Source organism: Variovorax flavidus (assembly GCF_030317145.1).
GTDB classification, from domain to species: Bacteria; Pseudomonadota; Gammaproteobacteria; order Burkholderiales; family Burkholderiaceae_C; genus Variovorax; species Variovorax flavidus.
This window is the reverse complement of the sequence record NZ_JASZYE010000001.1, coordinates 1,118,782-1,172,907: the sequence shown is the minus strand read 5'-3', so window position 1 is coordinate 1,172,907 and position 54,126 is coordinate 1,118,782. Positions and strand designations below refer to the sequence as shown.

Genomic DNA, 54,126 nt, shown 5'->3' with positions numbered 1-54,126 from the left:
GGGTCTACGCCGGCGTTTTCGAGAAGCACAAGGCGCTCGATTGGGTGGCCGGCGTCTCGATTGGGGCCATCAACGCCGCGCTGATCGCGGGCAATGCCCCTGAAATGCGGGTGCAACGGCTTCGCGAATTCTGGGATCTCGTTTCGTCAGGCCCGGCCCAGCGCGTGCCGTCATGGTGGAACGACCGTGCCATGTTCAATCAGTGGAGCGCCACGTCCGCCGCGGTGTTCGGCGTGCCCGGCTTCTTCGAGCCGCGTCGCAGTCCCGCGCTGCTGCTCGGCGGCGCGGCGCCGGTGCTGAGCTACTACGACACCGCGCCCTTGAAGTCGACACTGGAACGGCTGGTGGATTTCGACCGCCTCAATCACCCCGAGATCCGATTCAGCGTGGGTGCGGTGAACGTGCGAACCGGCAATTCCATCTACTTCGACAACACCGTGCAGCGCATCGGTCCCGAGCACATCATGGCGAGCGGTGCGCTGCCGCCGGGCTTTGCGCCGGTGCACATCGACGGCGAGGACTATTGGGATGGCGGCATCGTCTCCAACACCCCGCTGCAGTACGTGCTCGACATGCATCCGCGCAGCGAACCGCTGCTGGTGCTGCAGGTCGACCTGTTCAGCGCGCGCGGCGCGATGCCGCGCACGATCTCCGAGACGATGGAGCGGCAGAAGGACATCACCTATTCGAGCCGCACCCGCATGAACACCGATGCGCTCGCCTCGAACATGAACCTCCAGCAGGCGATCGCGGACCTGATCAAGAAGCTGCCCGCACCGTTGCGCAAGGATGCCAGCGTGCAGGCCGTGTGCGACCAGCTCTCGCACAAGCCGATCGAGATCGTGCATCTCATCTACCGCGACAAGCCCTACGAGCTCGAATCGAAGGACTACGAGTTCTCGCGCGCGTCGGTCGACGAGCATTGGGAGGCGGGCTGGCGCGACATCTGCAACACGCTGGACCATCCCGAATGGCTGGAGAGCGCGTCGCAGATCAACGGCGTCACCACCTTCGACCTGACCGAGCCGAACGCCCACCGCGTACGCCGTCCGATGAAGCTGCCGCACATTCCGGCCGGCAGTTAGCCGGGCAGATCAGGTTCGTTTAAGTCTCTGGCGTCAATCTGCTGCCATGGGCACGCAGATTGCACGCATCCTCCAACCTCCGTCACGCAAAGGAAATTCCATGCAACTCAAGGACAAGGTCGCCTTCATCACCGGCTCGGCCAGCGGCATCGGCAAGGAAATTGCGATCGTCTTCGCCAAGGAAGGCGCCAAGATCGTGATCGCCGATCTCAACAAGGAAGCCGCCGACGCCACCGCCGCCGAACTCAAGGCAGCGGGCGCGCAGGCCATCGGCGTCGGCGTCGACGTGACCAGCGAAGAGCAGGTCAACGCATCCGTCGAGGAAGCGGCCAAGGCATTCGGCGGCATCGACATCCTGATCAGCAACGCCGGCATCCAGATCGTGCATCCGGTCGAGGAGTTCAGCTTCGCCGACTGGAAGAAGATGCTGGCGATCCACCTCGACGGCGCCTTCCTGACCACCAAGGCCTGCCTGAAGCACATGTATGCGCAGGGACGAGGCGGCAGCGTGATCTACATGGGTTCGGTGCACTCCAAGGAGGCATCGCTGCTCAAGGCGCCGTACGTCACCGCCAAGCACGGCCTGATCGGGTTGGCCAAGACCGTGGCGAAGGAGGGCGCCAAGTACGGCGTGCGCGCCAACGTGATCTGCCCCGGATTCGTGCGCACGCCACTGGTCGAGAAGCAGATTCCGGAGCAGGCGAAGACGCTCGGCATCACCGAGGAACAGGTCATCAAGAACGTGATGCTCAAGGAGACGGTGGATGGCGAGTTCACGACCACCGATGACGTGGCGCGCGTCGCATTGATGTTCGCTGCATTCCCGACGAACGCGCTGACGGGTCAATCGCTGGTCGTGAGCCACGGCTGGTTCATGCAGTGACTGGGGCAGGGTAGTAACCCTGCATTTCATGCCGGCTGAATGACAGCTTGACGGCCTAGGATTCCGACAACGGGCGCGATGGCGCGCCTGCCAGAACTCGGAGACCCTCATGGCCATGGCGACATCCCTTCATTTCATCGGCCGGCGTGCAGCCATTGCCTCGACGGCGTTGCTGCTGGCCGCTTGCAGCGGTCTCGGCACCGGGTCCGCGACGACCGACGTCCATGTGATGACCTCGGGCGGCTTCACGGCTGCCTACAACGACTTGCGGCCAGGATTCGAAAAGTCGAGCGGCCGTGCAGTGAAGACTGCCTACGGCGCCTCGATGGGCAACGCTGACGACTCGATCCCGAGCCGGCTGGCGCGCGGCGAGCCGGCCGACGTCGTGATCCTGGCGCGGCCGGCGCTCGACGCGCTGGTGGAGCAGGGGAAAGTCGTTCCCGGCAGCCAGGTCGACCTGGTGCGCTCCAGCATCGGCTTCGCGGTCAGGAAGGGCGCGCCCAAGCCCGACATCAGCACGGTCGATGCGCTCAAGCGCACCCTGATCGCCGCGCCGTCCATCGCCTATTCGGCGAGCGCCAGCGGGACCTACTACGAGACCGAACTGCTGAAGAAGCTGGGCATCGAGGCGCAGGTCAAGCCGAAGAGCAAGCGCATCCTGAGCGAGCGCGTGGGCACCGTGGTCGCGCGCGGCGAGGCCGCGCTCGGCCTGCAGCAGGTGAGCGAGTTGCTGCCGATCGAGGGCATCGACTATGTCGGCCCCTTGCCGGCCGAAGTGCAGCGCGTCACCGTGTTCTCGGCCGGTGTCGCGAGTGCTTCGAAGCAGCCCGACGCCGCCCGCGCGCTGATCCGCTACCTGAATTCACCGGAAGCCGCGCCGACCATCGCCAAGACGGGGCTTGAACCGCTGGCCGCTCGCTGAAGCCGTCACCCAGCCAGCAGACGCGCTGGCCGCGCCTTCACGAACGCTGAAGACCCCTTGCCCCGGGCGCACTGGCGCTCCGGGTGCCGGCTGCCTAAAGTTGCTCCTCTCACGAGGAGACAACGCATGACGACGCCCGGCACTTTGGCCATTCCTTCCATGAAGAGCCAGTGCTCGCCCGCCGAATGGCAAGCCCGTGTCGATCTGGCTGCCTGCTATCGGCTGATCGAGTTCTACGGCATGGCCGACATGATCGCCAACCACATTTCGGCGCGGGTGCCGGGGGAGGACGGCGCCTTCCTCATCAATGCCTACGGGATGATGTACGAGGAGATCACGGCGTCGAGCCTGGTCAAGGTCGACCACGAAGGCAACATCCTGTCCAAGCCGGATTTCGGCGATCTGGGCTACGGCGTCAACAAGGCCGGCTATGTGATCCACAGCGCGGTGCATGCCGCGCGGCCCGAAGTGGCGTGCGTGATCCACACCCATAGCTGGGCATCGATGGCCGTGTCCTCGCTGGATTGCGGGCTGCTGCCGCTCACGCAGACGGCCATGCGCTTCCTGAAGATCGGGTACCACGAGTACGAGGGCGTCGTGCTCGACACCGCCGAGCAGGCCTCGCTGGTCGCCGATCTCGGCCAGTCGGAGGCGCTGATCCTGCGCAACCATGGTGCGCTCGTCGTCGGGAACACCGTGGGCGAAGCCTTCAACTGGATGCATCGGCTGGAGCTGGCTTGCCGCTCGCAACTCGCGGCCATGGCCTGCAACAGCCCCTTCCGCCCGGTTCCGCCGGCGGTGCTGGAAGCCACCTGGAAGAACTACCAGCCCGGCACGCGCCGCCCTTACGGGGTCATGGAGTGGCCTGCCTTGCTGCGCAAGCTGGACCGTATGGACCCGAGCTTCCGCGACTGAGTCATCGAACACAAAAAAGGAGACAACCCCATGAGCCCGATCCCTTCCGACGCCGTCTCCGATCCAACGACCCAAGCGCCGTGGCAGCCGCGGCGGCGCGCCGCGGCCCTGGCAATGGTCGCGTTGACCGCGTCGATCTTCGCCCCCCCGACGTTTGCCCAAGCCTACCCGGCCAAGCCGGTGCGTATCGTCATCGCGTTCTCGGCGGGCGGCACCACCGACATCCTGGCCCGCTCGGTGGCGCAGAAGCTGGGCGACCAGCTCAAGCAGCCTTTCGTCATCGACAACAAGCCCGGTGGTGGCGGCAACATCGGCACCGAGGCGGTGGTGCGCTCGGCGCCCGATGGCTACACGCTGATCGTCAACTCCGTGGGCCCGATCGCGGTCAACCAGACGCTCTACAAGAACCTGCCCTACGACCCGCTGAAGGACTTGGTGCCGATCGTGCAGATCGCCGACGTGCCGAACGTGCTGGTGGTCCATCCCTCGGTTCCGGCCAGCACCTTCGAGGAATTCGTCGCCTACGCCAAGGCCAATCCCGGCAAGCTCAACTATGGCTCCACGGGCACCGGCACCTCGTCGCACCTGTCGAGCTTCATGCTGAGCCAACGCATCGGCACCGAGACCACCCACGTGCCCTACAAGGGGGCGAACGCGCTGAACGACCTTCTCTCCGGGCGCCTGCAGTTCATGTTCGCGACCATTCCCTCGGTGATCCAGCACATCCGTGCCGGCAAGCTGCGGGCGCTGGCCGTCTCCAGCAACAAGCCCTCGCGGTCGCTGCCCGGCGTTCCCACGGTGGCGGAAAAAGGCTTCCCAGGTTTCGCCGCAGGGTCGTGGTTCGGATTCTTCGCACCCAAGGGCACGCCGGAGTCGGTCATCGTGCTGCTCAACAAGTCGGTCAACGACGTCCTGCCGTCGCTGGAGGAGCAGATGATCCGCGAGGGCGCTGATCCGGTAGGCGGCACGGCGGCGCAGTTCGGGCAGTTCACCCAGCGCGAATACGAGAAATGGAAAGTGATCGTGCGCGAGTCCGGCGCGACGCCGGAATGAGCGGCAATTCCGCCATGGCTCCGCTGCGCATCCTGCTGTCGGATGCCGCCCGGGAGCGGGTCGGGGCGGCGATTGCATCTGCGATGGGGCCGCGCGCGCATTCCTTCGTCGCACCGCAAGCGGGTGTCGACGCCGATCTCGCCTTCGTGACGCGCGATGTCACCGGCTTGTCCACCAAGCATTCCGTGCTGCCCGCGACACAGGCGTTCTACGACGCGATGCTGGGTGCACCGAGCCTGCGCTGGGTGCATGTGCATTCGGCGGGCGCCGACCGGCCTGTCTACGTGGAGCTGCGAGCCCGCGGCGTGGCGATCAGCACTTCATCGGGTGCCAATGCGGCCGTGGTGGCACAGACGGCGCTGGCTGGCCTGCTGGCGCTGGCGCGTCGTTTTCCCCAGCTCATGCGTGCACAGCGCGAGCGTGCGTGGGCACCGCTGATCGGCACCGGTTTGCCGCGCGACCTGGCCGGGCAGACGGCGGTGATCGTTGGCTGGGGGCCCATCGGCCAGCACATCGCTGCGTCGCTCAGGCTGCTGGGGCTGCGTGTCGTCGTGGTTCGCAGCAGCGCCGAGCCGGCGGCTGCGGATATCGAAACGCTGCCTTTCGAGGAAATCGGTCGCGTGCTCCCGCGCGCCGACTGGCTGTTGCTGGCCTGCCCGCTGACGTCGCGGACGCGAGGTTTGATCGACGCGCGCGCGATCGCGTTGTTGCCGGAGGGGGCGCATCTGGTCAATGTGGCGCGCGGCGAGCTGGTCGACGAGCCGGCGCTGATCGAGGCGCTCTCCAGCGGAAAGCTGGGCGGCGCGTTCCTCGATGTCTTCGCGCACGAGCCGCTGCCGCCGGAGTCCCCGCTGTGGGGCTTGGACAATGTGATCGCGACGCCCCATAGCGCGGGCTTTTCGGACGGCAATGCGGCGCGGGTGACCGAGCTGTTCATCGACAACCTCCGGCGCTGGCTCGCCGGCGGGAAGCTGCAGAACGAGGTTGCCTGACATCGCCGGGCCACATCAAGCTGCCGGCGGGGCGCACTTCAACTCCCAGGTTTCGCCGACCAGTTGCTGCCCGAAGCCTTCGTACGGCTCCGACTTGACCAGCCTGAAGCCGCGCGCCGCATAGATGCCACGCGCGGCAGTGAGGCAACTGTTGGTCCAGAGGACCATCTTCCGGTAGCCCTTGCCGCGGGCGAAGGCGATGCATTCGTCCGTGAGCCGCGCCCCGAGGCCCAGCCCGCGGGCCTTGGGGCTCAGGATCAGCATGCGCAATTGGGCCGTCGTGGGCGACTTGCGCACCACGAACACGGCGCCGACCCGCTCGCCGTCGAGTTCGGCGATCCAGCAGCGCTCCCATTCCGGCTGGAACTTGCGCAGGAACTGGCCGGCGATGTCGGCCACCAGGGCTTCGAAGTCGCTGTTCCAGCCGTATTCGCGTGCATAGATTTCGCCGTGCTGTTGCACGACCCATCCCATGTCGCCCGGCGCCGGCTCGCGCAGCACGGCGGCCCGCGTTTTTGCCGGTGCGGCCGCGGCCGGGTCCAGCAAGGCTTGCACGGTCTGCATGGCATCGATCAACTGCAGCCTTTGCGGCGCGGCGAGCGGGGCGAGGAGGGCGGTGGCCTCGTCGCGCGATCTTTGCTGCAGCGGTGCAAAGGCCTGATGCCCGGCCTCGGTCAGGCGCAGCAGGCTCTGACGTGCATCGCGAGGATGGGGCTCGCGGCTGAGCCAGCCACTGGCCTCGAAGCGTCGAAGGATGCGGCTGAGATAGCCGCCGTCCAGGTGCAGGTCCTTGCCGATCTCGCTGGCCACGGGTGCCTCGCGGTGCGCCAGTTCGTACAGCACGCGGACGTCGGTCAGCGACATATCGCTGTCCAGATAGGGGTCGAGCACGCCGATCCGGCGGGTGTAGAAACGGTTGAACTGGCGGATCGCCTTGACGGCGGCGACCTCGGGCGAGGGGAGTGAAATCGTCGACATACTTGCCATTGTCAATCAAATGATTGACGGAAGCAATCAATAAGGCGAGTGCACGGATTGAGTGCTTTGCCATTTAGGGCGACAGAACCACTGGAAAACCCTAAAATCGTGGGTTGCCCACCACGGGCCCACCCGGCCCGCAGGCCTGCGCGGCACCTTTGCCGTCCTATCCCCGATGAACGCCCCCGTCGACGTCTCCTTTTTCGCGCGTGCCGCCAAGCCGCTGACCAGCTACCGAAAGTACTGGGCGGCCCGGTTCGGCACGGCCAAGTTCCTGCCGACGTCAAGGGCCGAGATGGATGTGCTGGGCTGGGACAGCTGCGACATCATCGTCGTCACCGGCGACGCCTATGTCGACCACCCGAGCTTCGGCATGGCCGTGATCGGCCGCATGCTGGAGGCGCAGGGATTTCGCGTGGGCATCATCGCGCAGCCCGACTGGCACAGCGCCGACCCCTTCAAGGTGCTCGGCAAGCCGAACCTGTTCTTCGGCGTGACCGCCGGCAACATGGATTCGATGATCAACCGCTACACGGCGGACCGGAAGATCCGCAGCGACGACGCCTATACGCCCGGCGATGTCGGCGGCCGGCGGCCGGACCGCGCGGCCATCGTCTACTCGCAGCGCTGCAAGGAAGCCTGGAGCGACGTGCCGATCGTGCTGGGCGGCATCGAAGGCTCGCTGCGCCGCATTGCGCATTACGACTACTGGCAGGACAAGGTCCGCCGCTCGATCGTGGTGGACGCCAAGTGTGACCTGCTGCTCTACGGCAACGCCGAGCGGGCCATCGTCGAGATCGCGCACCGGCTGGCGGCGCGCGAACCGGTTCAGCAGATCACCGACGTGCGCGGCACCGCCTTCGTGCGGCGCGAGACGCCCGAGGGCTGGTTCGAGATCAACTCGACCAGCGTCGACGAGCCCGGCCGGGTCGAGGCGCACGTCAATCCCTACCTGATGGTGTCGGACCAGGCCAAGGCCAACGGCGCGACCTGCGCCAAGGAAGACGAGGCGGAGGCCGTCGCACAGGCGGCAGAGGCTGCCGGGTCGGTCAACCTCGCCATCAAGCCGCTGAATTTCGTTCCCAATCCGGCGCTGCAAAGCCGCGCCCGGATCAAGGTGCCGCCGCGCGACCGTTCGGTGATCCGCCTGCCTTCGTACGAGCAGGTGCGTGCCGACCCGGTGCTCTACGCCCACGCCAATCGCGTGCTGCACCTCGAAACCAACCCCGGCAACGCGCGCGCCCTGGTGCAGGCGCACGGCGAGGGCACGACCGCCCGCGACGTCTGGATCAACCCGCCGCCGATCCCGCTGACCACTGCCGAGATGGACCACGTTTTCGACCTGCCGTATGCGCGCAGCCCGCATCCGCGCTACGTCGACGAGCACGGCAGCCACGACGGCGCGACCAAGATCCCGGCCTGGGAAATGATCCGCTTCAGCGTGAACATCATGCGCGGCTGCTTCGGCGGCTGCACCTTCTGCTCGATCACCGAGCACGAGGGGCGCATCATCCAGAGCCGCTCCGAAGAATCGATCATCAAGGAAGTCGAGGCGATCCGCGACAGCGTGAAGGGCTTCACCGGCACGATCTCCGACCTCGGCGGCCCGACGGCCAACATGTACCGCATCGGCTGCAAGTCGCCCGAAATCGAATCGGCCTGCCGCAAGCCGAGTTGCGTGTACCCGGGCATCTGCCCGAACCTCAACACCAACCACGACCCGCTGATCAAGATCTACCGCCGGGCGCGTGCGCTCAGGGGCATCAAGAAGATCCTGATCGGCTCCGGCCTTCGCTACGACCTGGCCGTGCAGTCGCCCGAGTACGTGAAGGAACTGGTGCAGCATCACGTCGGCGGCTATCTCAAGATCGCGCCCGAGCACACCGAGCAGGGGCCGCTCACCAAGATGATGAAGCCCGGCATCGGCAGCTATGACAAGTTCAAGCAGATGTTCGAGAAGTTCAGCGCCGAGGCTGGCAAGAAGCAGTACCTGATCCCGTACTTCATCGCCGCGCACCCGGGCACCAGCGACGAGGACATGATGAACCTCGCGATCTGGCTCAAGAAGAACGGCTTCCGCGCCGACCAGGTGCAGACTTTCTATCCCTCGCCGATGGCCACGGCCACGACGATGTACCACACCAACAAGAACCCGCTGCGCAAGATCACGCGCGAGAGCGAAACGGTGGATATCGTGCGCGGCGACAAGCGCCGCCGGCTGCACAAGGCCTTCCTGCGCTACCACGATGCCAACAACTGGCCGCTGCTGCGCGAGGCGCTCAAATCGATGGGCCGCGCCGACCTGATCGGCAATGGCAAGCACCACCTGATCCCGACCTGGCAACCGCTGACCGACGGCAGCTACCAGAGCGCACGCCGGAAGAATTCGACGACCGTCGCGCTCACGCCCGTGAAGCCCGCCAAGGGCCGCATCCTCACGCAACACACGGGCCTGCCGCCGCGCGAGACCGGCGCAGCGCGCACCCGGCCTTCTGCCGGCAAGCCGATCCGCAAGGGCCGCTGAGCCGGCAGCAACGCCGCGACGGGCCTGGTGCCTTGCGGTGTATGGTGTCGGGCATGAACAAGCTGCTGGTCGCGTTTCTGCGGTGGTGCCGCATCGGTCTTTGGCTGTCGCTCGCTGCGATGGCCTTGGGCTCGCAGGCCGGGACACTGGAAGCCGGATCGGCGCCGGCCATGCGGGAGCTGCATCGCAAGCTCAGTGACAGGCTTGCCGACAGCCCGTTGAAGCGACCCGTCGTCCTCGACTCCATGGAGACCGACGGCGGGCTGCAGGGCGACGTCTATGCAGTCGTCAATCACTCGATCGACGACGTGCGGCGCGCGCTCGAGCGATCGTCGCAGTGGTGCGAGATGCTGATCCTGCACATCAACAACCGCCGATGCCGCGCTGAGCATGGCTCCAACGGCGAAAAGCTCACGCTCAGCGTCGTGCCGCGCTACGACAAGCCGATCGACCAGGCCTTCGAGCTGACCTTCGTCCATCGGGTCGCCCACGCCACGCGCGAATACCTGCTGGTGGACCTTTCTGCCGAATCGGGGCCGATGGGCACCAGCCACTATCGCGTGCTGCTCGAAGCCGTGCCGCTCGGCGAGCGCCAGACCTTCCTGCACTTCGCCTACGCCTACGACCACAACATGGTGGCCCGGCTTGCGACCATGGCCTACCTGGCGACCTTCGGCAGCGACAAGGTGGGCTTCACCGTCGTCGGCAAGACGCCGGACGGCGGGCCCGAGTACATCCGCGGATTGAGGGGCTTGGTGGAGCGCAATGCAATGCGCTATTTCCTCACGCTCGAAGCCTATCTCGACGGCTTTGCCGTACCGCCGCCGGAGCGGGCCGACAAGCGCCTGAACAGCTGGTTCCAGGCTGTCGAGATGTACCCGACGCAACTCCACGAGATCGATCTCGCGACCTATCTCGCAGTCAAGCGCGAAGACCGGCAACGCGACGCCGGAACGGGGCGCTGAGCGCTCGTCAGCGCAGCACCAGCACCGGCGTGTGCGAATGCGTCAGCACGTGCAGCGTTTCGCTGCCCATCAGCAGGCGCTTGATGCCGCGGCGTCCGTGCGAGGCCATCACGATCAGGTCGCACTTGTGCACGCGGGCGGCTTCGATGATGGCTTCGGAGATCAGCTCCGACTGCATGATGATTCCGCGCGTGCTTTTCACGCCCTTTGCGTCCGCGGTGGTCTTGACGGCATCGACCACGCGCTGCGCTTCGACGTCGGCCTGCTCGCGCAGGCGCGAAACCTCCATCTGGCTCATCAGCATCGAGCCTTCGAAGTAGCTCGCGGGGTAGTGATGGACCACCTTGACGGCGATCAGCTCCGCCTGCGTCAGGAGGGCCAGGTCGATGGCGCTGGTGACGGCAAGCTCCGACAGTTCCGATCCGTCGGTGGCGACGAGGATGCGTTCATACATGGCGACGCTCCCGGGCGGGGTGAGGCCGCCCCGCTTCAGATTAATGCGCGAATGGGCGCCGGGCAAGGCTTCTGCGAGCGTCTAGGCGGGATTGCCTAGGGCGGGTGGCGTTCTCTCCGAATAGGGAACAATCACTCTCATCTTGGCCCGTCGCGTCGATCCCTACAGCCTTCGATTGTTTGTCTCTGCAGCACGGGCAGGGTCGATCGTCCGTGCGGCCGGGCAGGAGCACATCGCCCCGTCCGCGCTGAGCAGGCGACTGGCCGACCTGGAGCATGCCTTTGGCACAGCGCTCCTGATCCGGTCGCCGAGGGGCGTAGCCCTGACGAATGCCGGACGCATGGTGCTGGCGCGCGGAGAAAAGATCGACGAGGACCTGCAGGCGCTCGTGCGCGAAGTGCAGACCGAGGGCGACGAAGTGCGCGGGACCGTGCGTCTCTACGCCAACATGTCGGCAGTGATCGGTTTTCTGCCGGAGCGCTTGCGCGCATTCATGGCGGCTTACCCCCAGGTGGAAGTCTCGCTGCAGGAGAACGACACGCGAGACGTCATCCGGGCCTGTCTCGACGACCGTGCCGATGTCGGCATCGGCGTCGACATGGCCGTGCCGGGCGGCCTCGACGCCTGGCCCTTCGCCACGGACCCCTTGCAGGTGGTGCTGCCGGCCGGGCATGCGCTGGCGAAGCACAAGGCGTTGCGCTTTGCGCAGGTGCTTGAACATCCGCTCATCGGCATTCATCAGGGCGGGGCGCTCGATCGCTCCCTGCACGAGCGTGCTGCCGAGCTGCACCGGACCTTTGCCCCGGCCGTGTCGGTCAGCAGTTTCGATGCGGTTTGCCGCATGGTCGAAGCCGGGCTCGGCATTGCGGTGATTCCCACGAGCGCAGCCGCTGCCTATGCCGGTAACCCGCAATTTGTGCGGCGAGCGCTCGACGAGCCCTGGGCGCTGCGTGAACTGCGCCTGTACGCGCTGCGCAAATCGCCGCGGCCTCGCGCGGTGGGCGCCTTGATCGAGAGCCTGCGAGGGTAGGCGTCGATCTCGCATTTCGCGAGAGCCCATCTGCCGTATTCGCGCTTTGCGGCACGCCGCGCGCCCGCGAGAATTCGGCATGACAGCCACCTCGACAAGCAGCCCCCAGGCGCTCCGGTTCGCTCCGGCCATCCTCTTCCTGAGCCAGTCGGCGGATGTGGTCGCCCGCAGCCTGCAGGGCGAACAGGTTGCGCTCGACGAGGCGCGTCCCCTGCGCGACGACGTGTCGACCGACGAGATCACGCCGCTGCCGATCCTCACGCACTACGACGACAAGCTCGGGCGCTACCCCTACACCGGCTTCAGGGCGGGCCACGATGCAATGCCCATCGGCACCGACGCGATCCGCACCCATGGCGTCGAAGTCGTGGTGGCCGGCAAGCGCTATGGCAAGGGCTCCTCGCGCGAGCACAGTCCCGCCGCGGAAAAGCTGGCCGGCGTCCGGCTGGTGATCGCCGAGAGCTTCGAGCGCATCTACCGCCAGAACGCGGACAACATCGGGCTTTTCACCTCGACCGATTTCGGGCTGGTCGACCGCATCCAGGCGGGTGAGGCGATCCCGCTCGCGGATCTGGTCGCGGGTCGGGATGCGTTAGCGACCGCGATTCTCTGCAGCGGTGGATTGCTTCGCTTCGGCCAGCGGCACATGCGCGACATCACCGCGGCAGCGGAGGCAGACGACACACGCCCGCGCACGCTCTTCGAGAAGATCGTGGCACGCCATGCCCTGGCCACCGATCTGACCGAGGCGCATCCCGCGCCGGGCGATGGCGCCTTCGTGCGGGCGGACTGGCGCTTCATCCACGAGTACTACACCGGCATGGCGGCGCACATGCTGCACGCCACTTTCGGCCGACCGCTGGTGCTGCACGAGCCCGGCTCGATCATCGTGTTCGAGGACCACACCTCCTATGTCGAGGAAAGCCCTGCGCACGTGCGCGGCGGCCTGGTGCCCAATGTGCATCGCATGGTCGAGGCGCAGCGCGAATTTGCGGCGGCCTATGCGCTGCGCTCGCATCGCACGCTGAGCGAAGCCGAGGCGGCCTTGGACGACGGCAGCAATGTCGCCGGCATCTCGCACGCGATGGTGGCCGAACACTATGCGCTGCCGGGGCAGCTCGTCGTCGGCACCGATTCGCACACGCCGCACAGCGGCGCGCTGGGCTGCGTTGCCTTCGGTGTCGGTACGACCGACATGGCCAACGCCTTCGTCACCGGCGCCGTGCGCCTGACCGTGCCGCAGTCGCTGCGCATCGTGCTGAAGGGAAGGGTGCCGGCGGGCCTGACTGCGAAGGACATCGTGCTGCACCTCCTGGCGCAGCCGTTCATTCGCAGCGGTGGCGGCGTCGGCAAGGTGTTCGAGTTCTGCGGCGAAGCCATCGCGGGGCTTTCCACCGACGAGCGGGCCACGCTCACCAACATGACGGCCGAGCTCGGTGGCTTCACCGGCATCGTCGCGCCTGATGCGGAAACGGTGCGATTTCTGCGTGCGCGCCGTGGCATCGACTTCGCGCTGGAACCGTGGATGCACAGCGACGAGGGCGCCGACTACGCCGAAACCCTTGTCATCGATTGCGCCAGCGTGCCCCCGATGGTGGCCCGCCCCGGCGACCCCGGCAACGGGCTGCCGTTGGCGGAAGTGCAGGGGCCGGTCCGCATCGACATCGCCTACGGCGGGTCATGCACCGCCGGCAAGCGAGAAAATTTCGACCACTACCACGCGGTGTTGCGCTGGGCCGCGGACCGTGGCCTCCGCGTCGCGCCGAACGTCGCGCTCTTCCTTCAGTTTGGCACCACGGCCGTGCGCGATCACTGCATTGCGCAGGGCTACATGGACGCCTTCGAGAAAGTCGGCGCGCGCATGCTGCAGCCGTCGTGCGGCGCCTGCGGCAACTGCGGGCCGGGCGGTTCGACGAGCAAGGACCAGATCACGGTCAGCGCCATCAATCGCAATTTCCCGGGGCGCGGCGGTCCGGGTCAGGTCTGGCTCGCGAGCCCGCCGACCGTGGCGGCCAGCGCGATCGCTGGCGAACTCGTGTCCTTCGAGACGCTGCAGCAGCGGCACGCCTGAATGCGCGGCTCCGTCACCCTCGGGCCGCTAGAGCTGGCGAGCGCGCAGCATGCCGCCGGAACGCATGAAGTTGCCGCCGCCGAGATGGTGGATGGTCTGCAAGTCGGCGTTGTCCTCGCGGTAGGACCAATGGCCGCCGGCAAAGACGCGCTCGTCCGCGCCCGCGGCAACGACTTCCGCGAAGCAGGTGTCGTAGGCGTCCTCGGTATGCGGCTCGCTGATCAGCCGGCATTCGAGCCAGGCGGCGCAGCCCGTCTCCAGCAGGGGCATTCCCAGTACAGGGCCGGGCCTTGCCTCGATTCCATAGCGCTCGAACTTGTCGGTCTCGCGTCCGCTCGTGCTGCCCAAGGCATAGGTGAGGTCCATCAGCGCAGTACCCGGAATGCAGATGCCGAATGCGCCGCTGGCCGCAACGAGTTCCCGCGTGTAGGTTCGTTTGTCGATGACGACGGCGATGCGTGGCGGCGTGAACTCCACGGGCATCGACCAAGCCGCGGCCATCACATTGCGGCGCGATCCGTCCGCACTGGTCACCAGGACGGTCGGACCGTGGTTGACGAGGCGGCTCGCGTGCTCGAGCGCGACAGGCAGGAAGTGTTTCATGGGGACTCCGTCAAGGGGTGTTCGGTCTTGGGTGCTGCAGGCGCCGCACTTCTTCGGCCAGCGCCAGCACCGTCAGGGGAGCGGACCCTTCGGCCTCGTTGCTGATCGTGATGTAGGCGTCGTGGCCCGCGCCCGTCGTGCCGGCAATCACGCGCGCCAGTGACGCCCGTGTGTCGAGGTCGGGATCGACCAGCTTGTCGAAAGGCTCGTACAGCGTCTTGGCCTCTTCGTAGCCGTAGGCACCGTGCCGCCGGTTGAGGTTCCAACGGCAGACCAGTGGCCCGGGCCAGAGTGCGCGCAGGAGCGGCAACTGATCTGCAATCGGCGGCATCTTCGAATGCAGGCCGAGGCAATAGGTCGCGCCCGCTTCGCGCAGCACGTCGACGAACGCCGGCGTGAGGAACTCGGGGTTGCGCACCTCGACCGCGATCACGCCGTCCGGTGCGTGCGGCCGCAAGGCGGGCAGGGCTTGCAGCATCGCGCGGAGACGGTCCAGTATTTCGGGCATCCGGGCGAGCAGGGCGCCGGGCAACGGGCTCAACTGGAACACCAGCGCGCCGAGCTTGTTGCCGAGGCCTTCGAGCGCCGGTTGCACGAACTCGCCGGCAGCGAGCGCCGTGTCCAGAAAGGCCGGATTGGGCTCCATGCCGCGTCCATCCTCACCGCGCACCATGGCGTCGGCGACGAGGCTCGGTGCCTTCACGACGAAGCGGAAGTCCTCGGGCACCTGCGATGCATAGGCGGCGAACTGGCTTGCCGACAGGGGCTTGTAGAAGCTGCGGTCGATGCTCACGGTGCGCAAGAGCGGATGCCGCGCATACGCGGCGAGCCCGTGCTTCGACAGCACCCGTGGCTCGTAGTCGCCTTCCCAGACCATTCCGGCCCAGCCGGGGAACGACCACGAGGACGTGCCCATGCGCAGCGTCGACGGAAGTTCGCCGGCCAATGCCTGCTGCGATGCATCGGGCGGCGCTGCCAGCACCTTCGCGCGGCGTTGCGTGGTCGTCTTCTGCGGCTTCTGCGGCTTCTGCGGCTCGGGTGCGGAGGGCTGCGCCGGGGCGGGAAGATCGGGGTCGTCGAAAAGCGAGTCTTGCATCGTGCGGCAGGCGGAAGAGCCGGACATTCTGCCCCGCCCGGGCGCCGTCCCGCCGAGGGACGAGCAGTTCGCGTCAGTTCGGCTGGCGCACCTTGACGATCGTCAGTGCGACCGTCTCCACCTCGAAGCCCCATCGGGTGGTGTACGCGCTCTGCTCCCGCGCGGCGACCTTCCAGCCGGTGGCATCGAGCTCCGAGAGGGAGGTCGAGCCGAAATTGAAATGGCAGGTCACCTTCTTCTCGTCGTCGCGCGACGCCGGCTCGCCGCTCGAACGCGTGATGGAGCAGAAGTCGCGCGTGCCGATCGCCGACGAGCGCAGGCGCGCGATGCGCTCGGCCTCGCGGGCGGCGAGGTAGTGCCTTTCGTGCTCGGAACCGGCATCGTCGGCGACGACCCGAATAGGCTGCGCCGTGGACGACGGCCGATACGGAACTCCGGCGTTGTGGCTCTCAGCCTTGGATGGCGGCGACATGCAGCCCGAGATCGACAGGGCGACAAGCAATGAAGGCAGGGTTCGGGCGTAGGGATTCATGCTGTCCCGTATATCGGCAGCCTGACGCCAAAGTTGAGGGTCCGCCCGTCATTCCGGCACCAGAACGAAGCTGCTCTTCAGTCCCTGCGTGGCCGACGGGCCGACCCAGAGGTCGAAAGGCCCGGACTCGACGGTCGGTTTCAGGTCCTGGCCGATGAACATCAGGTCCGCCCGCGAGAGCGTGAAATCCACGTCTGCCGACTCGCCTGCGCCAATGCGCACTTTGCGAAAGCCCTTGAGCTCGCGCACCGGTCGCGTCACGCTGGCCGAGCGGGCACCGATGTAGAGCTGCACTACTTCCTCGGCCTCGCGCCGGCCGGTGTTGCTGATGCGCGCGCGGATCTTCAGCGACCCGTCCCACGCCATGCGGCCCGACGACTGGACCTCGAGCGCGTCGTATCGGATCCGCGCGTAGCCCATGCCGTAGCCGAAGGGATAGAGCGCGTCGTTGGTCGCATCGAGATAGCGGGCCTTGTACATCTGCGCCGGTGCATCCGGCAGTTGCGGCCTGCCGGTGCGCTTGTGGCTGTAGTAGTACGGCACCTGGCCGGGCGTCTGCGGAAAGCTCACCGGCAGCCGCCCCGAGGGATTGACGTCGCCGTAGAGCACATCGGCAATCGCGGGGCCGGTCTGCGAGCCGAGGAACCAGGTGACGAGGATCGCGCTGGCCTGCCGTACGCCGCCCTCGAGCGCGAGGGCGCGGCCGTTGCGCAGCAGGACAACCACCGGCTTGCCAGCCGCGACCACGGCATCGGCGAGGTCCTGCTGTGCCTTCGGGATCTCGATGTCGGACCGAGAACGCGCCTCGCCGGACATCTGTTCGTTCTCGCCGATCGACAGCACCACGATATCGGCATCGCGCGCCGCCGCGACCGCCGCGGCAATGCCGCCCGCGATCGGCGCGTTGACATCGGAGCCGCGCACCACCGTCAGCAGTTCAGGCGAGGCCAGCCGGCTGCGCATCGCTTCCTCGATGCCGACGGGCGGCGCCTGGTCGGGGAAGACGAGCCAGGGGCCGAAGAGGTCCGTGGTGCCGGCGAAGGGGCCGATCAGCGCGATCTTCTTGCCCGACCTGGGCAGCGGCAGCAGGTCGCCGTCGTTCTTGAGCAGCACGATGGAGCGGCTTGCCGCTTCACGCGCGAGCGCCTGATGGGCTGGCGCATCGAAGCGGGGACCGTCCTGCTTGTCCAGCCCGCGGAATGGCTGGTCGAACAGGCCCAGCTTGGCCTTGACCCGCAGCACGCGGCGCACCGCGTCGTCGAGCCGCGACTTCGGCACTTCGCCGGCCGAGACCAGGCCCGGCAGGTACTTCATGTACAGGCCGCTCTGCATGCTGACGTCGGTGCCCGCCAGGAAGGCACGCCGCGCGGCCTCGCGGCCATCGGCGGCGAAGCCATGCGCGATGAGTTCCTCGTCGGCCGTGTAGTCGGAGACGACGAAGCCCTGAAAGCGCCACTCCTTGCGCAGCACGCCGGTGAGCAGGGCCGCATTGGCGTTCGACGGAATGCCGCCGATCTCGTTGAACGCGCTCATGATGGACAGCGCGCCCGCATCGATCGCGGAGCGAAAGGGCGGCAGGTAGACCTCGCGCAAGGTGCGCTCCGACAGGTCGACCGTGTTGTAGTCGAGGCCGCCTTCCGCGGCGCCGTAGCCCGCGAAGTGCTTGGGCGTTGCCAGCATGGCGTCGGCGCGCGAGAGGTCGTTGCCCTGGAAGCCGCGCACCCGGGCGGCAGCGAATTGCCGGCCGATGTACACATCCTCGCCCGCGCCTTCTACGCCACGGCCCCATCGGGCATCGCGCGCGATGTCCACCATCGGCGCGAAGGTCCATCGGAAGCCGTCGGCGCTGGCCTCCTGCGCCGAGGCGCGCGCGGTGCGCTCGGCCAGCGCGGGCTCCCAACTGGCGGCCTCGGCCAGCGGCACCGGGAATACTGTGCGAAAGCCGTGGATGATGTCCGCGCCGAAGATCAGCGGAATGCCGAGCCGCGACTCCTTGACCGCCGCCTCCTGCGCGCGGCGCTTGCCCTCCAGGCCTTCGTTGTTGAAAAGGCCGGTCACCCGGCCGGCGCGGATGTCGGCCATCTGCTGCTCGAGGCTTTGTTTCGCGGCCTGCGGGTTGGCCACGATGTCCACGCCCGCCGGGGCGTACAGGCTCAACTGGCCGACCTTCTCTTCAACCGTCATGCGCCCGATGAGGGATTCGATGCGCGCGTCGGCCACCGATTGCTGCACGGTCGTGGTGCAGCCCGCGATGCAGGCGAGGAGAAGTCCCAGGGCGAGAGGAGGGATTCGACGAACGCTCATGACACGCCATTCTGGCGGACTGCGGCGCGGGCACAATCCGCGCCATGAGGCAATGGTTGCGAACGCAAGGTGGCTGGTGGCTCGCATGGCTGCTGGTCACCGGCGCCGGTGCGGTCTGGATCGCGCGCGCCGAGATCCAGCAGCTGCACGAGGATTTCGAGGTCAATGGGCGCATTGCGCATCGGCTGATGAGCCAGCAGGTCGTGCAGTACGACGCGGTGCTCGCGACGCTCGCGCTGCTGGAACCCATGCCGGGCGCGAACCAGCCCGAACGCCGGTTGCCGTCGGTCTATCCCTCGATCCTTGGCGTGCAGCGGCGTGAGGCGGGGGCAGAATGGCCCGATCCGCTGCTGGCTCAGGCCGAAGCCCGATCGCGCGAACTGCGACGCCCCGAACTCGCGACGAATGACTTCGCAAGCGGCCGCTATCGTCTCGTCATCGGCTCGGTGCCGACGAGCTACGCACTCGACATCGACCTCGCCACAGCCGTGCCATGGCGCGATTGGCCGATGGATCCGAAGACCAGCCCGGTGCGGGTGACGCTGGAACGGGCAGGGCAGTCCTTCGTGGTGCAGGCGGGCGATTCGAGCGCGCTCGATGGCTGGCGCTTCGATTTCCGCAAGGCTCTGGCTTCCGAGAGCCAGTCCTTCGATCTCGCGGCGGAACGCGTCGTGTCCCCGCGGGAACTGCCCTGGGGCCTGATGGCCGCGTGGGCGATCGCGGCCGGCGTGGTGCTCGCAGGTGCCTACACCTTGCTGCGGCAGCGCGTTGCGCGGCGGCGCGCGGAAGAGCTGTTGCGGCTCGGCCAGGTGGCACGGCTCAACGCACTGGGTGAACTGGCCGCCGGAATGGCGCATGAACTCAATCAGCCGCTGACAGCCGTGCTGGCGAACACGCAGGCAGCTCAGCGCTTGCTGAACGACGACCCGCCCGAGCTGGCGACCGCGCGCACGGCGATGCGACAGGCTGCGGAGCAGGCGCGCCGCGCCGCGGACGTGATCGGCCGCCTGCGCCGCGTGATCGCGCGCCCGGACCGCGACGCCGAGACGCGATCCGTGGTGTTGCAGGAGGCACTGCGGGGCGCCTTGCACCTGCTTGCGCCCGAATTCGATCGGCGCGCGGTGACGCCGGCCTTCGATGACGCCGCTCATGTGCCGGTCAAGGTCCGGGCCGACCCGGTCGCGCTCGAACAGATCGTCCACAACCTGCTGATGAATGCGCTCCAGGCGCTGGAAGACGTGCCTGCAGGCGAGCGTGGTCTTCGAATTGCGGTCGGCCGCGAAGGCGACCACGGCATCCTGACGGTGAGCGACAACGGACGCGGGATCGCACCTGAAGCCTTGCCGCGGATCTTCGAGCCCTTCTTCAGCACGCGCGAAGGCGGCCTGGGCCTCGGCCTCAGCCTGTGCGAGACGCTGGCCGCCGGCATGGGCGGTTCGCTCGCCGCCGAGCCTGCGCCGCCGCGCGGTGCCCGCTTCACGCTGCGGCTGCCGCTGGCTTCTTCCTCGATGGACCGCCACGCATGAACGAGCCGCTGTCCCCGCTGATCCACTTGATCGACGACGACCTCGCGGTGCGCGAGAGCCTCGCATTGCTGATCGGCACGGTGGGCCTTCGCACGCAGGCCTGGGCGGACCCGCAGGCCTTCATCGACGGCTTCGACCGCAGCAGCATCGGCGCGATCGTGCTCGACGTGCGCATGCCCGGCATCAGCGGGCTGACGGTGCTTGACACCTTGGTTGCCCAGGGCGTGGACCAGCCGGTGATCATGCTCACCGGGCATGGCACGGTGGAGATGTGCCGCCGCGCGTTCAAGGCCGGGGCGGCCGAGTTCCTCGAGAAGCCGGTGGATGACGAGCAGTTGCTCGAAGCCTTGCAGCAGGCGGTGCGGCAGCACGTCAACTCGCGCGAGCGGACGCAGGCCGACCAGGCCGCCCGTGATCGCTATCTGCAGCTTTCCGAGCGCGAGCGTGAAGTGCTCGGCTTCATCGTGGCGGGACTGACCAACAAGGAAATCGCCCGCGTGCTGGCGCTGTCGCCGCGCACGGTCGAGACGCACCGCGCCAATCTCTTCGGCAAGCTGGAGTGCGATTCGCTCGCGCAGCTGATCCGGCGCTACGCCGCGCTGGTCGACACTCCGTAGTTCTACGGAGTGGCGGGCGTAGCCGTACGAATGGTCTGCGCGCCGGGCAGTTTCTACAGTTGCCATGCGGTCGGCGAAATGCCGGCGCAAGCAACCCATCACCTCTGGAGAACTCCATGCACTCGACCCTTCGCCTCGGCGGCCTCGCCGTCCTGCTCGCCGCTTCCGCGATGACCGCGCAGGCGCAAGCCCAGGCACCCAGCCCGGCCGTGCGCGCCGAAAAGAACATGTCGCTCGAACTCGCCAACCAGATTGCCGCCGCCAGCGTTGCGGCTTGCGCGGCCAATGGCTATGCCGTTGCCGCGACGGTGGTCGACCGCTCGGGCACCGTGCGAGCCGTGCAGCGCGCCGACAACGCCGGCTCGCACACCCTGGGCGCCAGCGAGCGCAAGGCATGGACCTCGGCGTCGGCCAAGGCACCGACGCTCGCCATGATGGAGAACGCGCAGAAGAACCCCGCTGCGGCGAACCTCGTGAACATCCCCGGCTTCCTCCTGCTCGGCGGCGGCGTGCCGGTCAAGGTCGGCAATGAAGTGATCGGCGCCGTGGGCGTCGGCGGCGCGCCGGGAGGCCACCTGGACGAGCAGTGCGCGAACGCGGCGCTCGACAAGGTCAAGGGCCAGCTGGGCTGATCGACATGAAAGCCGCGCTGTACCGATCGGGCCTTGCCGCCGCCGTCGCGGCGCTGCTCATGATGGCCGGCGGCGTGGCGCTGGCGCAGGTGCCGCCGACGGCGGCCGAAGTGCAGGCCTACCAGGGGCTGCACCAGGCCGCGTGGCGCGGCGACATGAGCCGGCTCAGGTCGCTGATCGCGGCCGGTGCGGACCTCGACGCACGCGACGGCCTCGGCCGTACGCCTGTGCATGTGGCGGCCTATGCGCGCCAGCGCGACGCCATCGCCGTGCTGGCCAAGGCCGGTGCGAACCTCGACCGCCTGGAAGGCGACCGCTATGACGCGGTCACGATCGCCGCAGTCGCGGACGACGTGCCGACGCTTGCGCTGCTGCTGTCGCTCGGCGCCAGCGCCGGCCAGACCACGAGCCGCTACGACGGCACGGCGCTCATCGCGGCGGCTCACCTTGGCAACGACGAGATCGTGCGCCGCTTGATCGCCGGGGGCGCTCCGCTGGACCACGTCAACAACTTGCACTGGACCGCACTGATCGAGTCGATCGTGCTCGGCGATGGCGGGCCGCGCCACCAGCGCACGCTGATCGCGCTGGTCGACGCGGGCGCCAATCTGCAACTCGCGGACCGGCAGGGCAATACCCCGCTGCAGCTTGCCAGGGCGCGCGGCTACGGCGCCATGGTCGAAAAGCTCAAGGCCTCGGGCGCAAAGTAGGGGCGGCTCGGGGACAATCGGGCGATCCTTTTCGCAGGACTCGCCCCATGTACACACCGCCCCAGTTCAACTCCACGGACCGTGAGACCGCCGCGGAGTTGATGCGCGCGCATCCCTTTGCGACGCTGATCTCGAACGACGACGACGGACTGCCCTACATCACGCACCTGCCGCTGGTGCTGGACGATCGCGGGGAAGGCGGCTTCGCGCTGCTCGGTCACTGCGCCAAGCCCAACGCGCATTGGCGCTACCTCCGGGCGCGGCCCACGGCAGTCGTAAGCTTCCTGGGGCCGCATGCCTACATGTCGCCGTCGGTCTACCCGGATCTGGCGCGCGTTCCGACCTGGAACTACCTGGCGGTGAATTGCACGGTCGAAGCCCGGCTCATCGAAACGCCCGCCGAGAAGGACGCGTTGCTCAAGCGGCTGATCGGCGAGCACGAGCCGGCATACGCGCAGCAATGGCGCGATCTCGGCGAAGACTTCCAGCTCAAGATGCTCAACGGCATCGTCGGCTTCGAGCTGCGCGTGACGGCGCTGCAATGCAAGCTCAAGCTCAACCAGCACCGCAAGGAAGCGCACGCCGCCATGCATGCGCGCTACAGCGTGGGATCGCCGGACGAACAGGCGCTGGCCGGCTGGATGAAGCGCCTGGGCATGGACGTTGCCGCCGCGGTGCAGGCGGCGGAGATCTGAGATGCGCGTCATCGGATTGATCGGTCTCGTTCTCGCGCTGGCCATCGTCGGGCTGCTCGTCAAGAAGCAACTGGGCGGCATGGCGGCACCCGCACTCTCGACTGGCCCGGCACCCGCCGGCAGCGCGCCAGCCGGCGATGCCCGCGCGCAAAGCCAGCAAGTCCAGCAGCAATTCAAGCAGTCGCTCGACGCCGCGATGCAGCAACGGCGTCCCGCCACCGATGACAACTGACGAGCACTGGATGGGTTTGGCGCTGGCCGAGGCGCGACAGGCGGCCGATGCCGGCGAGGTGCCCGTGGGTGCCGTGGTGGTGAAGGATGGTGCGCTGGTCGCGAGTGGCCGCAACGCACCCGTCGCGCTGCACGACCCGAGCGCGCATGCCGAGATCAACGCGCTGCGGGCGGCCGGAGCGGCACTGGGAAACTACCGTCTCGATGGATGCGAACTGTTCGTGACGCTGGAGCCTTGCGCCATGTGTGCCGGCGCCATGCTGCACGCGCGGCTCGCCCGCGTGGTCTTCGGCGCCGCGGATCCGAAGACCGGCGCGGCGGGGTCGGTGATCGACCTGCTCGCGCAGCCGCAACTGAACCACCACACGCGGGTGCTGGGTGGTGTGCTGGCGGCCGACTGCCAGTCGCTTCTGCAGAACTTCTTCCGCGACCGTCGCAGCGCGGCACGCGAGGCGGCCGAGCCCTTGCGGGACGATGCACTGCGCACACCGTCCGATCGCTTCAGCGCGCTGCTCGACTATGCGTTTGCCCCGCACTACGTGAGTGATCTCCCAAGCCTGCAAGGCTGGCGCATGCACTATCTGGACGAGGGGCCGCAGGACGCCGCATCCGCCTTGCTTTGCCTGCACGGACCTGGGGAATGGAGCTACCTGTTCCGGCACCTCGCAGGCGTGCAGGGCCTGCGCGTGCTGGCGCCCGACCTCATCGGTTTCGGGCAGAGCGACAAGCCCAAGCGCGAGACCGTGCATCAACTCGCGTGGCATCGCGACGTGCTGATCGAGTGGCTCGATCGCCTGCAGCCGGGTCCGATGGCGCTCGTGCACAGCGTGAATGCATCTGCGCTGGCATCGCTGCTCGCAACGGCGGCACCGGATCGCTTCCCGTGGGTGACGGTCGCGCCGGATGGCGGTGAACCTGCGTCCGATGCGTGGCGCGCACCGTTTCCAGATCGCGGTTACGAGGCCGCCTTGCGCGCGCTGGGGCCGGTGCCAAAGCGGGTCTCGGGCCCTACCGCCGCACAGGCGGTCCAGTTGGCACGGGAGGCAATGGGATACTTCGCCCCGTGAAAAAACACATCTACATCTATTCGCCCTCCAGCGCCGTGCGCGACAAGGCTGCATTCAAGCGTGGCGTCAAACGGCTCCAGGCACTCGGTCATGAGGTCGAGATCGACGAAGCCGCCCTGGCAACCCATCAGCGCTTTGCTGGCGACGACGCCACGCGCCTGGCTGCGATCTCACGCGCCTCAGCCAGCGGTGCCAACGTGGCGCTGATCTCGCGCGGCGGCTATGGGCTCACGCGCATCCTGGACGCGATTCCGTACAAGGCGGTCGCCAAGGCCATTCACCACGGGACCGAGTTCGTCGGACTGAGCGACTTCACCGCTTTCCAGAGCGCACTGCTGGCCAAGACCGGCGCCGTGACTTGGGCCGGCCCCGCGGTGGGCGAAGACTTCGGCGCCGAAGCCGGGGCCGACGACATCATGGAAGCCTGCTTCGACGATCTGCTGAGCGGGCAGGGCGAGGGCACGGGTTGGCGCATGCCGGCGCGCGACAGCGCCGATCTTCCGAAGCTGCGCAGCATCCACGACGCCGTGCTGTGGGGGGGCAATCTGTGCGTGCTGACCAGCCTGCTCGGCACGCCTTACTTCCCGGCGATCGACAAGGGCGTGCTGTTCCTGGAGGACGTCAACGAGCATCCCTACCGAGTCGAGCGCATGCTCGACCAGCTGCGCCATGCGGGTGTGCTCGGGCGCCAGAAGGCAGTGATTCTGGGCTCGTTCACCGGCACGAAGAAGGTGCCGCACGACCGTGGCTTCGGCATGCAGACCGTCGCGGCGCGCCTGCGCGAGTTGATCAAGCCGCCGGTCCTGAGCGGGCTGCCTTTCGGTCACGTGCCGACGAAGGTGCTCCTGCCGGTCGGCGCCAAGGTCGAGGTGGCGGCCGATGGGCGCGATGTCTTCATGGTGTGGGGGCATCGGCACGCTCATTGAGCGTGCCGGAGGGCGCACTGGCCGCGAGGGCGGGGCGCCGTCTCAGGTGATGATGCGCTGATGGGTTCTCGGACCCATCGTGCCGGGCAGGCCGCCCTTGAACAGTCGATTGATCTGGCGCATCTGGCGCCGGGCGGCCACTTCGCCATCGACCGCGCTGAGCGCAGTCAGCACATCCTGGCGCAGATACCAGAGCGCTTCGAGGTCACCCGCAAAGCGGACACGCTGAGCCACGCGCTGGATCGAATGACCGCCGTGAACCTGCAACAGCGACAACATGGCGGTACGGATCTGGCCCATCTGGCGATCCGCGGAACGGCGAAAGCCGAGCCCGGGAAGGGACAGAAAGCGGAAGAACCTGCTGAGGGACACCATGGGGTAAAGGCGTGTTGCCGGAAACCTTGATGGCCGCTACGTTAAGGCTGCACCCACTGCGGCACAAGCGTGGAAACAATTATTCATGTTTAAAAACAACATACTTCACGAATCAGTTCGAGTACTGGTCGAAGAACTGATACCTAAGTGTTACTTTTCAAAATGAAACGTTGTGCGCTTACTGTCACGAAATGAAAAAGCAACAGCTTTCGCCACATCCATCGCGATTTGAGCGTTTGAGACAGGCTTTTTGCGCTGCTTTGCCATAATCGAATAGCGAGAGCTACCAAAAACTGCACAACATGGGCGCCAATTCCACTGTCGTATTTGCTGACTTGACGGGGAGCACCAGGGTTTTCGAGGCCATGGGGAATGCCCGTGCGACCGAAACGGTGACGCGCCTGACCCAGTGGATCGGCGGCGTGTGCGAATCGCATGGCGGCCGTGTCGTGAAATCGCTGGGTGACGGCGTCTTTGCCATCTTCGCCAACGGCGTGACCGCCACCCGCGCCGTGCTGGAAATGCAGCGCAACCATCAGAAGCGGCTGCAGACCTGGCCCGCCCCATTGCGCATGGAACTCCAGATCGGCGTCGCCAGCGGCGAGGTCGTCGAGGTCGATGGCGACTGCTATGGCGATGCGGTCAACCTGGCATCGCGTCTCAGCGATCTGGCCGGCCCCGGCCAGATCTGGGCGACCGAATCCGTCATCGAGCAGTTGCACGAAGGCGAAGTGCGCCATCGCAACCTCGGTCCGATCAATATCCGCGGCAAGGTCGAGATGCCGGTCGTCCATCGCGTCGACTGGCAGGACGAGGTTTCCGAATTCCTGACGATGCCTGCCGCGCTGATCCAGCCGGCGCGCGGTGCGGATTCGTCCTTCGGCCAGATCGAGCTCGCATGGCTCGACGTGCGTTCGATGTTTCGCGCCGCCGAATTGCCCATTCACCTGGGGCGGGTCGACGAGGCGCAGTTCGTCGTCAACGATCCGCGGGTATCGCGCCTGCATGCGCGCATCGAGGCGCGTCACGGCAGCTGCGTCCTGGTCGACGTGAGCACCTACGGCACCTGGGTCCGCTTCCACGGTACCGCGGGCGCCAGCGGCGAGATCGCGCTGCGGCGCGACGAGTGCGTGCTGCACGGCAGCGGCGAGATCGGCCTGGGTGCACCGCTCAGCGATTTCAGCGCGCCGACCATTTCGTTCAACACGACTGGTGGCAACGTGCTGCTGGCTCGTCGCGACGTTCGCTGAGCGCGCTTTGCGCCTGAGGGCTTCGATGGAAGGCCGGCCGGGCGCCCCGGTCGTCGAGCGGCTTGTTCGATTCCGCTATATCGAACTGAAGTTTGCTTCGTTCTCTTGTCATGTGTCTTCCCCACAATACGAGGCTTCTATGCCCGTCAAGACACGAACCATGAGCTTGCTCTCCCAATCGCTCCATCAGGCACAGCGCGTGATCGGCGTGACCGCCAAGGCCTGGGGCGTTGCCCCTGCGTCGGCGCATGCCATCGCACGCCGTGCGCATCACGGCTATGTGCCGGTCCGCGCATTGCGGCGCCTGGGCCTGGCGGCTTCCGGATCGACAGCGTCGTCCAGCATTGCCCATTCCTGGTGAGTGGCTCCGGCGCTTGGCTATTGGCGCCATTGGCCGATACTGACGGTCTGTTCTTCTCGCAGGCCGCAGATCATGAACACCCGCGCAGCGCCGAGTCCACTCCTCGTGTCCGATACGCGCACCGACCACATCCTGGGATCGGAAACATCGCCCGTCACCGTGGTCGAGTACGGAGACTTCGAATGCCCCTCGTGCCGGCAGGCGCATCCGGCGATGAAGATCGTCCTGGCGCACTTCGGCGACAAGGTTTGCTACGTGTTCCGCCACTTTCCATTGCGCGAAGTCCATCCGCACGCGGAACTGGCTGCGGAGGCGTCCGAGGCGGCAGCGGCGCAGCATAAGTTCTGGCCATACCATGATCTGCTGTTCGCCCATCAGCAGCATCTCGACGAGCAGCACCTGTTCGAATACGCGGAACAACTCGACCTGGAGATGCCCCGGTTTCGCAACGAGTTCCAGGATCACGTCTACCTGCAACGTGTGCAGGAACAGGTCGACAGCGGTCGCCGCGTCGGCGTGCGTTCGACACCGGCCTTCTATGTCAACGGCGTTGGCACCGACGTGACCTTCGGACTGCAGCGTCTGCACGAGGCGATCGACAAGGCCCTGCTCGCCCCTGCGGCGTAGCGACCGTCGATCTCAGGCCGATTCGAGCACCTGGAGTACGCGGCCATCGCCGATGAATGACTCGCCGACCAGCATGCGAAACGCCGTGTCGGCGGGAAATCGGGGCAGTGCCAGGGCCGGCGCCAGAAATTCCACTTCGATCGTCTGAGCCGTTCCGCGGCGAAAGGCTTCCCCGGGCCGTACCCACCATCTGGCAGAGAAGGCTTCGTTGTCGACGACGAGTGCGCAGCGGTGCTCGCCCTCGGCGACCGGCGTGTCGTGGGAGGGCAGCTTTGGCTGGCGCAGCGTGAGTTCGACGAGCGCATGGGCTTCGAAGGCGTCTCTTGCGTCGAAAGGCGAAGGCGCCTGCTCGGCCGGACGCCGAATCCGCGCAATGAGCCACGAAATGACGTTGCCGATGATCGGCACCCACAGCAGCATCAGCAGCGTGCCGATGTCGCGCAGGGTGGAGCCGGGCATCGCGAAGTGCCGCATGACGGCGCCCCCGATGGCGACGCACAGCAGGATGATGACGATGAGTCGGCGTCTGAACTGGATGGTGGTCATGTGGATGGGTAGCTTAGCGGGGTGCTGCCGGCCTCCGGCCGACAGGTGCTTATTCCAGAGGCAATGCGGTGGGAACCCGCGCCGGATCAGGCTGAGTGGGAGGGTCTCCCGCGACTACTCACAGTGTTATCCACAGAATCGCGGCACAACTCAGGCAGCGGTCAGCTTCGCCGACAGGCCTGCGAGACGCTGGAGATCGTCCAGCAGCAGATGCAGCGGACCGGCAAGCAGCGGGTCGACCTGGGCGGATGCCGAAATTGCCTGGAGTTCATCGAGATCCGGCTGGGCCTGCCCGGTCAAGGCATTGGCCACAGCCAGGAGTGCAGAGCTTGCGGCCTTGGCAATGTCTGGCGCGGGCTGCTCGCGCAGTACCCGGTTCAACACCGAGGTGTCCTGGACAACTCGACGCACCAGCCCTGCGAGGCGCTGGTGAACTCGCTCGTTGGCCGCTGGCCCCTTGCGCCGGAAGAGGCGCAACTCCCGATCCGCACTGCCCGCGAGCATCGACAGCCGATCGAGTGCATTTCGCAGTGCTGCGGCAGCCCTTTCCGCATCGGCCTCGCTGGTCTGGCCGCGGGCGCCTGACAACTGCAACTGACGTGCCATCCGCTGCAACAGCGTCGCGCATCCCTTGCAGAACCGGTCGGGCGCGCGATATCTCGACGAGGCGAGCGCCACGCCCATGGCAACACCGATGCCGATGGCCATCTGGACCACCCGCAGAACCGCCACTTGCAGGGCCGAATGACCGGCCAGTTTGCCCGCGGCAAGGATGATCAGCGCCGCAATCGGCGCGCTGCGCAACGCGGGGCTGGCGGCGCTCGCGAAGGAGAGCAGCGCGACGATTGCCAGCGTGCTGGCGATGACGTTGACGCCGATCTGCTGCAGCCAGACGCCCAGAAGACCGCCGAGCACACCGACAACTGTTGCGCGCGCACGGTCCCAGCCCGCGTCGAACGTGCCGCCCGAACTGGGGCGCATCACGATCAGCGTGCTCATCACGGCCCAGAATTGTTCCGGCAGGCCGACCAGCCTCGAAGCGACATAGGCAAGGACGATCGCGCAGGCCATCTGCATGCCATGGTGGCGCTTTTCTTCGTCCATGAGGAAGCGGCGCATCGCGCCGTGTGCCGACGATGCCGGGTTCACGCGTGCCGTCCGCCGGACTTGCCGGGCGCTGCGGCCGGCGAAGTGCCCGACGCTTCGCCGTCGAGCGATTCGACAATGCCTTCGAGCAGCGCACAGGCGCGCATCAGGACGGCACGATCAGATTCGTTGAGCGTGGTCTCGATGACCTTTGCGAGCGAGACATCGCCCGCCCGCACCGTCGAGACCAGGCGCTTCCTGCCCGTCGCGGTGAGGCTCAGCAACGATTGCCGGCCGTCCGACGCATGCGCCTTCCTGCCGAGCCACCCATCGGCCTCGAGTTCCGCAAGCAGCCGGGTCAGCGACTGCAGCTTGACGCCTTCGCGCGCTGCCAGCTCCGTCGGCGTCATGGCGCCGGCGCGGTAGAGCCGCCCGATGACGCTCAGCTTCGCCACGCTGATGCCGCCCTCGGGCGCGGGCCGCAAGCGGCGGGAGAGGGTGGTGACCGCGATGCGAAGTCGGGCGGCGCAGTCGGAGGCGTCGGAGGGGGTTGAAGTCACGCGAACTCGATTACCAAGATTTGTCGTAGCAGTTCAGGATCGAATGCTAAGACAAGCCTTGGTAAATCGCAAGATCGTTCACTCGTCGGGTTCGGCCCCGTCTCCTTGCGCATCGTCCACCCGCTGCATGTTCTCCAGGATCTTGAGCAGGTAGTGCAGGGTGTGCGTCACGTCGTTGACGGAGAAGCCATCGAGGACCTGGTCGTAGTAGGCGTAGATCTTGGGCTGCGCCTCGACCAGCCAGACCTTCCGGCCCGACGCGGTCATCGTCACCAGGCGCGAGCGCCGATCGCGTCCGTCCGGGGCTGTGCTCAGGTGCCCGTCGCGTTCCATCCGGCTGAGAAGCCCTGAGAGATTCTGCCGGCTCACCTTCAGATAGCGGGCCAGGTCGCCCACGCTCATGCCGCCTTCCGCCGTCGGTCTCGACAGTGCGCCGAGCACGGCCCATTGCTGCGTGGTCAGTCCCTCGGCCTCGACGGCGCGCGTCCCTGTTTTGTGCAACATATTGGCACATTGGTACAGGCGAAAAAAGACGCGATTGGCCAACTCCATTCGAGCTGTTTCGGCGTTTTCATTAGGGATAACCATGGTTTTTCTCATCGGAATCGGTGTACACAAAGATTGGCGTGCGTCCTAGAATATGTCAACACATTGACGTATTCGCGGTGCTTCTCGAGGCCGCAATGTCCAGACGATAGCAAGCTCGAAACCTGATTGGAGAACCTCATGCAAAGATTCGAAGGCAAGACAGTGGTGGTCACCGGCGGCGGTGGCGGGATCGGCGGCGCGACCTGCCGCCGCTTCGCCCAGGAAGGCGCGAAGGTGGCCGTGTTCGACATGAACGTGGACGCCGCCGAGAAAGTCGCCGCGCAGATTCGCGACACGGGCGGGCAGGCGCAGGCCTTCCGCTGCGACATCACCGACCGCGCCAGCGTCGACGTCGCCGTCGAGGCCACGCAGCAAGGCCTCGGCCCCATCGACGTGCTGGTCAACAATGCCGGCTGGGACGTGTTCAAGCCCTTCACCAGGACCGAGCCCGCGCAGTGGGACAAGCTGATCGCGATCAACCTGACCGGCGCACTGCACATGCATCACGCGGTGCTGCCCGGAATGGCGGCGCGCAAGGCCGGGCGCATCGTCAACATCGCATCCGACGCGGCGCGTGTGGGCTCCTCGGGCGAGGCGGTGTACGCCGCCTGCAAGGGCGGACTGGTGGCCTTCTCCAAGACCATCGCCCGCGAACATGCGCGCCACGGCATCACGGTGAACGTGGTGTGCCCCGGGCCGACGGACACCGCACTGTTCGCCGACTACAAGGAAGGCGCCGGCAATCCCGAGAAGCTGATGGAAGCGTTCACGCGCTCGATTCCTCTCGGCCGCATCGGCCAGCCCGACGACCTGCCGGGCGCGATCCTCTTCTTTGCGAGCGACGACGCGGGCTTCGTCACCGGCCAGGTGCTGAGCGTCTCCGGCGGCCTGACCATGAACGGTTGATGCCCGCACGCCCCCATTCGACACGTCACCCCATCCACAGGAGAACCCCATGGAATTCGAAGACATCCTCTATGAAACCCGCAACGGCGTGGCCTGGATCACCATCAACCGGCCCGACAAGATGAACGCCTTTCGCGGCCAGACCTGCGACGAGCTCATCAAGGCGCTCAATCGCGCCGGCTACGACAGGAGCATCGGCGCCATCGTGCTGGCCGGGGCGGGCGACCGCGCCTTCTGCACGGGCGGCGACCAGTCCGCGCACAACGGCAACTACGACGGCCGCGGCACCATCGGCCTGCCGATGGAAGAACTGCACGACGCGATCCGCAACGTGCCCAAGCCGGTGATCGCCCGCGTGCAAGGCTTCGCGATCGGCGGCGGCAATGTGCTGTGCACCATCTGCGACCTGACGATCTGTTCCGAGAAGGCCGTCTTCGGCCAGGTCGGCCCGAAGATGGGTTCCGTCGATCCGGGCTATGGCACCGCCTTCCTGGCCCGCGTGGTCGGCGAGAAGAAGGCCCGCGAGATCTGGTATCTGAACCGCCGCTACTCGGGCGCAGAGGCCGTGGCCATGGGCCTGGCCAACGCGGTGGTTCCGCATGAGCAGCTCGATGCCGAGGTTCAGAAGTGGGCCGAGGAAATCTGCGAGCGCAGCCCGACCGCCATCGCGATCGCCAAGCGCAGCTTCAACATGGACACGGCGCACCAGAGCGGCATCGCCGGCATGGGCATGTACGCGCTGAAGCTCTATTACGACACCGAAGAGTCGCGCGAGGGCGTCAATGCCCTGAAGGAAAAGCGCAAGCCCGATTTCCGCAAGTACGCGAAGTAGGGCGCTTACCCGCTGGCCCCCAAGGAGACGACATGAATCCCTACATCGACGAAGACCTCGCCGCGCTGGCCGAGCATGCGCGACGCTTTGCTGCCGGGCGCGTGGCGCCGGGCTTCCTGGAACGCGACAAGACCCGCGTGCTCGATCGTGCGCTGATGCGCGAGATGGGCGAGATGGGGTTCATCGCGCCCGAACTGCCCGAAGCGCACGGCGGGCAGGGCATGGGCTGCCTCGCGGCTGGTGTGATCCACGAAGAGATCGCGCGTGCCGACCTCAGCATGTCCTATGTCAACCTGCTGGCCTCGCTGAACGGGCAGATCCTTGCGGAACATGGCCGGCCGGAAGTGGTCGCGCCCTGGCTGCAGAAGCTCACGCGCGGCGAGGCGCTGTTTGCCATCGCGCTGACCGAGCCTCGCGGTGGCTCGGACGCAGCCAACCTTCGCCTGCGAGTCGAGCGCGTGGGCGACGAGTACGTGATCAACGGCGAGAAGACTTCCATCTCCGCAGCCGACCAGGCCGACGCGGCCGTGGTGTTCGGCCGCACCGGCTCGATCGAATCGGCGGCGCATGGCGTCACCGCGCTGCTCGTGCCGATGGACCTGCCGGGCGTCACGCGCAACCGCTTCGACTGCCACGGCCAGCGCGCCATCGGCCGCGGCTCGTTGTTCTTCGAGAACGTGCGCGTGCCGGTGAGCCATCGGCTCGGCGAGGAGAACAAGGGCTTCGTGCAGGTGATGCAGGGCTTCGACTTCTCGCGCGCGCTGATCGGCCTGCAGGTGATGGCCGTGGCCCGCGTGGCGTTGGAGGAAACCTGGGACTACGTCGCGCAGCGCGAGGCCTTCGGCAAGCCGCTGTCGGCGTTCCAGGGCGTGTCGCATCCGCTGGCGGATTTCGACACGCAAGTCGAGGCCGCGCGCCTGCTGTGCCTGCAGACGCTCTGGCTGAAGGACAAGGGCGCACCGCACACCGCCGAAGCCGCGATGTGCAAGTGGTGGGCGCCCAAGCTGGCCTACGACGTGGTGCACCAGTGCCTGCTCATGTTCGGCCACGGCGGCTACGACCGCGGCGTGATGGAGCAGCGCCTGCGCGACGTGCTGGGCTTCCAGATCGGCGACGGCACGGCCCAGATCATGAAGACCATCGTGGCGCGCACCCGCGCCGGCCGCAGCGCCGTACCTGCCTGAACTTCCACCCACCCCGCCAACGAGAAGAGGAGACAACCATGGAATTCGACGCCGTATTGCTGCCCCCACGCCGCGACCGGATGGTGATGCAGGGCCTGTGGCATGACCGCACCATCAACGACGACCTCGACGCCTGCGTCGCGACCTGCCCCGACAAGCTCGCGCTGACCGCGCTGCGGGTGGAGGACGGCGCCATGACCCGCTTCACCTACCGCGAGATGGCACAGATGGCCGATCGCATCGCGGTCGGCCTGGCCCGCCTGGGCGTGGGCCGCAATGACGTGGTGGCCTGCCAGTTGCCGAACTGGTGGCAGTTCACGCTGACCTACCTGGCCTGCTCGCGGCTGGGCGCCGTCATCAACCCGCTCATGCACATCTTCCGGGAACGCGAGCTGTCGTTCATGCTCAAGCACGGCGCGGCCAAGGTCATGATCGTTCCGAAGACCTTTCGCGGGTTCGACTTCGAGCGCATGGTGACCGAACTGCAACCGTCGCTTCCGGACCTGAAGCAGATCGTGGTGGTCGGCGGTACCGGGCCCCGAAGTTTCGAAGCACTGCTCAGCGGCCCGGCCTGGGAGAACGAAGCCGACGCGCAGGACATCCTCACGCGCAGCCGCCCCAGCCCGGACGACGTGACGCAGCTGATCTATACCTCCGGCACGACCGGCGAGCCCAAGGGCGTCATGCACTCGGCCAACACCACCATGGCCAACATCATTCCCTATGCGCAGCGCCTGCACCTCGGCGCCGACGACGTGGTGCTCATGGCCTCGCCGATGGCGCACCAGACCGGCTTCATGTACGGGCTGATGATGCCCATCATGCTCAAGGCCGGCGCCGTGCTGCAGGACATCTGGGAGCCGAAGCAGGCCATCGCGCTGATCCGGGAGGAGAAGGCGAGCTTCACCATGGCCTCCACGCCGTTCCTCACGGACCTGGCCAAGACCGTTGCCGAAACAGGCAAGGAGGTGCCCAGCTTGCGCACCTTCCTGTGCGCGGGCGCCCCGATTCCAGGACCGCTGGTCGAACAGGCGCGACAGGCGCTCGGCGCCAAGATCGTCTCGGCCTGGGGCATGACCGAGAACGGCGCCGTCACGCTGACCCAGCTGGACGACGATGACGAGCGTTCGATCCACACCGACGGCCGCCCGCTGCCGGGCGTGGAGATCAAGGTCGTCGACGTGGATGGGGAGGCCCTGCCGACGGGCGAGGTCGGCCGGCTGATGCTGCGCGCGTGCTCGAACTTCGGCGGCTACCTGCATCGCCCGAAGCTCAACGGCACCGACGCGGACGACTGGTTCGACACGGGCGATCTGGCGCGCATCGATGCGCGGGGCTACATCCGCATCACCGGTCGGAGCAAGGACGTGATCATCCGTGGCGGCGAGAACATCCCGGTCGTCGAGATCGAGTCGCTGCTCTACCGCCATCCGGACATCGCCATGGCCGCCATCGTCGCCTACCCCGACGAGCGGCTCGGCGAGCGAGCCTGTGCGGTGGTCGTTCCCCGGCCCGGGAAGAGCATCGACCTGCCGTCGCTCGTGGCGTTCCTGAAGACGCAGAAGGTGGCGATCCAGTACATCCCCGAGCGGCTCGTCGTGCGCGAGGCCATGCCGTCCACACCGTCGGGAAAGATCCAGAAATTCAAGCTGCGCGAACTGCTGCGCGACGACGCTCCCTGAGCCGCAGGTGCATCGATTTCCATCACTACAACGGAGACAAGACATGGACTTTCATTTCCCTGCGGCCGTGCGCCGGAGTCTGGTTCGCGCCGCCATTGGCATGGGCATGCTTGGCGCAGCCTGTGCGCTCCAGGCGCAGACGGCTGCAAACTGGCCCGCAAAGCCCATCCGCGTGGTCGTCGGCTTCGCGCCCGGCGGCAGCACCGACGTGATGGCGCGCATCCTCTCGCAAGCGCTGTCCGAATCCCTCGGCCAGCCAGTCGTCATCGACAACAAGCCCGGCGCCAGCGGCAACATCGCGGCATCGGAAGTGGTGCGCGCCGCACCGGACGGGCATACCTTCCTGATCGCGCCCACCTCGGTCGAAACGGCCAATCCCTCGCTCTTCAAGTCGAGCATCCTGCCTTCGCGCGACCTCACGCCGGTCGCGAGCGTCGGACGCACGCAGATGTACCTCGTGGCCAAGCCGCAGATGGTTGCCAAGGACGCACGGGACCTCGTCGCACTGGCGAAGGCCAGGCCGGGCACCTTGTCCTATGCCTCGGCCGGCGCAGGCACGCCGCCGCACCTGGCCTGCGAACTGTTCAAGCAGGCGACCGGCACCTACATCACCCACATCCCCTACCGTGGTGCGGCGCCCGCGCTGCAGGACGTGCTGTCGGGCCAGGCCGACTTCGTCTGCGATCCGGGCATTGCGTTTCCCCATATCCGCACCGGCAAGGTCAAGCTGCTGGGCATCGTGAGCGCCAAGCGCTCGCCTTTCTTTCCCGACGTTCCGACCGTGGGCGAGCAGGGCTTTCCGGGTGCCAACCTCGACATCTGGTTCGGCATGTGGGCGCCCAACGGGACTTCTCCCGACATCGTGGCCCGCATGAACCGGGAGATCGGCAAGGCCCTGTCGCAGGCTGCCGTCAAGTCGCGCTACGGCGATCTCGGCGCAGAGCCGATCGCGATGGACACCGCCGAATTTCGCAAGCTGCTGGTCAACGAGGGCACGCTGCTGTCCGGGTTGATCAAGGAACAGAAGATCGTCGTGGACTGACCGGAAGCGAGCCGCCATGCAAGAGCAACCCATCCTCGTGGAGACCCAGGGCCGGGTCGGCCTCATCAGGCTGAACCGACCGCAGCAGATGAACGCGCTCGACGACGCGCTGATGGACGCGCTCGGCGCGGCGCTGCTGGCCTTCGATGCGAACGCGGAGATCGGCGCCATCGTCATCACCGGCAACGCCAAGGCCTTCGCGGCCGGGGCCGACATCGCGGCGATGGCGGACTGGAGCTACATGGACGTCTTCCAGGGCGACTTCATCACCCGCAACTGGGAAACCATCCGCCGCGTTCGCAAGCCGGTGATCGCGGCGGTGGCAGGCTTCGCGATGGGTGGCGGGTGCGAACTGGCGATGGCCTGCGATCTCATCGTCGCGGCCGAATCCGCCCGCTTCGCGCTGCCCGAGATCAAGCTGGCGATGCTGCCCGGCGCGGGCGGCACCCAGCGCCTGCCGCGCGCCATCGGCAAGGCGAAGGCCATGGACATGTGCCTGACGGGCCGCATGCTGGATGCCGCCGAAGCCGATCGCTACGGGTTGGTCTCGCGCGTGGTGCCCGACGAAAGTCTGCTGTCCGACACCCTCGACCTCGCGACCCGCATGGCCGGCTTCTCCCTACCAGCGCTGATGGCGATCAAGGAGTCCGTGAATCGCGCCTGGGAGGCATCGCTCACCGAAGGCATCGGCTTCGAGCGGCGGCAACTCCATGCCCGCTTTGCCAGCGAGGATGCGCACGAAGGCATGCATGCATTTCTTGCGAAGCGCAAGCCGGAGTTCAGGCACCGGTAGCACTTACCACTTGGGATGCACCGGCGCGAACACCGGGCGGAACAGATAGCGGCGAGCGATTTCGCTGTAGCCCCGGTAGTAGAAATGACCGTTGCCGGCCAACACGGCGGCACGGTGGCGCCGGAAATGCACGGGGATCTCGTACCAGGGCATCGTGGGCGCACGGTGGTGCACGTGATGCAGGTTGTTGTAGAGGTAGAGCAGGCCGAAGAGCAGGTTGGATTCGACGATCGCCACGCGCTCGTGCGGCGTGTCGCTCCAGCGGTGTTCGGTGAAGGAGCGCAACGCGCCGAGCATCATGCCGGGGTACACGAAGCAGAGCAGGTAGGTGCCGAGGCTCATCCCGCAGACCTCGATCACGAAGTACAGAACCGGCGCCACGCTCAGCGCATGTGCGAGCCAGATCCCGAGGTGTGAGAAGTCACCGGCGACGAGGCGCCCGACCTCGCCGCGCACCAGCTTGTAGAGCCGCAGCACCGGGCCCAGCACCACGCGAAAGGCCAGGGTCTGGTTGGCCTGGTAGATCCACCGCCATGCCGTGCCGTAGGCCGCCCATGCGGGCGCGGAGTGGTAGGCGCTCTCGGTGTCGCGCTGGGGATGCGTCAGGTGGAAGTTGACGTGGTGTGCGCTGTGCCCGCGGTTGTAGAGGGGGTAGGGCAGCCACAGGTTGATCGGCAGCCACACGATCCCCCATCGCAGCCATTGGGGCAGGTGGCGCATGGCATGAATGCTCTCGTGCTGCAGCGAGAAGTGCAGTTGAGCCAGATAGCCGCCGAGCACGAACAGCAGCCAGCCCGGCACCGTGCGGTGCAAGGCGACCAGGGCGGCCCAGGCCGCATAGATCGCCACGGCCAGGACCAGGGTCGGGAGTTCGTAGTGGCGCCACCAGGGCGCACGCGCCGCACGAGGGGAGGAAGCGGGAATGGGCACGTTTGTCATGGCTCGTCCGATGCGGCGCGATGATAGGAAGCCCGCTCTCATCCGCATGCGCCCATTCCTCATGTTCATATGCGCAAAGCTTTGTTCGCGGCAGCGCGTGGACGACCTAGATTCGTCCGTTTTCACGCTCCGGCGCCACGCCTGACCCATGAACCTTTCGAAACGCCGCGGCCTGCTCCCGGTGCTTGCGCTTGCCCTGTCCAGCTACGCCTTTGCCGCGGGCGACTATCCGAACAGGACCGTCCGCGTCGTGGTGCCCTATCCGGCCGGCGGCATTGCCGACAAGGTTGCCCGCGAGGTGGCGGAACAGCTCCAGCAGCGGCTCAGGCAGCCGGTGGTCGTCGAGAACCGCAGTGGTGCGGCGGGCAACATCGGCTTCGAGCACGTTGCCCGGCAACCGGCCGACGGCTATACGCTGCTGCTGGCGCCCGCGTCCAACCTCACCGTGCAGCCCGTGTTGTTCAAGCATCTGAGCTACGACCTGGAACGCGATTTCACGCCCGTGTCCCTGCTGGTGCAGACGCCGCAGGTGCTGCTCGTCCATCCGTCGCTGCCGGTGGACAGCGTGCAGTCGCTGGTCGACTACTCGAAGAAGAATCCCGGCAAGGTCAACTACGGCGTCAGCGTCGGTGCGTACTCCCATCTGGCTGGCGAGTTGCTGCGCAGCCGCACCGGCGCCGACTTCACGGCCATTCCCTACCAGGGCAGTGCACCTGCGATCAACGACCTGCTGGCGGGCCAGACGCAGTTCATCTTCAACGAGGTGATCACCGCGATCCCGCACATCCAGGCGGGCAAGCTCAAGCCGCTCGCAGTGGCCTACAGCACGCGTGCGCCGTGGCTGCCCAAGGTGCCGACGACGGCAGAGGCGGGTTTCCCCGACTTCGAGGTCACGTCGTGGTACGGCATCGTGGCGCGCAGCGGAACGCCCGCGCCGGTGGTGGACCGGCTTGCGCGCGAGTTGAGGGCCATCGTGCAGTCGCCCGACTTCAGGAAGCGCTACGACGACATCGGCGCCTTCACCGTGGGAAGCTCGCCGGAAGAGTTCGGACGCTTCATCCAGTCTGAAACGCGCAAGTGGACCGCGGTGGTGAAGCAGGCGGAGATCCAGCCCAATTGAGCGACGCCGGCATTTCGCCCCAGGCGCTGCGCGACCTGCTGCTCGGTCCGACGGAGTTGGCACTCCTGGACGTGCGGGAGGCGCGCTGGTTCGACGCGGGCCATCCCAATCTGGCGCGAAACGCGCCCTTGAGCACGCTGGAACTGCACATACGAGCATTCGTTCCGCGGCTCGATACCGACGTCGTCATCTACGACGCGAACGATGCCGATGACGGTCCTGCAGCCGCGGCGCAGGCCCTGCTACGCGGCCTCGGCTATTCCGGGGTGCGGCGGCTGACGGGCGGGCTCCAGGCCTGGGTCGCGTCGGGCCATCCCGTCATCGATGGCTACAACACGCTGGTCAAGGCTTTCGGCGACGGCGTGCGGCAGCACTACGACACGCCGGTACTGCCGCTTGCCGAGCTGGAGGCGCGGCGGCGCGGCGGCGTGCCCACGACGGTGATCGACGCACGCCCCCGGGCGGAGTACGAGTTCCTGTCGATCGACGGCGCGCGCAACTATCCCGGCACCGAATTGGCGCTGCGACGCTTCGCATCCGGCGACCCGGACCACGTCTGGGCCATCAACTGCTTCAGCCGAACGCGCGGAATCATCGGCACCACGACGCTGCGGCTCCTCGGATGCGCGCCTGCGGCAGCCTTCGTGGAGGACGGCGTGATGGCCTGGGGACTGCGCGGCGCCCCGGTGGTGCAGAACGCAGTCCCTGTCGACGACGTGCCGGCGGAGGAACCGGCCGTGCTGCAGGTGCTCGCGGAGGATCTGCGATCGCGCTACGGCCTGAAGTGCATCGACGCGAAGGGCCTGGTTCGGCTGCGCGCCGAGTCGGACAAGACCCTCTACGTCTTCGACGTGCGTCCGCTCGCCGATCCCGCTGCAGCCGAGGCGTGCGCGGCGCGCCACGTGCCCGGTGGGCAGTTGCTGATGCATTTCGAGAATCTCGTGGGCACGCGCAATGCCCGCATCGTTCTCATTGACGATGTTCATCTGCTGCGGGCCTCCATCACGGCTTTCTGGCTCACGCAGTTGAATCAGGCCGAGGTGCATGTACTGCAAGGCGAGTTGCCGCCGGCAATGCTCCCCGAGGCGCCGCAGGGGGCGGTTGCCGACCAGGCGCCGGACGCGCCGGAGGCGCTCGACGCCCATCGGCTCGCCGAACTGCTCGAGGCCGGACGCGCGCAAGTCGTCGATGTCGGCCCGAGCATCGACTACGAGCGCGGGCACCTGCCCGGCGCGTACTTCCTCCTCCCTGCGTCGGTGACGCCGCTCGAGGTGCTCCTGCCTTCGGATGGCGCCATCGTGTTCACCTCGCCGGACGGCGCAGCCGCCCGACTGGCGGCGCGCGACGCGCAGCGCCGCTGGCCGGATGCCACGGTGGCCTGGCTGGAGGGCGGCACGCAGGCCTGGCAGGCGCGGGGCCACGCGCTGGAGTCCGAGCTTCGGGCCTCCCGGCTGCTGACCCCATTCGACGACGACTGGGGTTCCGTCATGCGCGTTTTCGGCCCGCGCCGCGACGCGGTGTGGGATGCCTACCTCCGGTGGGAGCGCGGCCTCGGCGCCCGCGTGGCCGAGGACCCGACGGTGCAGTTCCGCTTCTTCCGCCAGTCGGCTTCCCGTTGAAGGGGCCGTCGCCGGCGCTTGCGTCGCCACGCCGGGTAGCGTCACGCGATACTGCTGCGGTTCGACGACGCCAAGGCTGTCCGTCGTGCCTACATTGCCGGGCATGACGCCGCTCAGCACCACTCATTCAGGCAATCCCCGGTCCTTCTCGCGCCCAGGCGTCCATCGACCGACGCGCGGCTGGGTTGAACTCGTGGTTCTCACGCTCTCCATTCCCGCGGCCGCCTTGCGGGACTGGCGGGCGCGGGGGACGGCAGACGGCGCGGATGCGCTCGAAGAGCTGGACGAAGTGGAATGGCAGGAAGCCGCTGCTGCAACAGCGCACGAAACCCCGGTGCCTCAGGACTGGCTCTTCTGGAGCTTCTTCATGTGCACCGCGATCGCTGCGTTGCCCCTGATCGGCATTCGCTGGACCACGCCCGAGGTCGCGTCCACGGCCTGCGCATTCGAGGATGCCATCCTGCTGGCGCTGCCCGTCGTCATCCCGTTGCCGTTTCTTTTCATGGGGTGCGTGGGCGTGCTGGTCTTCCAGCCGGCATCGCGAACGCCCGCCGTATTCGGGATCTTCGGCGTGGCGATGGCGCTTGCGCTCGCCGCGGCGCACGCGCTGCTTGCCTAGGCGCTTGACATGCAGGTATTTACCTGCATAAGATGCGCCCACGCACAAACACTACGAATGGACGCTGACAAGGTTTTCAAGGCACTGGGCGACCCCACACGCAGGAAGCTGCTCGACCTGCTGTACGAGCGGAACGGGCAGACGCTGGGCGAACTCTGCGAGCACCTGGACATGACGCGGCAATCGGCCACCCAGCACATCGGGCTCCTCGAGGAGGCCAATCTGGTGAGCACGGTCTGGCGCGGCCGGGAGAAGCTGCACTTCATCAACCCGGTGCCGCTGCATGAGGTCTACGAGCGGTGGGTGCGGAAATTCGAACGCCAGCGGCTCGGGCTGCTGCACGACCTGAAGAAGCAACTCGAAGGAGAGTGACGATGAGCAAAGAGAAGACCAGCTTCGTTTACGTGACCTACATCCGCTCGACGCCGGAGAAAGTGTTCGAGGCCATCACGAAACCGGAGATCGCGCGGCGCTACTGGGGCCACGAGAACGTCTCCGATTGGAAGCCCGGATCGACGTGGGAACACGTGCGCGCCGATGAGCAGCGCACGGTCCAGGTGGTCGGCAAGGTGGCCGAGGTCGCGCCGCCGACGCGCCTGGTCATCACGTGGGCGAATGCCTCGCAGGCCGCCGATCCGGCCAGCTACAGCCGCGTGAGCTTCAACGTCGAGGCCTACGACGAGATGGTGCGGCTGACCGTCACCCACGACGAACTCGAGGCCGGCAGCGGGATGGCCAAGGGCATCCAGCAGGGCTGGCCGATCGTGCTTTCCAGCCTGAAGTCCCTGCTGGAAACGGGGCAGGGCATCGATGTCTTCGCCAAGGCGAAGGCGGCCTGAACCGGAGTTGTCCATGACCCAGCCCTACACCGGCGGATGCGCGTGCGGCGCGATCCGCTACGCAACGAAGCACGCACCAGTCTTCCAGAATCACTGCCAGTGCCGCGACTGCCAGCGGCGCAGCGGCACCGGACACGGCTCATACCTGACCTTTCCCGCACGCGCCGAGATGACGATCACCGGCGAGGCGACGCATTGGCAGGTCGCCGGCGACAGCGGAAACGGGAAGGTCCACGCTTTCTGCCCGGTCTGCGGAACGCCGGTCTACCTGAGCTTCGTCGCGATGCCGGACCTGATCGCGGTCCACGCGGGCAGCCTGGACGATCCGGACCGCTTCGCGCCGCAAGTTCTCACCTACAGCGTCGGCGGGTTGGCGTGGGACGCCATCGATCCGTCGTTGCAGGCATTCGAGCGGATGCCGTCCGGCTAGGCCGCGCAGGGGCGTCACGGGGCGGCACTACGGCCCCACCATGCCGCGGACCTTGTTCGCCAGCGCGGTGATCTCGAATGGCTTCGTCATCACCTCCATGCCGCGCTCCAGATGCCCGTTGCCCACGGCCGCGTTTTCGGCGTAGCCGGTGATGAATAGCACCTTCAGGTCCGGGCGCGTGACACGGGCTGCGTCGGCCACCTGCCGTCCGTTCATTCCACCGGGCAGACCCACGTCGGTGATGAGGAGATCGATGCGTGCCCGGGATTGCAGCAGCCGCAGCCCCCGCGACCCCTCTTCCGCCTGGATCACCCGGTAGCCAGCCTGTTCGAGAACTTCGGCGATCAGGATCCGGATGTTCGCCTCGTCCTCGATCACCAGCACGGTTTCGCCGTCGCCGCGCTCGACGGATTCCTGCGCGTAGCGGGGCTCCTCCTGATCGGGGTCGCCGAGGTGGCGGGGCAGGTACAGGCACATCGTGGTGCCCTTGCCCACTTCAGAGTAGATGCGCACCTGTCCGCCGGACTGCCGCACGAAGCCGTAGACCATCGAGAGCCCCAGGCCGGTGCCCTGGCCGATCGGCTTGGTGGTGAAGAAGGGGTCGAAGCAGCGCGCCTTGACTTCAGCCGACATGCCCGCGCCGGTGTCCGTCACGCACAGGGAGACATATTGCCCCGGCGGCAACTCGCGCTCGGCCGCGGCGCGCTCGTCGAGCCACTTGTTCGCCGTCTCGATGGTGAGGCGGCCGCCGTCGGGCATGGCGTCTCGCGCATTGATGCAAAGGTTCAGCAGCGAATTCTCGAGCTGCGGCGAATCGACCTTCGTCGGCCAGAGACCGCCGGCGCCGATCACCTCCACCTCCACGCCCGGCCCCATGCTGCGGCGGATCATCTCTTCCATGCTGCCGACCAGGCGATTGACGTCGGTCGGCTTCGGGTCGAGCGTCTGCCGGCGCGAGAAGGCCAGCAGCCGCTGGGTGAGTGCGGCGGCGCGGCGCACCGATGCCTGGCCCATGGCGATGTAGCGCTCGACACCCTCGAGCTTGCCCTTGGCGAGCTTCGCTTCGAGCACCTGCAGGCTGGCGCTGATGCCACCGAGCAGGTTGTTGAAATCGTGCGCGATGCCGCCGGTGAGCTGGCCGACGGCCTCCATCTTCTGGGATTGGCGCAGCGCTTCCTGCGCCACGTTGAGTTCGATCTGGGCTTCCTTCTCGGCGGTGATGTCCCGCCCGCTGCAGTAGTAGCGGCCTTCCTCGGGCACGCCCGTCCATGACAGCCATCGGTACGTGCCGTCCTTGCGGCGATAGCGGTTGACGAAGTTGACCGCCGGCGTCCCGCCTTCAAGCTCGGCGAAGCCTTGTCGCGTCGCCTGGAGGTCGTCGGGATGGAGCAGGTCGAAGATGGGCGTGATCCGCAGTTCGTCCTCGGACCATCCGAGCACGACTTGCCATGCGGGGTTGGTCTTCTCGAACACGCCGTCGCCGTTGAGCACGCCCAGCAGATCCGACGTGAACCGCCAGAACAGGCTGCGCCCGTGCGAGCGCTCTTCCACCTGTCGCTCCAGATCGCTGTTCAGCGCCCGCAATTGCGCCTCGGTCGCGCGCAGGCGCTCGCGCTCGCCATTCAGGTGCCGCTCCGCCTGCACCTTGGCCGTGGTCTCGACCACGACGGCCATGACGCCGGCGGGCATGCCCGCTTCGTCGAGCAGGGGCGAATAGTCGAGGTTCATCCACGCGGGTTCGGCGCGGCCGTGTCTCGCGAGGGTGAGTTCCTGGTCCTGGTAGCTCAAGGTGCCGCCCGCCAGTCCGACCTTCATGACGTTGTCGTTGAAGTCCGCGACCTCGGGCCATCCTTCCCGGACGCGCGACCCGAGCAGCCGTGGATGCCGGTTGCCTGCGAAGACGGAATAGGCATCGTTGTAGATCATCACGCCCGTCTCGCCCCACAGCATGACGATGGGCACCACCGATCGCAGCATGAGCGCGGTCGCCGTCTTCATGTGCGGCGGCCACTGCTCGATGGGGCCGACGCCGGTCGCGCTCCAGTCATGCCGCGCGATCAGTTCGCCGAGCTGGCCGCCTCCGGCGAGAAAGGGCAGGGACCCGCTCATCGGATGCCCTCGCGCTCGGCCACGGAGCGGCCGTTGCGTGACCACACCTGCAGCAGGAAGTCGTCCTCTTCGTGGCGCACGAGGCGCGCCAGTCCCAACGCCGCCAGTGCCGCATGCACGGCGTCGGTCGACAACCTGCGCTCCTTGAAATCCGGCCGCCAATCGCAAGCGACCAGCGTTCCCGCAGCCGTCAGCGAGTGTCGACAGCAGCCCGCGACGCTGCGCATGTCGGACTCGTCGAGAAAATAGCCCAGCTCGCTCAGCACGATGAGATCAAACGGCCCGGCGTCGTGCGGCCAGTCGTCGGGAAGGCTGTGCTGCTCGACCTGCACGTTGCGCAGCCCGCGTGTGCGTTGGGCAGCGATCTCTACCGCGCGCTGGGAAAAGTCGGCGGCCAGCAACTGGTCGCAGCGCTTCGACAACGCGAGGGTGAGCTCGCCGATGCCGCAGCCGGGTTCGTAGGCGTGCTGGTAGCGCTGCTCGGGCAGGGCGGCGAGCAGGAGATTGCGCTTGCGCTCTTCGTACCAGCGGGTGCGCAGCTGGTAGGGATCGTCGCTGGCGCCATAGAGCCCGGCGAAATAGGCGTCTTGCGTGTCGCTCACGTGAACATCACCTCGAAGGAACGGGCCGCTCTCTCGACCGTGGTGGCGCGGAGGATCGGGCCGGCACCGGTGGAGGCGTCGGGCTCCAGCTGGCTCTTGAAGCACTGGACCGCCTGGCGCTTGCGGGTCACGGCGTCGGCGTCGAGGCTGACTCGGCTTGCGCGATGCCAAGGCAGGCGCTCGTCGCCCGGTGCGGCCCAGTGCCATGCCCACACGGGCACTTCCACCAGCCGCGCACCCGTGCGGGCCGCCGCAAAGGCGCAGGCATGGCCCGTGGCCTCGTGGTCGGGGTGGCCGTCCTGTCGCCAGGTGGTGAAGATCACGTCGGAGCGATCCAGCATCGGCAGCAGCCGGTCCGCCAGCAGGCAGCGCAGTTCCTGCAGGCCGCCGTCGGGCATGCCCAGCCGCACCGGTCCCACGTTGACGCCCAGGCAACGCAGGGCGTTCCGGCTTTCCTGTGGGCGCTCCCTGACCAGTCGATCGGCGGGCCAGGCGGATGATCCGCGATGGCTGGCAGTGCCGTCCGTCACCGCGATCACGCAGATGGAAGTTTCGGTGCGTGCCAGCTGCGCCAGCAGTCCGCCGACGGAGAGCACCTCGTCGTCCGGGTGCGGTGCCACCACCACTGCGCGGGCGCCGTGCGGCACCAGTTGCCCAGGCGTCGCCGGTCGCAACTGCCGAAGGCCGGCCCACGCGTTCCAGTCGAGTTCCGAGGTGCCTTGCCCGCGAATGGGGCGATCGGTCACAGCATCCATGGCGGCGTTTCTCCATCCAGCATCTGTTGGCCCAGCGCCGCGAGGTCGCGCTCCGCGTGGCTCTGCCGCAGGAACACCGGCAGGTCGGCCATGGCGCGTGCGAAGCGCGGGTTGCGGCACATCGGGCCCGCGCCCACCGCACGGCCGGCGTGGTGCATGACTTCGTTGGCAGCGTGCTCGACAACCAGCCGCACGCGCAAGGCAGCGCGTCGGGCGTCTTCTTTCGGATGCGCGTCGATCCAGGCGGCGGTTTCACGCAGCACGGCCGCACCGCCGCCGAGCGCCACGTCGATGGCGCCCAGGTGGGCGAGCCGATGGGCATCGGGCGTCTTGCCACTCGCCTGCCATGTCATGCGCGCGATCCCGAGCGCACCGCCGAACCAGCAGGCCGCGATGCCGGCACCGCCTTGCCAGAAGCCGGGCCGGTTCACGTAGTCGCCGGGGCGGCCGAGTTGCCGGGCGTCGGCGTGATCGAAGCGGACATCCACGCTGCCGCTCGCGGCCATGCCGACGGCGTGCCAGCCGTCCCCTGTGATTGCGACGTGAGGGGGCGCGATGGCGACGGCGGCCAGACAGGGTTCACCCCCGGCATTCCAGCAACTCACGACCGCATGCGTCGCGGCCGCGGCACCCGAGCACCAGGCTTTGGTGCCGGAGAGACGCACATGGGAACCCCCCACGTCTGCCGCGGAGCCGACGGTGTTCATCGTCAGACGCGCATCCGGCGGCTCGGCGCACCAGGTGCCCCAGCGCGAGCCCCGCGGCGGGGCGGGCGCGTCCAGTTCCTGCAGGATCGCGAGTGCGTCGGTATGGCCCTCGAACAGCTTCGCCAGCGAAAGATCATGGGCGGCCACCTCGGCCAGGACTCGCCAGCGCGCGAGTGTTCGCCCGGTTCCCGGCAACGGAAGTTGGTCGACGCCGGCGTCGACCAGATGTGCGAGCGTAAGTCCCGTTCCGTGCTGCTGCTGAAGTCGCGCCAAGGCGTCGTCTGTGACGGAGGCGAGCATGCGTGAATGCGGATGGGTTGAGCGGGCGTGGGAAGAAACGGCCGGTCGACGGTACGCGAAAGAGCCAGTGCGTCCCGTCAGCGGACAGCGCTGGCGCGTGTAGGAGGCCGCTCAGGGCTCGACAAGGTGGGTGGCCAGCAACGGTGCCGCGCCCTTGAGCAGCTCGAACTCCTCGTCAGGGAGGGGCAGGGGCGCGGTGTCGAAATGACTGAGCGTGCCCCAGATGTCACCGCCGGGATTCAGGATGGGGACGCTGTGATACGAGAGGGCGATGCTGGGATAGGAGTAGCCGCGAAGTCTCGCGTCGACCGAAGAGTTGTCGGTCCGGAACTGACCGTCGCGCACGACGAACTGGCAGTAGCTGCTGTCGAACGGAATCGCCGCCAGGTATTCGGGCCGCAGCTTGCCGGTCTTGTCATGCAGCAGCACGTTCTTCAACGTGAGACCCGCAAGCCGGTAGATCGCGCTGTAGCGGTGCGCGACACCGTCGTTCAAGAAGGCAAGGGCGTTGGACGGCCCGTCGGCGTCCAGGATGGAAGAGAGCGTCTGCAACGTGCGAGGCAATCCCATGCGCCATTATGGGCTTGTCAAGGCCGGCAAGGCTGCCGAATTCAGCGTCTCCGCCACCGCGTTCAACAGCGCGTCGGCAAAGCCGCCACGCGCCCTCGCGTGGCTTCGCGCGCTCGTCATGACCCGCGGCTTGGCGCTCCATGCGATGGTCGCGCCCGACGCTTCGAGCGCGCGCACCAAGTCCACGTCCTCGCTGCAGCCCAGGTGCCGAAAGCCACCCGCACGTCGATAGGCCAGCGCCGAGACGCCCAGGTTGGCGCCATGGACGTGCTGGTGCCCGTCCCTGTCCTGGTAGGTCTGGACAAAATGCAGCCGCAGGAGATCCGCATGGATGCCATGGGGCGACCAGTCCTCCACGCCGACCGTGCCGCAGACGGCATCCACATCGAGCGAGAGCTGATCGGCCAGCCAGGTCGGCGACACCAACGTGTCGGCGTCGGTGAAAGCAAGCCACCGCGCTCCCCGCGCGAGCAGGACCTCCGCCCCCACTGCGCGCGCCACGCCCACGTTGCGGGCACGCACGCTGAGGGTGATGGCGCCGGCGCGAGCGGCCAGGACGCCCGTGGCGTCCGTGCATCCGTCGGTGACGACGACGATTTCGGCCGCTTCCCCGGCCAGATGGGGATGAAGCGCTGCACGCCGCGCCGCCCCAACGCATTCGGCGATCGTGTCCTGCTCGTTGTGGGCCGGTATGACGATGCCAAGCATGTGTTGAGGTTGTAGGTGGTGGGCTGTCTGGGGGATGCGGCAAGCGTAGGGCGGCCGACGCGCGAGGCGCGTCGGTCGAGATGGCAACGGCGCGTAGGGCGCCGCCGGGAAGATCGGAAGCGATGTCTTTAGACATTGCGCGCAGGCGGCGCAGCGTGGCTGGCGCGCGGCGCGCGGCGCAGTCTATCGGCCGGGTCGCGCGCCGGCCTTGTCGGTGGAGGCCAATTGATCGCGTACTGCGGTCACGTGGGACCCGACCTTTGCCAGCGCATCGTTCAACGCCGCTTCGCTGCAATGAAACTGTGCGCACCAGTACTGCAGCTCGACCGGGTCCTGGGCGTTGACGCGGCCGGGGTCCAGGGGCTTGAAATGGCTCAGATCGACTGTCATGTCCGCTCCTTCAGGGGTCCGCAACCAAGTCTTATAGGGCGGAGGCCGCCCGCATACAAGCGCGAGACATCGACAAGGGCAACCCTGCGTAACACTGGCTTCATTCAGGTGGCGTACGCTTCGGCCAGACAGTCTGCCGGCGCTGGTAGAGGGCGCTTCGGCACCCACCCGTCAAGGGCGGTTCCTCGATGCCGGCGGCTGTCTTTGCGTCTGTGTCCCCGCGGTGCCTAATCGGAAGGCATCGCGTTGGAAGCCAAGTCTGGAGTCGATTCCGGACGTTCTTCAGGGTGTTGTCCACAGGTCTGTCCACGGGGCCGGTGGAGAACCTATCGATCCCGGCCCGCCGCTTCATCGGGGATGCCCTGAAGGTCCGCCATCCACACCGCCGCCTCCGAATCGCTCGGCGCGCGCCAGTCGCCGCGCGGGGAGAGCGAGCCGCCCGATCCGACCTTGGGCGCATTCGGCACGCACGAGCGCTTGAACTGGCTGGTCTTGAAGAAGCGGTAGAGAAAGGTGCCGAGGTGCTTGCGGATCTCCGCGAGCGAGTAAGCGTTGCGCTCGGCCTGCAACTCGTCCGGCCAGCGACCTTTTTCGCGGTCATGCCACGCCGTGTACGCCAGGAACGCCACCTTGCTCGGCTTGAAGCCGTAGCGCAGCGTGTAGTAGAGGTGGAAATCCTGAAGCTCGTACGGCCCGACGAAGTCCTCGGTCTTTTGCCCGGGTTGCCGTGCGGCATCCTCCGCCGAGCCGGCTTCGTGCGGCACCAGTTCCGGGCTGACTTCGGTTTCGAGGATGGCTTGCAGCACCGTGCTGCCGGCCGGCCCGATCTGGCCGTTCTGCGCGACCCAGCGCACCAGATGCTTGATGAGCGTCTTCGGCACGCTCGCGTTCACGTTGTAGTGCGACATGTGGTCGCCGACGCCGTAGGTGCACCAGCCGAGCGCAAGTTCGCTCAGGTCGCCCGTGCCCACCACGATCGCGCCGTGGAAGTTGGCGAGCCTGAACAGGTGGCTGGTCCGCTCGCCGGCCTGCACGTTCTCGAAGGTGATGTCGTACTGCGGCACGCCGTCGGCAAAAGGGTGCCCGAGGTCGACCAGCATCTGGTGGCAACTCGGCCGGATGTCGATCTCGCGCGACGTGCAGCCGATTGCGTCCATGAGCTGGTGCGCCTGGTCCCGGGTTCGATCGCTGGTGGCGAAGCCGGGCATCGTGAACCCGAGGATGTTGGCCCGCGGCAGGGACAGCCGGTCCATCGCCTGCGCGCACACGAGCAGGGCGTGGGTCGAGTCGAGGCCGCCCGACACGCCGATCACCAGTTTCCGGATGCCCGCGGCCTCCAGCCGTTGCACCAGCGACTGGACCTGGATGTTGAAGACCTCCATGCAGCGCTCGTCGCGATGGCGCGCATCCGCGGGCACGTACGGAAAGCGCTCCACATTGCGCATCAGCGCCGGGGCAGGCAACGACTTCGGCGCGGTGCAGTCGAAGTCCACCGTGCGCCAGCCGGCCAGCGACTGCTTGTGCCGCTGGACCGAAACGCCGAAGGAGTTCTGGCGCATGCGCTCGCGCGATAGCCGTTCGAGATCGACGTCGGACATGATCATGTGCGACTGGTTGCTGAAGCGCTCGCTCTCGGCCAGCATCTCGCCGCTCTCGTAGATCAGGGCCTGCCCGTCCCAGGCGAGATCGGTGGTCGACTCCCCGATGCCGGCCGACGAATAAAGATACGCGGCGAGGCAACGCGCCGAATGCAGGCTGACCAGGCGATGGCGGTATTCCGACTTGCCGATGGTGATGTTCGAGGCGGAGAGATTGACCAGCACGGTGGCCCCGGCGAGCGCTGCGTAGCTCGATGGCGGGATCGGCACCCAGACGTCCTCGCAGATTTCCACATGCAGCTTGAGCAGTGGCAATTGGCGTGCCTGCACGATCACGTCGGTGCCGAAGGCAACGCGCTGGCCGCACAGCTCGATCTCGGTGGACAGGGCGCTGTCGGCGGCGCTGAACTGGCGGGCCTCGTAGAACTCGCCGTAGTTGGGCAGATAAGTCTTGGGCCAGACTGCGAGGATCCGGCCACCGCTCACGGCGACGGCGCAGTTGTAGAGCCGATGGTCCAAGCGCAGCGGAAGTCCCACGACCGCAAGCGCGGCGATTTGCTTCGACGCCGCCACGACGCTCGCGAGCCCGGCTTCGCAGGCTTCGAGCAGAGCGGCCTGATGGAAGAGGTCGTCGCACGTGTACGCCGACAGGCCCAGTTCCGGAAAAGCGACGACCACCGCGCCCTGCGCGCTGGCCTCTCGATACAGCGCGACGGTTTCCCCGGCGTTGAACACCGGGTCGGCCACCCGGTTGCGTGGCACCGCTACCGCCACTCTTGCGAAGCCGTGGGCGTAGGGGTCAAGAAACTCGGGCAGGGTGGTCATGAGGCTTTCCTTGTGGCGAGACGGATGCGAGCGGCCGGCGTGGTCGACGCATTGGGCGGCGTAGGAGTCAAGCTTGCGGGTCGGCAGCCTACAACGCGGACGTGACTTCCCGTCCAAGAATGTTTCTTTTATGTTTTTGAGGAAACGGAGGCAACATGGAACCCAAGTCCTGGATCGCGACGCTCAAGGAAGCGGACGCCAATCGGCCGGATCTGCCTGGCGAACATCTCGTCGTGCTTGGTGTCGGCCTGCTGCTGATGATGGCATCGGGGCGAAGCCGCACGGTCATCGGCAAGGCGCTGATCGGCGCTGCGGCCGGCGCGTTCATCGGCCGAGCGGCCAGCGGCACCGGCGGTCTGACGCGCCTGACGGCCAAGATCGACGAGGCATTGACGCGGTACAGGCTCTAGACGGTGCGCTGCGGCGAGCCGCGCTAACCAGCGCGTTTCGCTTGCTCGCGAGTGCCGGCGCGCGATGCGCGCTTGGCGGGCTTGCGCGGACCCAGGTTCGCCAGCAACGGCTGGGGCGCGTCGGGGGCCTGAAGGGGCTGGGCGGGCTCCAGAAGGGCGCCCATGCCTTTCGAGAACTCAGTGCACGCGCGATCGAAGGCCGCAAGCGCCTCGAAATATTCGCGCCGGGCAGCCTTGGCGGTCATGGCGCACCACGCGATCGGGGGGTGTCCGCAACGCACCCGGAAGGGACAAGGACACGAGTCTTTGTCTTACAAGTGGGCGAAACCCGGGCTAAGACAAGAGTACACAATCTGAATACCTCCTTGGAGCGCCGGGATGAAGTTTTGCGAAGCGTGCCATACGCCAAACAAGGACCGTGCCAGATACTGCCTCGGTTGTAAAGGCAAGTTCTCGGGCGTGCGCTTCGCAGCCAATACCTCCGCAAGCACCTTCCCGGATTCACTGGAGGCCATGTCCGCGCCGCCCGTGCCGACGCGGAAACTGGACCGTGCGGGCCGGGCGCCCAGGGCGGGCAAGCGCATCGGCTTGCGTGTGCTGCTGCTTCTGCTGGTTTCCCTCGGCGCGTTCGCGTACTGGTATTCGAGCCATCTGGCAGTCGGCTTGTCGATGTTCGACAAGGCAATCTCTGGCTTCTCTTCCACTTCCTTCACTTCCAGGCTCGCGTCGCTGTGGCAGTCGTCGGCCTCGGACGAAGTGGCCATCGTCGAGACGCCGGTTCAGCCCGTGATTCCCGCGACGGTCCGGCCGCCTGTGGCGGCGCCTGCTCCGGCACCCGTATCCCGTCGACGCAACGACGACAGTGCGCCGAAGCCGAGAAGCGCCGAGAGAGCGAGCGACTCCGCGAACGCATTCGACGCGGAGCGCAAGGTTCAGCGGGCCAAGCCGGTCGAACAGGTTCAGCCGCCGCTCGTGATCGGCTCGGCATTCCAGGCGCCTGCGCCCGTTCTGGCGCCGCCGGACGCGCCGGCGGGGGCCATTCCCGAGCCTGAGCGCGCCGTCACGGAGCCGAAGGAAAAAGAGTGCAGCGAAGCGCTGGCTGCACTGGCCTTGTGCCCGAAGTGAAAGCGAGCGGCCCGCACTTCGATCACATGCAGGCACTGTGTCAGCCAGCCCTGCCGTTTCGCCAGACAAACGTGCAGAACGCTGCAATCTTGCAGCTACCAGTTGACACGCGCCTTGCCCACACTTGCTTGCATCGACAGCGGATGTTCCAGATGCAAGCCCGTCTCTACCCCAGCACCGTCTACCTGAGCGCCCCCGGGATGATCCGGCTCGTCCAGCGCAAGGGCCTCTCCGCTTGCATCGCGGGGGTGGCCGATCGCATCGAGCGCGAGTTCCTGCGATGGAACGACTTCGACAAGACGGCGCGCGTGGCCAGCCATTCGGACGTCGGCGTGATCGAACTGATGCCGATCGCCGATGCCGAGCAGTTCGCGTTCAAGTACGTCAACGGCCACCCGGCCAATCACCTGCATGGCCTGCCCACGGTGATGGCCTTCGGCGTGCTCGCCGACGTGCGCACCGGCGCGCCGCGCTTCCTGTCGGAGCTGACGCTGACGACGGCCATCCGCACCGCAGCGATGTCCGCGCTCGCGGCCCGCGAGCTGGCGCGGCCGGGGAGTCGCAGCATGGCGCTGATCGGCAATGGCGCGCAAGGCGAATTCCAGGCACTCGCGTTTCGCGACCTGCTGGGCATTCGCGAGCTTCGCCTGTTCGATACGGATCTGGCCGCAAGCGCCAAGCTGGCAGCCAATCTCGGCGGCCAGGGCTTCCAGCTCCGCATTTGCGCCAGCACGGCCGAGGCGGTGCGAGGCGCCGACATCGTGACCACCGCGACGGCCGACAAGACCAACGCGACCATCCTCACGCCCGACATGGTCGTCCCCGGCATGCACATCAACGCGCTCGGTGGCGACTGCCCGGGCAAGACGGAGCTGCATCGGGGCGTGCTGGAGCGCGCGGCGGTGTTCGTCGAGTTCGAGCCGCAATCGCGCATCGAAGGCGAGATCCAGCAGATGCCTGCCGACTTCGCGGTGACCGAGTTCTGGGAGGTGCTCGCCGGCCGTCGACCGGGCCGGGTCGATGCCTCGGAGGTCACGGTGTTCGACTCGGTCGGCTTCGCGCTGGAAGACTTCGCGGCGCTCGCCTTCATGCGGGAAACCGCCGAGGCGCTGGGGCTCGGCGAGATCCTCGACCTCATGCCCGAGACGGCCGACCCGAAGAATCTGTTTGGCGTCTTGCGCATCGCGAGCGGTAGCGAAGCGGCGCGCGACGTCATGATGGCGGCGCTCCACTGAGTGCGGACGTGAAGAGCCGCTTGCCCCGCGACCTCAGCAGCGTCACCAGCCGCTGCGCCGCCGGCGACAGATAGCCCTCCTTGCGATAGGTGACGCCCAGGTGGCGTCGCAGCGTCGTTTCCTTCAAGCGCACCTCGCGCAGCACGCTCGCCGCGCCGCTCGCGTTCAGCGTGTGGCGCGACAGGAAGCTGAGCAGATGCGTGCGTGCGATCAGCCGCGGCAGCAGCGGAATCGAATTGGCGTCGATCTGTGCGGTCGGGGTCGGCAAGCCGCGCGAACGGAAAGCCGCGTCGAGCCACTGCCGGCTCACGATGGTGTTCACCGGCAGCACCCAGCGCCAGGCGAGCAGCGATTCCATCGTGATCCGCGGCAGTGCGAACACAGGGTGATCCGGACTGGTCGCGACCACCACCACGTCCTCCACGATCGAGTGCGTCACGAAGTCGTCGTCGTCCTCGGGCATCAGTCCGATGAGGAGGTCGATCGCGCCCTCGCGCAAGCGCTCGCGCAACGCGATGCTCGGCGCCACAGTGATGTCGATGGTGGTCTCGCTGGCTTCGGCCAGCAGCAGGCTGCAGATTTC

The 54,126-nt window shown here is 67.1% G+C and carries 58 protein-coding genes (2 of these 58 cut by a window edge); 36 read left to right on the top strand and 22 right to left on the bottom strand.

Annotation, left to right across the window (positions count from 1 at the left end; all coding sequences use genetic code 11):
* The 6 genes from QTH90_RS05640 to QTH90_RS05615 all read left to right on the top strand — a co-directional run.
* Positions 1–1,085, top strand: the 3' portion of a protein-coding gene (locus QTH90_RS05640) for a patatin-like phospholipase family protein (RefSeq protein WP_286663528.1). Its footprint begins 124 nt before the window's first position; the window shows 1,085 of its 1,209 coding nt (coding positions 125–1,209); the start codon falls outside the window, past its left edge; its stop codon occupies positions 1,083–1,085.
* 100 nt (positions 1,086–1,185) lie between these two features.
* Positions 1,186–1,968 (top strand): 3-hydroxybutyrate dehydrogenase, encoded by a 783-nt coding sequence (locus QTH90_RS05635; protein WP_286663527.1) that lies wholly within the window; start codon positions 1,186–1,188, stop codon positions 1,966–1,968.
* 115 nt (positions 1,969–2,083) lie between these two features.
* Positions 2,084–2,890, top strand: coding sequence for a substrate-binding domain-containing protein (locus QTH90_RS05630; RefSeq protein ID WP_286663526.1), 807 nt, complete (start codon positions 2,084–2,086; stop codon positions 2,888–2,890).
* 126 nt (positions 2,891–3,016) lie between these two features.
* The gene (locus tag QTH90_RS05625; RefSeq protein ID WP_286663525.1) at positions 3,017–3,805 is read left to right on the top strand and encodes a class II aldolase/adducin family protein; all 789 of its coding nucleotides are present in this window, start codon (positions 3,017–3,019) and stop codon (positions 3,803–3,805) included.
* 114 nt (positions 3,806–3,919) lie between these two features.
* Positions 3,920–4,858 carry a Bug family tripartite tricarboxylate transporter substrate binding protein gene (locus QTH90_RS05620; RefSeq protein WP_286664469.1) on the top strand — a complete coding sequence of 313 codons (939 nt, stop codon included), beginning with the start codon at positions 3,920–3,922 and terminating at the stop codon, positions 4,856–4,858.
* Positions 4,855–5,850 carry a D-2-hydroxyacid dehydrogenase gene (locus QTH90_RS05615; protein ID WP_286663524.1) on the top strand — a complete coding sequence of 332 codons (996 nt, stop codon included), beginning with the start codon at positions 4,855–4,857 and terminating at the stop codon, positions 5,848–5,850. The genes QTH90_RS05620 and QTH90_RS05615 overlap by 4 nt, the downstream gene beginning before the upstream one ends.
* 15 nt (positions 5,851–5,865) lie before the next feature.
* Here QTH90_RS05615 and QTH90_RS05610 read toward each other — a convergent pair whose 3' ends face one another.
* Positions 5,866–6,837, bottom strand: a complete 972-nt coding sequence (locus QTH90_RS05610; RefSeq protein ID WP_444814675.1) for a bifunctional helix-turn-helix transcriptional regulator/GNAT family N-acetyltransferase — start codon at positions 6,835–6,837, stop codon at positions 5,866–5,868.
* Between the two features lie 166 nt (positions 6,838–7,003).
* Here QTH90_RS05610 and QTH90_RS05605 point away from each other — a divergent pair, with 166 nt between their 5' ends.
* Together QTH90_RS05605 and QTH90_RS05600 are read left to right on the top strand one after the other, a co-directional pair.
* On the top strand, positions 7,004–9,352 hold the full coding sequence (locus QTH90_RS05605) for a YgiQ family radical SAM protein (protein WP_286663522.1): 2,349 nt from the start codon (positions 7,004–7,006) through the stop codon (positions 9,350–9,352).
* 53 nt (positions 9,353–9,405) lie between these two features.
* Positions 9,406–10,317: a hypothetical protein gene (locus QTH90_RS05600; RefSeq protein WP_286663521.1), complete on the top strand. Its 912-nt coding sequence runs from the start codon at positions 9,406–9,408 to the stop codon at positions 10,315–10,317.
* A gap of 7 nt (positions 10,318–10,324) precedes the next feature.
* On the opposite strand, the gene QTH90_RS05595 is transcribed toward QTH90_RS05600, so the two are convergent.
* Positions 10,325–10,771: a universal stress protein gene (locus QTH90_RS05595; RefSeq protein ID WP_286663520.1), complete on the bottom strand. Its 447-nt coding sequence runs from the start codon at positions 10,769–10,771 to the stop codon at positions 10,325–10,327.
* Between the two features lie 142 nt (positions 10,772–10,913).
* Between QTH90_RS05595 and QTH90_RS05590 the strand changes: the two genes are divergently transcribed.
* Positions 10,914–11,801 (top strand): LysR substrate-binding domain-containing protein, encoded by an 888-nt coding sequence (locus QTH90_RS05590; protein WP_286663519.1) that lies wholly within the window; start codon positions 10,914–10,916, stop codon positions 11,799–11,801.
* A gap of 79 nt (positions 11,802–11,880) precedes the next feature.
* On the top strand, positions 11,881–13,872 hold the full coding sequence (locus QTH90_RS05585; RefSeq protein WP_286663518.1) for an aconitase family protein: 1,992 nt from the start codon (positions 11,881–11,883) through the stop codon (positions 13,870–13,872).
* A gap of 27 nt (positions 13,873–13,899) precedes the next feature.
* Here QTH90_RS05585 and QTH90_RS05580 read toward each other — a convergent pair whose 3' ends face one another.
* The 4 genes from QTH90_RS05580 to QTH90_RS05565 are packed head-to-tail and all read right to left on the bottom strand — an operon-like array spanning position 13,900 to position 18,407.
* A complete protein-coding gene (locus tag QTH90_RS05580) occupies positions 13,900–14,475 on the bottom strand; it encodes a flavin reductase family protein (RefSeq protein ID WP_286663517.1) in 576 nt (191 codons plus the stop codon).
* Positions 14,476–14,485: 10 nt separating this feature from the next.
* Complete coding sequence (locus QTH90_RS05575) at positions 14,486–15,598, bottom strand: DUF72 domain-containing protein (RefSeq protein ID WP_286663516.1); 1,113 nt, start codon at positions 15,596–15,598, stop codon at positions 14,486–14,488.
* Positions 15,599–15,644: 46 nt separating this feature from the next.
* On the bottom strand, positions 15,645–16,103 hold the full coding sequence (locus QTH90_RS05570; protein WP_286663515.1) for a hypothetical protein: 459 nt from the start codon (positions 16,101–16,103) through the stop codon (positions 15,645–15,647).
* 48 nt (positions 16,104–16,151) lie between these two features.
* Entirely contained in the window at positions 16,152–18,407 is a 2,256-nt protein-coding gene (locus tag QTH90_RS05565) for a glycoside hydrolase family 3 N-terminal domain-containing protein (protein ID WP_286663514.1), read from the bottom strand.
* A 44-nt stretch (positions 18,408–18,451) separates the two neighbouring features.
* Between QTH90_RS05565 and QTH90_RS05560 the strand changes: the two genes are divergently transcribed.
* From QTH90_RS05560 to QTH90_RS05525, 8 genes are all read left to right on the top strand, one after another.
* Positions 18,452–19,933, top strand: a complete 1,482-nt coding sequence (locus QTH90_RS05560) for a sensor histidine kinase (protein WP_286663513.1) — start codon at positions 18,452–18,454, stop codon at positions 19,931–19,933.
* Entirely contained in the window at positions 19,930–20,550 is a 621-nt protein-coding gene (locus tag QTH90_RS05555) for a response regulator transcription factor (RefSeq protein WP_286663512.1), read from the top strand. The genes QTH90_RS05560 and QTH90_RS05555 overlap by 4 nt, the downstream gene beginning before the upstream one ends.
* 116 nt (positions 20,551–20,666) lie before the next feature.
* A complete protein-coding gene (locus QTH90_RS05550) occupies positions 20,667–21,182 on the top strand; it encodes a GlcG/HbpS family heme-binding protein (protein ID WP_286568337.1) in 516 nt (171 codons plus the stop codon).
* Between the two features lie 5 nt (positions 21,183–21,187).
* Positions 21,188–21,892 (top strand): ankyrin repeat domain-containing protein, encoded by a 705-nt coding sequence (locus tag QTH90_RS05545; RefSeq protein ID WP_444814674.1) that lies wholly within the window; start codon positions 21,188–21,190, stop codon positions 21,890–21,892.
* Between the two features lie 47 nt (positions 21,893–21,939).
* Positions 21,940–22,587 (top strand): FMN-binding negative transcriptional regulator, encoded by a 648-nt coding sequence (locus QTH90_RS05540; protein WP_286663511.1) that lies wholly within the window; start codon positions 21,940–21,942, stop codon positions 22,585–22,587.
* 1 nt (position 22,588) lies between these two features.
* On the top strand, positions 22,589–22,819 hold the full coding sequence (locus tag QTH90_RS05535) for a hypothetical protein (protein WP_286663510.1): 231 nt from the start codon (positions 22,589–22,591) through the stop codon (positions 22,817–22,819).
* Positions 22,809–23,885, top strand: coding sequence for a tRNA adenosine(34) deaminase TadA (gene tadA, locus QTH90_RS05530; protein WP_286663509.1), 1,077 nt, complete (start codon positions 22,809–22,811; stop codon positions 23,883–23,885). The genes QTH90_RS05535 and tadA overlap by 11 nt, the downstream gene beginning before the upstream one ends.
* The gene (locus tag QTH90_RS05525) at positions 23,882–24,811 is read left to right on the top strand and encodes an LD-carboxypeptidase (RefSeq protein ID WP_286663508.1); all 930 of its coding nucleotides are present in this window, start codon (positions 23,882–23,884) and stop codon (positions 24,809–24,811) included. The genes tadA and QTH90_RS05525 overlap by 4 nt, the downstream gene beginning before the upstream one ends.
* Before the next feature lie 42 nt (positions 24,812–24,853).
* On the opposite strand, the gene QTH90_RS05520 is transcribed toward QTH90_RS05525, so the two are convergent.
* Entirely contained in the window at positions 24,854–25,111 is a 258-nt protein-coding gene (locus tag QTH90_RS05520; protein WP_286568332.1) for a hypothetical protein, read from the bottom strand.
* Positions 25,112–25,488: 377 nt separating this feature from the next.
* Between QTH90_RS05520 and QTH90_RS05515 the strand changes: the two genes are divergently transcribed.
* From QTH90_RS05515 to QTH90_RS05505, 3 genes are all read left to right on the top strand, one after another.
* On the top strand, positions 25,489–26,436 hold the full coding sequence (locus QTH90_RS05515; protein WP_286663507.1) for an adenylate/guanylate cyclase domain-containing protein: 948 nt from the start codon (positions 25,489–25,491) through the stop codon (positions 26,434–26,436).
* 160 nt (positions 26,437–26,596) lie between these two features.
* The gene (locus QTH90_RS05510) at positions 26,597–26,797 is read left to right on the top strand and encodes a hypothetical protein (RefSeq protein WP_286663506.1); all 201 of its coding nucleotides are present in this window, start codon (positions 26,597–26,599) and stop codon (positions 26,795–26,797) included.
* A 72-nt stretch (positions 26,798–26,869) separates the two neighbouring features.
* Complete coding sequence (locus tag QTH90_RS05505) at positions 26,870–27,424, top strand: DsbA family protein (protein ID WP_286663505.1); 555 nt, start codon at positions 26,870–26,872, stop codon at positions 27,422–27,424.
* A gap of 12 nt (positions 27,425–27,436) precedes the next feature.
* Here QTH90_RS05505 and QTH90_RS05500 read toward each other — a convergent pair whose 3' ends face one another.
* From QTH90_RS05500 to QTH90_RS05485, 4 genes are all read right to left on the bottom strand, one after another.
* A complete protein-coding gene (locus tag QTH90_RS05500) occupies positions 27,437–27,970 on the bottom strand; it encodes a hypothetical protein (RefSeq protein WP_286663504.1) in 534 nt (177 codons plus the stop codon).
* Positions 27,971–28,120: 150 nt separating this feature from the next.
* A complete protein-coding gene (locus QTH90_RS05495; RefSeq protein WP_286663503.1) occupies positions 28,121–29,119 on the bottom strand; it encodes an FUSC family protein in 999 nt (332 codons plus the stop codon).
* Complete coding sequence (locus tag QTH90_RS05490) at positions 29,116–29,616, bottom strand: MarR family winged helix-turn-helix transcriptional regulator (RefSeq protein WP_286663502.1); 501 nt, start codon at positions 29,614–29,616, stop codon at positions 29,116–29,118. The genes QTH90_RS05495 and QTH90_RS05490 overlap by 4 nt, the downstream gene beginning before the upstream one ends.
* 78 nt (positions 29,617–29,694) lie before the next feature.
* Positions 29,695–30,204 carry a MarR family winged helix-turn-helix transcriptional regulator gene (locus tag QTH90_RS05485; protein WP_286664467.1) on the bottom strand — a complete coding sequence of 170 codons (510 nt, stop codon included), beginning with the start codon at positions 30,202–30,204 and terminating at the stop codon, positions 29,695–29,697.
* Positions 30,205–30,342: 138 nt separating this feature from the next.
* On the opposite strand from QTH90_RS05485, the gene badH reads away from it, so the two are divergent.
* From badH to QTH90_RS05455, 6 genes are read left to right on the top strand one after another with little or no spacing between them, the layout of a single operon-like run.
* The gene (gene badH / locus QTH90_RS05480; RefSeq protein ID WP_286663501.1) at positions 30,343–31,110 is read left to right on the top strand and encodes a 2-hydroxycyclohexanecarboxyl-CoA dehydrogenase; all 768 of its coding nucleotides are present in this window, start codon (positions 30,343–30,345) and stop codon (positions 31,108–31,110) included.
* A 49-nt stretch (positions 31,111–31,159) separates the two neighbouring features.
* Positions 31,160–31,942, top strand: a complete 783-nt coding sequence (gene badI, locus QTH90_RS05475) for a 2-ketocyclohexanecarboxyl-CoA hydrolase (RefSeq protein WP_286663500.1) — start codon at positions 31,160–31,162, stop codon at positions 31,940–31,942.
* A gap of 32 nt (positions 31,943–31,974) precedes the next feature.
* Positions 31,975–33,126 (top strand): cyclohexanecarboxyl-CoA dehydrogenase, encoded by a 1,152-nt coding sequence (gene aliB / locus QTH90_RS05470; RefSeq protein WP_286663499.1) that lies wholly within the window; start codon positions 31,975–31,977, stop codon positions 33,124–33,126.
* A 38-nt stretch (positions 33,127–33,164) separates the two neighbouring features.
* Entirely contained in the window at positions 33,165–34,808 is a 1,644-nt protein-coding gene (aliA, locus tag QTH90_RS05465; RefSeq protein WP_286663498.1) for a cyclohexanecarboxylate-CoA ligase, read from the top strand.
* Between the two features lie 43 nt (positions 34,809–34,851).
* The gene (locus QTH90_RS05460; RefSeq protein ID WP_286663497.1) at positions 34,852–35,850 is read left to right on the top strand and encodes a Bug family tripartite tricarboxylate transporter substrate binding protein; all 999 of its coding nucleotides are present in this window, start codon (positions 34,852–34,854) and stop codon (positions 35,848–35,850) included.
* 16 nt (positions 35,851–35,866) lie between these two features.
* Positions 35,867–36,643: an enoyl-CoA hydratase gene (locus QTH90_RS05455; RefSeq protein ID WP_286663496.1), complete on the top strand. Its 777-nt coding sequence runs from the start codon at positions 35,867–35,869 to the stop codon at positions 36,641–36,643.
* Between the two features lie 3 nt (positions 36,644–36,646).
* Here the strand turns inward: QTH90_RS05455 and QTH90_RS05450 are convergent, their stop codons facing one another.
* Entirely contained in the window at positions 36,647–37,582 is a 936-nt protein-coding gene (locus QTH90_RS05450) for a fatty acid desaturase (protein WP_286663495.1), read from the bottom strand.
* 148 nt (positions 37,583–37,730) lie between these two features.
* On the opposite strand from QTH90_RS05450, the gene QTH90_RS05445 reads away from it, so the two are divergent.
* The 6 genes from QTH90_RS05445 to QTH90_RS05420 all read left to right on the top strand — a co-directional run bounded on the left by QTH90_RS05445 (position 37,731) and on the right by QTH90_RS05420 (position 42,209).
* Positions 37,731–38,702 (top strand): Bug family tripartite tricarboxylate transporter substrate binding protein, encoded by a 972-nt coding sequence (locus QTH90_RS05445; RefSeq protein WP_286663494.1) that lies wholly within the window; start codon positions 37,731–37,733, stop codon positions 38,700–38,702.
* Entirely contained in the window at positions 38,699–40,321 is a 1,623-nt protein-coding gene (locus QTH90_RS05440; RefSeq protein ID WP_286663493.1) for a rhodanese-like domain-containing protein, read from the top strand. The genes QTH90_RS05445 and QTH90_RS05440 overlap by 4 nt, the downstream gene beginning before the upstream one ends.
* Positions 40,322–40,406: 85 nt before the next feature.
* Complete coding sequence (locus tag QTH90_RS05435; RefSeq protein WP_286663492.1) at positions 40,407–40,940, top strand: hypothetical protein; 534 nt, start codon at positions 40,407–40,409, stop codon at positions 40,938–40,940.
* A gap of 57 nt (positions 40,941–40,997) precedes the next feature.
* Positions 40,998–41,312, top strand: a complete 315-nt coding sequence (locus QTH90_RS05430) for an ArsR/SmtB family transcription factor (RefSeq protein WP_286663491.1) — start codon at positions 40,998–41,000, stop codon at positions 41,310–41,312.
* Positions 41,313–41,314: 2 nt separating this feature from the next.
* On the top strand, positions 41,315–41,779 hold the full coding sequence (locus QTH90_RS05425) for an SRPBCC family protein (protein WP_286663490.1): 465 nt from the start codon (positions 41,315–41,317) through the stop codon (positions 41,777–41,779).
* 13 nt (positions 41,780–41,792) lie between these two features.
* Positions 41,793–42,209 carry a GFA family protein gene (locus tag QTH90_RS05420; RefSeq protein WP_286663489.1) on the top strand — a complete coding sequence of 139 codons (417 nt, stop codon included), beginning with the start codon at positions 41,793–41,795 and terminating at the stop codon, positions 42,207–42,209.
* A 27-nt stretch (positions 42,210–42,236) separates the two neighbouring features.
* On the opposite strand, the gene QTH90_RS05415 is transcribed toward QTH90_RS05420, so the two are convergent.
* The 8 genes from QTH90_RS05415 to QTH90_RS05380 all read right to left on the bottom strand — a co-directional run bounded on the left by QTH90_RS05415 (position 42,237) and on the right by QTH90_RS05380 (position 50,773).
* Positions 42,237–44,318, bottom strand: coding sequence for a hybrid sensor histidine kinase/response regulator (locus QTH90_RS05415; RefSeq protein ID WP_286663488.1), 2,082 nt, complete (start codon positions 44,316–44,318; stop codon positions 42,237–42,239).
* The gene (locus tag QTH90_RS05410; RefSeq protein WP_286663487.1) at positions 44,315–44,920 is read right to left on the bottom strand and encodes a methyltransferase domain-containing protein; all 606 of its coding nucleotides are present in this window, start codon (positions 44,918–44,920) and stop codon (positions 44,315–44,317) included. Before QTH90_RS05410 ends, QTH90_RS05415 begins: the two co-directional genes overlap by 4 nt.
* Positions 44,917–45,675, bottom strand: coding sequence for a PIG-L deacetylase family protein (locus QTH90_RS05405; protein WP_286663486.1), 759 nt, complete (start codon positions 45,673–45,675; stop codon positions 44,917–44,919). Before QTH90_RS05405 ends, QTH90_RS05410 begins: the two co-directional genes overlap by 4 nt.
* A complete protein-coding gene (locus QTH90_RS05400) occupies positions 45,663–46,682 on the bottom strand; it encodes an acyl-CoA dehydrogenase family protein (protein WP_286663485.1) in 1,020 nt (339 codons plus the stop codon). Before QTH90_RS05400 ends, QTH90_RS05405 begins: the two co-directional genes overlap by 13 nt.
* Before the next feature lie 111 nt (positions 46,683–46,793).
* Positions 46,794–47,252: a GAF domain-containing protein gene (locus QTH90_RS05395; protein ID WP_286663484.1), complete on the bottom strand. Its 459-nt coding sequence runs from the start codon at positions 47,250–47,252 to the stop codon at positions 46,794–46,796.
* A gap of 6 nt (positions 47,253–47,258) precedes the next feature.
* Positions 47,259–47,960, bottom strand: a complete 702-nt coding sequence (locus QTH90_RS05390; protein WP_286663483.1) for a glycosyltransferase family 2 protein — start codon at positions 47,958–47,960, stop codon at positions 47,259–47,261.
* Between the two features lie 183 nt (positions 47,961–48,143).
* Complete coding sequence (locus tag QTH90_RS05385) at positions 48,144–48,350, bottom strand: DUF3606 domain-containing protein (protein WP_286663482.1); 207 nt, start codon at positions 48,348–48,350, stop codon at positions 48,144–48,146.
* Positions 48,351–48,676: 326 nt separating this feature from the next.
* On the bottom strand, positions 48,677–50,773 hold the full coding sequence (locus QTH90_RS05380) for an NAD(+) synthase (protein WP_286663481.1): 2,097 nt from the start codon (positions 50,771–50,773) through the stop codon (positions 48,677–48,679).
* A gap of 155 nt (positions 50,774–50,928) precedes the next feature.
* On the opposite strand from QTH90_RS05380, the gene QTH90_RS05375 reads away from it, so the two are divergent.
* Positions 50,929–51,183 carry a hypothetical protein gene (locus tag QTH90_RS05375; protein ID WP_286663480.1) on the top strand — a complete coding sequence of 85 codons (255 nt, stop codon included), beginning with the start codon at positions 50,929–50,931 and terminating at the stop codon, positions 51,181–51,183.
* A 23-nt stretch (positions 51,184–51,206) separates the two neighbouring features.
* Here QTH90_RS05375 and QTH90_RS05370 read toward each other — a convergent pair whose 3' ends face one another.
* Complete coding sequence (locus tag QTH90_RS05370) at positions 51,207–51,428, bottom strand: hypothetical protein (RefSeq protein ID WP_286663479.1); 222 nt, start codon at positions 51,426–51,428, stop codon at positions 51,207–51,209.
* A 133-nt stretch (positions 51,429–51,561) separates the two neighbouring features.
* On the opposite strand from QTH90_RS05370, the gene QTH90_RS05365 reads away from it, so the two are divergent.
* Positions 51,562–52,308: a hypothetical protein gene (locus QTH90_RS05365; protein WP_286663478.1), complete on the top strand. Its 747-nt coding sequence runs from the start codon at positions 51,562–51,564 to the stop codon at positions 52,306–52,308.
* Between the two features lie 152 nt (positions 52,309–52,460).
* Positions 52,461–53,543: an ornithine cyclodeaminase gene (ocd, locus tag QTH90_RS05360; protein ID WP_286663477.1), complete on the top strand. Its 1,083-nt coding sequence runs from the start codon at positions 52,461–52,463 to the stop codon at positions 53,541–53,543.
* Here ocd and QTH90_RS05355 read toward each other — a convergent pair.
* Positions 53,521–54,126: the 3' portion of a LysR family transcriptional regulator gene (locus QTH90_RS05355; RefSeq protein ID WP_286663476.1), read on the bottom strand. It continues 327 nt past the right edge of the window; the window shows 606 of its 933 coding nt (coding positions 328–933); the start codon falls outside the window, past its right edge — the gene reads right to left on this strand; its stop codon occupies positions 53,521–53,523. The genes ocd and QTH90_RS05355 overlap by 23 nt on opposite strands.

Bases quoted from the DNA above. Each gene is read 5' to 3' on its own strand.
- QTH90_RS05635 (WP_286663527.1), top strand. From the start codon at position 1,186: ATGCAACTCAAGGACAAGGTCGCCTTCATCACCGGCTCGGCCAGCGGC.
- QTH90_RS05630 (WP_286663526.1), top strand. From the start codon at position 2,084: ATGGCGACATCCCTTCATTTCATCGGCCGGCGTGCAGCCATTGCCTCG.
- QTH90_RS05625 (WP_286663525.1), top strand. From the start codon at position 3,017: ATGACGACGCCCGGCACTTTGGCCATTCCTTCCATGAAGAGCCAGTGC.
- QTH90_RS05620 (WP_286664469.1), top strand. From the start codon at position 3,920: ATGGTCGCGTTGACCGCGTCGATCTTCGCCCCCCCGACGTTTGCCCAA.
- QTH90_RS05615 (WP_286663524.1), top strand. From the start codon at position 4,855: ATGAGCGGCAATTCCGCCATGGCTCCGCTGCGCATCCTGCTGTCGGAT.
- QTH90_RS05610 (WP_444814675.1), bottom strand. From the start codon at position 6,837: ATGGCAAGTATGTCGACGATTTCACTCCCCTCGCCCGAGGTCGCCGCC.
- QTH90_RS05605 (WP_286663522.1), top strand. From the start codon at position 7,004: ATGAACGCCCCCGTCGACGTCTCCTTTTTCGCGCGTGCCGCCAAGCCG.
- QTH90_RS05600 (WP_286663521.1), top strand. From the start codon at position 9,406: ATGAACAAGCTGCTGGTCGCGTTTCTGCGGTGGTGCCGCATCGGTCTT.
- QTH90_RS05595 (WP_286663520.1), bottom strand. From the start codon at position 10,771: ATGTATGAACGCATCCTCGTCGCCACCGACGGATCGGAACTGTCGGAG.
- QTH90_RS05585 (WP_286663518.1), top strand. From the start codon at position 11,881: ATGACAGCCACCTCGACAAGCAGCCCCCAGGCGCTCCGGTTCGCTCCG.
- QTH90_RS05580 (WP_286663517.1), bottom strand. From the start codon at position 14,475: ATGAAACACTTCCTGCCTGTCGCGCTCGAGCACGCGAGCCGCCTCGTC.
- QTH90_RS05575 (WP_286663516.1), bottom strand. From the start codon at position 15,598: ATGTCCGGCTCTTCCGCCTGCCGCACGATGCAAGACTCGCTTTTCGAC.
- QTH90_RS05570 (WP_286663515.1), bottom strand. From the start codon at position 16,103: ATGAATCCCTACGCCCGAACCCTGCCTTCATTGCTTGTCGCCCTGTCG.
- QTH90_RS05565 (WP_286663514.1), bottom strand. From the start codon at position 18,407: ATGAGCGTTCGTCGAATCCCTCCTCTCGCCCTGGGACTTCTCCTCGCC.
- QTH90_RS05560 (WP_286663513.1), top strand. From the start codon at position 18,452: ATGAGGCAATGGTTGCGAACGCAAGGTGGCTGGTGGCTCGCATGGCTG.
- QTH90_RS05555 (WP_286663512.1), top strand. From the start codon at position 19,930: ATGAACGAGCCGCTGTCCCCGCTGATCCACTTGATCGACGACGACCTC.
- QTH90_RS05550 (WP_286568337.1), top strand. From the start codon at position 20,667: ATGCACTCGACCCTTCGCCTCGGCGGCCTCGCCGTCCTGCTCGCCGCT.
- QTH90_RS05545 (WP_444814674.1), top strand. From the start codon at position 21,188: ATGAAAGCCGCGCTGTACCGATCGGGCCTTGCCGCCGCCGTCGCGGCG.
- QTH90_RS05540 (WP_286663511.1), top strand. From the start codon at position 21,940: ATGTACACACCGCCCCAGTTCAACTCCACGGACCGTGAGACCGCCGCG.
- QTH90_RS05535 (WP_286663510.1), top strand. From the start codon at position 22,589: ATGCGCGTCATCGGATTGATCGGTCTCGTTCTCGCGCTGGCCATCGTC.
- tadA (WP_286663509.1), top strand. From the start codon at position 22,809: ATGACAACTGACGAGCACTGGATGGGTTTGGCGCTGGCCGAGGCGCGA.
- QTH90_RS05520 (WP_286568332.1), bottom strand. From the start codon at position 25,111: ATGGGCCAGATCCGTACCGCCATGTTGTCGCTGTTGCAGGTTCACGGC.
- QTH90_RS05515 (WP_286663507.1), top strand. From the start codon at position 25,489: ATGGGCGCCAATTCCACTGTCGTATTTGCTGACTTGACGGGGAGCACC.
- QTH90_RS05510 (WP_286663506.1), top strand. From the start codon at position 26,597: ATGAGCTTGCTCTCCCAATCGCTCCATCAGGCACAGCGCGTGATCGGC.
- QTH90_RS05505 (WP_286663505.1), top strand. From the start codon at position 26,870: ATGAACACCCGCGCAGCGCCGAGTCCACTCCTCGTGTCCGATACGCGC.
- QTH90_RS05500 (WP_286663504.1), bottom strand. From the start codon at position 27,970: ATGACCACCATCCAGTTCAGACGCCGACTCATCGTCATCATCCTGCTG.
- QTH90_RS05485 (WP_286664467.1), bottom strand. From the start codon at position 30,204: ATGGTTATCCCTAATGAAAACGCCGAAACAGCTCGAATGGAGTTGGCC.
- badH (WP_286663501.1), top strand. From the start codon at position 30,343: ATGCAAAGATTCGAAGGCAAGACAGTGGTGGTCACCGGCGGCGGTGGC.
- badI (WP_286663500.1), top strand. From the start codon at position 31,160: ATGGAATTCGAAGACATCCTCTATGAAACCCGCAACGGCGTGGCCTGG.
- aliB (WP_286663499.1), top strand. From the start codon at position 31,975: ATGAATCCCTACATCGACGAAGACCTCGCCGCGCTGGCCGAGCATGCG.
- aliA (WP_286663498.1), top strand. From the start codon at position 33,165: ATGGAATTCGACGCCGTATTGCTGCCCCCACGCCGCGACCGGATGGTG.
- QTH90_RS05460 (WP_286663497.1), top strand. From the start codon at position 34,852: ATGGACTTTCATTTCCCTGCGGCCGTGCGCCGGAGTCTGGTTCGCGCC.
- QTH90_RS05455 (WP_286663496.1), top strand. From the start codon at position 35,867: ATGCAAGAGCAACCCATCCTCGTGGAGACCCAGGGCCGGGTCGGCCTC.
- QTH90_RS05450 (WP_286663495.1), bottom strand. From the start codon at position 37,582: ATGACAAACGTGCCCATTCCCGCTTCCTCCCCTCGTGCGGCGCGTGCG.
- QTH90_RS05445 (WP_286663494.1), top strand. From the start codon at position 37,731: ATGAACCTTTCGAAACGCCGCGGCCTGCTCCCGGTGCTTGCGCTTGCC.
- QTH90_RS05430 (WP_286663491.1), top strand. From the start codon at position 40,998: ATGGACGCTGACAAGGTTTTCAAGGCACTGGGCGACCCCACACGCAGG.
- QTH90_RS05425 (WP_286663490.1), top strand. From the start codon at position 41,315: ATGAGCAAAGAGAAGACCAGCTTCGTTTACGTGACCTACATCCGCTCG.
- QTH90_RS05420 (WP_286663489.1), top strand. From the start codon at position 41,793: ATGACCCAGCCCTACACCGGCGGATGCGCGTGCGGCGCGATCCGCTAC.
- QTH90_RS05415 (WP_286663488.1), bottom strand. From the start codon at position 44,318: ATGAGCGGGTCCCTGCCCTTTCTCGCCGGAGGCGGCCAGCTCGGCGAA.
- QTH90_RS05405 (WP_286663486.1), bottom strand. From the start codon at position 45,675: ATGGATGCTGTGACCGATCGCCCCATTCGCGGGCAAGGCACCTCGGAA.
- QTH90_RS05400 (WP_286663485.1), bottom strand. From the start codon at position 46,682: ATGCTCGCCTCCGTCACAGACGACGCCTTGGCGCGACTTCAGCAGCAG.
- QTH90_RS05395 (WP_286663484.1), bottom strand. From the start codon at position 47,252: ATGGGATTGCCTCGCACGTTGCAGACGCTCTCTTCCATCCTGGACGCC.
- QTH90_RS05390 (WP_286663483.1), bottom strand. From the start codon at position 47,960: ATGCTTGGCATCGTCATACCGGCCCACAACGAGCAGGACACGATCGCC.
- QTH90_RS05385 (WP_286663482.1), bottom strand. From the start codon at position 48,350: ATGACAGTCGATCTGAGCCATTTCAAGCCCCTGGACCCCGGCCGCGTC.
- QTH90_RS05380 (WP_286663481.1), bottom strand. From the start codon at position 50,773: ATGACCACCCTGCCCGAGTTTCTTGACCCCTACGCCCACGGCTTCGCA.
- QTH90_RS05375 (WP_286663480.1), top strand. From the start codon at position 50,929: ATGGAACCCAAGTCCTGGATCGCGACGCTCAAGGAAGCGGACGCCAAT.
- QTH90_RS05370 (WP_286663479.1), bottom strand. From the start codon at position 51,428: ATGACCGCCAAGGCTGCCCGGCGCGAATATTTCGAGGCGCTTGCGGCC.
- QTH90_RS05365 (WP_286663478.1), top strand. From the start codon at position 51,562: ATGAAGTTTTGCGAAGCGTGCCATACGCCAAACAAGGACCGTGCCAGA.
- ocd (WP_286663477.1), top strand. From the start codon at position 52,461: ATGCAAGCCCGTCTCTACCCCAGCACCGTCTACCTGAGCGCCCCCGGG.